Genomic DNA, 57,671 nt, shown 5'->3' with positions numbered 1-57,671 from the left:
ACCGCATCGAGGGGGTCGGTGACCGACCGGACTTCGTCCGGGAGTTCGGCCATTTCGGCAATGCCACCGGCGTTATCGGTAATGGGCCCGAAGGAATCGACAGCGACGATCATGCCGGTCATGGAGAGCATGGCCATGGCCGCAACCGCCAGCCCGTACAGACCGCTGTACGGTGACGACGCAGAATGCGTCAGATTGTAAGCGACATAAATCGCCAAAGCGATGAGGACGATGGGTGGGAAGGTCGCTTGCATCGAGACTGCCAGACCACTGATGATGTTGGTCGCGTGTCCGGTTTCCGAGGCTGCGGCGATCCGCTTGACCGGACTGTACTTTTCCGACGTGAAGAATTCTGTGAAAACGACCATGCCGATGGTCACCACCAAGCCGACCAGAGCACTGAGCCAGAGCTTGGCCGTCGCGGAGAGATCGAACGTCAAACCGAAGAGAGAGACGGGCCCGCTGGTGACGACAGGGTTATCACCCATCAGCCAGCTCGTGACCGGCAAGAAGAGGATCGCTGCCAAGAGCATTGCCGCGATGACCCCCTTATAGAGGGCACGCATGATCGAGCGACTCGCATCGAGGCGTACGAAAAAGGTGCCGATGATGGAAGTGAGGATGGAAACAGCACCGAGCGCGAGTGGGTAGACCACCGCCACTTCGGTACCGAAAACGAGGTGGCCGAGGAGCATCGCAGCGATGGCGGTGACTGCGTACGTCTCGAAGAGGTCGGCTGCCATACCGGCGCAGTCACCGACGTTGTCTCCGACGTTGTCGGCGATGACGGCAGGATTGCGCGGGTCGTCTTCCGGGATACCAGCTTCCACTTTGCCGACGAGGTCGGCACCGACATCTGCTGCCTTGGTGTAGATACCGCCACCGATACGCGCGAAGACAGAGATGAGGCTTCCACCGAAGCCGAGACCGACCAGCGCGGTCACGTTCCGCGTGATGAGATAGAACAGCGTCACACTCAAAAGACCGAGACCGGCGACGAGGAGGCCGGTCACAGCGCCACCCCGGAAGGCGACCGCGAGGGCTCGCTCGAGCCCGCGTTTGGCAGCTTCAGCCGTACGCACGTTCGCTCGTACGGCGATGGACATGCCGATGAAACCGGCGAGTCCAGATGCGATCGCGCCGACGAGGAAACCGACGGCGGTCGTCCAGTCCACCGCAAAGCCGAGAATGAGGGCGACGATCACCGCGACGATAGCCACGAGCGTGTATTGACGGCGCATGTACGCTTCGGCGCCCTCCTGGATCGCCTGGGCGATCGCCTGCATGCGTTCATCGCCACGCGGTTGGGCCAAGACCCACCGGATCAAGATGGCCCCGTAGAGGAGCGCGAGAGCTGCCGCGCCTAACGCCAGATACAACGCAGTGTTTTCCATGGTCCTGTTACCCCTCCCTCGTTCGGTCGGAACACCAGCTCTTCGTCAACCCAATGTGCTGCGCGGATAAACGACCGCACACGATACTCCGGCCCGATGGTGCCATCATGGCCGGAGACTGGCAAGACGTCCGTTGTGGACGAGAGCGCTATGGCGTCAAGAGAGGCTGGCCATAGATATGGTAGATGGCAGCCATGGCGGTGAAAATGCTGATCGCGATGAGCATCCCCCAAGCGAAAATGCCGGTCAGAAGTCGTGCGTCGTACTTGAGGTGCATGTAGTAGGCGACGACCAGCACGAATTTGACGATCGCAAAGAAAATCAGGATCGGTGCAGTCAAGACGCCGAGTGTGGACTCGAAAACATAGGTCAGCACCTCGAGCACAGTGGCGATCGTCAGGAGAACGAGGACACGGATCCACGTCGCGGGTCCGGGCTGCGCGTGCGTGACCGGTGGTTCAGCCATCTGCTTCCCTCCTCACATTTTCCGCGATCACCGCCGGTTGTCCTCCGAACCGACTTCAGTATGGCATGAGGTAAACCAGCATGAAAATGACGATCCAGACGATATCGACGAAGTGCCAGTAGAGCGTCGTCACGAAGAACCGTTCGACATGAGCGCTCGTCAGTTTGCCGAACAACGACAGCAGCCACTGCACGAGGAGCCAGACGATACCGATGAACACGTGGGTACCGTGGAAACCAGTCAGGACGAAGAACGTCGTACCGAAGAGATTCGAAGTCAGCGTGAGTCCCTCGTGATAGAACGTGATGAATTCGTAGTACTGGCCGCCGAGGAAGAGAGCACCGAGCAAGATCGTCCCGAGGAGCCAACCGCGAAATCCGCGCATGTCTCCTCGCTCGAGCGCGGTGAGCGACATGACGATCGCGAAACTAGACAGGAGAAGGACGGCAGCCGAGACGGAGGTATACGGAATGTCGAGAACATCGCGTGGATAGGGAGGCTCGAAGTAGCGACCGCGATAGGCAAAATAAACCCAGATCAGCGAGACAAAGAACATGCAGTCGCTAGCCAGGAACGTCCACATCATCAACCGGTTATGCGAGATACCGGTCGTCGTGTGTTCACCAGCCGGGTGCGCCTGCGCCGTGACCGAGTGCCCCACCTCGCGATCCCTTCTCTTCAATGACCCGCACGAACCGAGACTCTGGGGCGGGTTCTCACCCGCCCCAGGCCGCCCTCCTCACGAGACGTGTGCCTCCTCGTGTTCGATCGCTGGCTCGAAATGCCAGCCGAGTAGACCGAAGAAGACGATGAGCGTCCCGAGTCCGACGATCGGGAATCCGAGCGGCCCGAGCGTCTCTGTGCCGTGCATGATCATACCGGCAGCCATCGCGGTCAATCCGGCCGATACGATCATCGGCCACCAAGACGGCTTGGGCAGATGCACGCCAGCTGGGAGCCCGTGACCCGGATTGTCCCGCTGGTCGAGCTTCGTTTCTCGCCGTTGCGTGACGTCGCTGACCGTCGGCGTATGATGTCCGTCGCCGTACTTTTCGATCCAATACGTGTCGCGCCCACGTACGGTGGGAATGACGGCGAAGTTGTACGCGGGAGGTGGGGAAGGAATCGTCCACTCGAGCGTACGGCCGTCCCAGGGGTCGGCCGGGGCTGTGGCGGGTTGACGCATGGTCTTGTAGACGTTGACGAGCAGCACAACCTGGGCGAGTCCGAGGATGAAGGCGCCGATGGTGATCACCAGGTTCCAGGTACCCCAACCGGTCTCGGCCGAATAGGTGAAGTACCGGCGCGGCATACCATCCAGGCCGACGAAATGCATGGGGAAGAACGTCAAATTCATGCCGATGAAGGTCAACCAGAAATGGAGCGTGCCGAGCCGCTCATCGAGCAAGCGCCCATACATCTTCGGGAACCAGTAGTAGGTTCCGGCCAGTAGCGCGTTCACGATCACGCCGAAGATGATGTAGTGGAAGTGTGCCACGATGAAGTAGGAGTCATGCTGCTGATAATCGAGGGGTACGGTCGCATGCATGACGCCGGTGACCCCGCCGACCATGAGGAGCCAGACGGCGGCGGTCGCGAACTTCATCGGTGTCTTGAAATCGATCGAGCCGCCCCACATGGTGGCGAGCCAGTTGAACACCTTCACTCCGGTCGGGATCCCGATCAGCATAGTCGACGCGGCGAAGAGTGCGTTAGGTACCGGGCCGAGGCCGACAGTGAACATGTGGTGAGCCCAGACGAAGAAACTCAGGAAGGCGATCGCCATCCCAGCGAAGATCACGAAGGGGGCGCCGAAGAGCGGCTTACGGGAGAATGTCGGCAAAATCTCGGAGATGATGCCCATCGGCGGCAGAACCAGGATGTACACCTCGGGATGACCGAAGATCCAGAACAAGTGCTGCCAAATGACGGGATCACCACCATGGACAGGGTTGAAGAAATTGGTATCGAAGAAACGATCGAACATGATCATGAAGAGACCGACAGTGAGTGACGGGAAGGCGAGAAGAATCAGAATCGCCGTGATAAAAACCATCCAGACGTACACCGGCATGCGCATGAGCGACATACCAGGCGCCCGCATGTTGACGATGGTGACGAAGAAGTTGAGCGCACCAGCGATCGAGCTAATCCCGAGTACTTGGAGGCTTAGGTTCCAGAAATCGAGTCCAGGACCCGCGGAGTAGAGACTACTGCTCGACAGAACCGCGTAACCAGTCCACCCAGCATCCGGCACATGTCCGAAGAGGAAGCTGGACCAGAGGAGGAGCGAACCGAAGAGGAACGACCAGTAGGAGAAAGCATTCAAGCGTGGGAAGGCGACGTCACGAGCACCGATCATGAGCGGCACAGCGATATTGAAGAAGGCGGCGTTCAATGGCATTGCGACCGCGAAAATCATCATCGTCCCGTGCATGGTCATAACTTCATTGTACGTTTTCGGCCCAAGAAAGTTCATGTTCGGTTGGGCCAGCTGGATCCGCATCAAGAGCGCCAGAAAGCCAGCGAGAAGGAGATAGATGATCGACGTCCAGTAGTACAGGATACCGATCTTTTTGTGGTCGACCGTCGTCAACCACTCCACCAGCGCGGAGCGCCGGTAGCCTGCCTGTTCCAGTCTGATCGCCGCTTCAGCCATCGGTGCCCTCCCACGTGCGGTTCCGCTCTGCCTGCGTCCGGGTCATTGTCGCGTTTCGTCTCGACGCTGCTCGACACCTGCTGTCCATAGCCACCTCCCGCTGCCAAGCTCGGGACGAGTTCATTTGAGCGAGAGAAGATATGCCACGATGGCATTGACCTCGTCGTTGGTCAAGAGCGTATTCTGCTCAGCCCGGATACGCCACCACTTCTCGCACATGATGGAATAGGGCTTGACATCGCAAGTCTGTGCGATCCAGCGATGCAGCTCGTCGGGCGTGTTATTGGTGAAGGCGCCGAGGACATGACGTTCCCCGATGAAGGCGAGATTGGGACCAACCGCGAGCGTCTTGTCGATCGGCGTCGCCGGATCATAGGTCGGTGAGACCTGGTGACAACCGGCACATCCCGCTTTCCCCTCGTAGAACTGCTTGCCGGTCGCTGCCAGCGTACCGGGTGCGGGCTCGGGAAGCGACTGACGATGCTTGGCGACCCACGCGTCGAACTCCTCCTGTGTCTGGACGACGACGCGGAATTGCATGTGCGCATGTTGCGCACCGCAAAGTTCGGCACATTGACCGTAAAAGACTCCAGTCTCTTCAGGTGTGAAGACCATCGTGTTCGCTCGACCGGGTACTGCGTCGACCTTCCCAGCGAGACGAGGTGGCCAGAAGGAATGAATGACATCGTGCGACGTGAGGGTCAGAACGACAGGCCTATCGACGACGAGGTGCAGGTCACCAGCGGTCACGATGCCGTATTCGGGGTAGCGGAACTCCCACCACCATCGGTGACCGATCACTTGGGCACGGAGCGCGTTGCTGCCGGGGCCAGGATCACGGTTCAATTCGAAGATCAGCCGAGTAGAAGGTACAGCGATAATTGCCAGGATGATCGCCGGGATCAGCGTCCAGGCGATCTCGAGGCGTTGATTGCCGTGCACCTGCGGTGGAATGCGCGTGTCACCGGGCTTCCGTCGAAAACGGACGATGTTGATCAGAATCCAACCAGTGACGAGGACGAAGACAACGATGACCAACCACCAGACGGGCGTGATGAAGAGATCCCAGATCAAGCGCGCTTGATCACCTGCTGGATCCGACGTGGAAGCGATCTTGCCACCGATGACACCGCAGCCGCTAATGAGAACGGTGATGAGCGCCAACAGTAGCATCACGAGAATCGACCGAGTAGCGGGTCGTGTAGCTTTCGGCTTCACTCGTTCCGCCCCTTCCCCGCAGCACCTCGCTCCGATGGGCCGCCTCGTCAGGCGACTCTCGACGACCATTCTACCGTGGATCGTGATAGCTGTCACGATTCGGGATCATCCTGCGAAGCATGTCGTTTTGCGACGAGTATGCTGCGCGGGGTCCTCTGTGGCAAGCGCACGGTGCGAGGAAAGAATGAGCGCGTCGGAGCGCTGTTTTTCGGTCTAGGACTCGGGCAGTGCAGCTCAGGCACCTATGCGAGGGTCGATCATTTCACGCTGAGAGCACCCATGCGTGGAAACCGTCCACTTTTTGAGAGAAGGATGGAAGGTTCGCTCCCGCAGAAGGTCCATGGGGCGTTTGGCTACCGTCTCTGTGCGTTCTTTGGTCCGAACTCGTCGGAGGCGCACTCCGTGGGAGCAGAGACTTGTCCGCACCGCGCGTGAAAGCGCGCGAGAGTTGTCCCGTCTGGCTTATCCGATTACACTACAAGATGAGCTGGTCAGTTCCGTCGCGTATCGACAAGTACAGCCGTGGAAAGGGGGCGCTGATGCCAGACGAAATCGGAACGGGCGCAGTCGGCGCGATCGAAGGGTTGCTCGTCGAAACCCGGCGCTTTCCGCCTCCGCCGGAGTTCGCGGCGCAGGCGAACATCAACGATCCGAGCGTATACGAGCGGGCACGTCGGGATCCGGAGGGCTTCTGGGCATCGATCGCTCGAGAGCTCGAGTGGGATCAACCATGGCAGACGGTCATGGAATGGAATCCCCCCTGGGTCAAGTGGTTCATCGGCGGCAAGCTGAACGCATCGGTCAATTGTGTCGATCGGCACCTGCGGGCAGGGCGGCGTACCAAAGCGGCGATCATTTGGGAAGGTGAGCCAGGTGACGAGCGGGTGCTGACCTACCAGGACCTGTATCGGGAAGTGAATCGCGTCGCGCTGGCGCTCAGGCAACTGGGGATTCAAAAGGGAGACCGAGTCGCCATCTACTTGCCGATGATCCCCGAGCTGCCGATCGCCATGCTGGCCTGTGCCCGCATCGGTGCACCGCATTCGGTCGTGTTCGGTGGTTTCAGCGCGGACGCACTGGCTGACCGAATCAATGACTGCCAGGCCAAACTGCTGATCACAGCTGACGGCGGTTACCGGCGGGGTCGAGTCGTCCCGCTCAAGGAGACGGCAGACCGAGCGCTCGAGCGGTGCCCGAGCGTGGAGAAGGTCCTCGTCGTACGACGGATCGGTGAGAGCCACCCAGTAACCATGCAGGCGGGGCGCGACCTCTGGTGGCATGAGGTGCTGGTCGGGATTCGCGAGCAGTACTGTCCTCCCGAATCGTTGGACAGTGAGCATCCGCTGTATATCCTCTACACCTCGGGTACCACCGGAAAACCGAAGGGACAGCTTCACACCACTGGCGGTTATCTCACGGGGGTGTACATCACCTCGAAGTGGGTGTTCGATCTCAAACCGGACGATATCTACTGGTGCACGGCCGACATCGGCTGGGTGACTGGCCACAGCTACATCGTGTATGGTCCGCTCGCCAATGGTGCGACGGTAGTCATGTACGAGGGCTCACCGGATTGGCCGGACAAAGATCGCTTCTGGGACATCGTGGAGCGGCGGCACGTGACGATTCTGTACACATCGCCCACGGCGATCCGCCAGTTCATGCGTTGGGGACCGGAATATCCCGCGCGGCACGATCTCTCGAGCTTGCGGCTGCTGGGAACGGTCGGGGAGCCGATCAATCCTGAGGCCTGGATGTGGTATCACGAGCATATCGGTCGTGGGCGTTGCCCGATCGTCGATACCTGGTGGCAAACCGAAACCGGGATGATCTTGATCACGCCGCTTCCTGGTCTCACGACGACCAAGCCCGGTTCGGCGACGCTGCCGTTCCCCGGTATCGAGCCCGACATTCTCGATGAGGCAGGCAACCCAGTTCCCACTGGTCAAGGTGGTTATCTCGTCATTCGCCGGCCTTGGCCCTCGATCTCCCGCACGTTGTGGGGCGACCCGGATCGCTACGTCAAGACCTACTTCTCGAAGTACGGGCCGTCGATCTACGTGACGGGAGACGGCGCCAAGCGAGACGAGGACGGTTACTACTGGATCTTGGGGCGGGTCGATGACGTTCTGAACGTGGCTGGCCACCGCTTGGGGACGATGGAACTGGAGAGCGCGCTGGTCGGGCATCCGGCGGTCGCCGAAGCGGCGGTGATCGGTGTGTCGCACGAGATCAAGGGGCAGGTGCCGGTGGCCTTCGTGAGTTTGCGGGCTGGCTATGCACCCAGCGACTCACTCGCTGAGGAGTTGCGGCGCCATGTCGCGGAGGTTATCGGTCCGATCGCTCGCCCGGAGCGGGTGATCTTCGTCGCTGACTTGCCCAAGACGCGCAGTGCCAAGATCATGCGTCGACTCCTCCGCGATATCGCCGAGGGGCGGATGTTGGGCGATACGACGACACTGACCGATCCGATCGTGGTGGAGGAAATCAAGCGCACCTGGATCGCCGAGCACGGCGAGCAAGAATGACAACGACGACGAGGATGCGTTGCGACGGCGGGACGGTAGGTCCCGCCGTCGCCCATGAATGACTGGAGAGGTGTGTCGTGGCGACTCCGGTTATCGTCGCAGCGGTGCGCACTCCGATCGGCCGCTTCGGGGGTGTTTTCAAAGATTTGCCGGCCTGGCAGTTGGGAGCCAGTGCGATCGCTGGCGCACTGAGCCGTGTCGGCCTGGAACCGGAAACCGTCGACGATGTCATCATGGGCAATGTGCTCCAGGCTGGGCAAGGGATGAATCCGGCCCGGCGGGCGAGCATGACTGCTGGATTGCCGGACAGCGTTCCCGCCGTCACTGTCAATATGGTGTGCGGCTCGGGATTGCGGGCAGTCGTCATGGCGGCGCAGGCTATCGCGCTCGGCGAAGCCCAGATCGTCGTCGCGGGTGGTATGGAAAGCATGTCACAGGCGCCGTACCTTCTAACCGGTGCTCGCTTCGGTTATCGACTGGGGCATGGGACACTGGTCGACTCTTTGCTAGCGGAAGGCCTCACCGATGCTTTTCACGACTGTCACATGGGTATCACCGCCGAGAATATCGCTCAGGAGTATGGAATCGGCCGTGAGGAACAAGATCGCTACGCTGTGGAAAGCCAACGGCGAGCTGCTCTCGCCTGGGAAACTGGAGCCTTTGCTGACGAGATCATCCCGGTAGAAGTGTCCGGTCGGCAAGCACCGGAGTTCGTGACGAGGGACGAGCATCCGCGCCCCGAGACGACGTTGGAAGGGCTCCGTCGCCTGCGACCAGCGTTCGATCCTGGGGGGACCGTGACGGCCGGCAATGCCTCGGGTATCAACGATGGTGCTGCTGCACTCGTCGTCATGGCCGAAGAACGGGCGCGCGCTCTGGGACTCGAGCCGCTGGCCCGCATTCGTTCCTGGGCATGGGCTGGTGTGCCGCCGCGCGTCATGGGTCTCGGGCCGATTCCAGCCTTGCGCCAGGCGCTCGCGAGGGCGGAACTGACGATCGAGGATCTCGACCTGTACGAGATCAACGAGGCGTTTGCCGTGCAGGTATTAGCTGTGCAAAGGGAGCTGGGACTGGATCCGCAGCGGCTCAACATCCATGGCGGAGCGATCGCGCTAGGCCATCCGATCGGAGCGAGTGGTGCTCGCATCCTGGTTACGCTCGTGCATGCGCTCCGACGCACCGGAGGGCGATACGGTGCTGCCGCGCTGTGTATCGGTGGAGGTATGGGAATCGCGATGATCGTCGAACGTCGGTGAGCTGCGGAGAAGCGGCTCACACCGGCTCCAGGAGACCATCCTTCAAGCGGAAAAGGGGCAATGACGAGAGGACTGGAGTCTCGAGAACATCGGAATCGGCAGCCGTGAGAATCAACTGGGCTGGTAGTGCCGAGAGCGTTGCCAAAAGATGCGCTCGATGCTTCTGATCGAGTTCGGACAGTGCATCGTCGAGAAGCAGGACAGGCCAGTCGTCGGTGACACGGTGGATCACGGCGATCTCGGCGAGTTTGGCAGCGATCACGGCTAATCGCTGCACGCCGCGTGAGCCGAAAGCGGTGAGAGGCTCCCCACCCAGCAGGAACTCGACATCGTCGCGATGCGGCCCGACGAGGGTACTGCCGCGCCGCAGCTCGTCGGGTCGAAGCCGTTCCAGCGTCTCGCGGTATCGTGCTCCCACGATCACCTGAGCGTCGGCGACTTCCCGACTGGCCAGTTCGCTGAGGAGGCTCTCCGAAAGATCGATCGAGGGAAGATAGCTCGTCGTCAACACCTGTGCCCGAGCATCGAGCGCCTGGAAATGATCGCTGAGTCGTGGTCCCCACTCTGCGAGAAAGCGGAGTCGCGCGACGAGGATATACGCTCCGTACACGACCAACTGTTCGTCCCAATACGCAAGCTGCTCGTCAGCAGCGCGCCGATCTAAATCGGCTAGGGATTTCAAGAGACTGTTCCGCTGCTCGAGAATGCGCGTGTAACGAGCGAGAGCACGCAGATATCCTCGGTCGATCGTCGAGAGGATCGTGTCCAGATACCGTCGTCGCTGCTGTGGGCTTCCTGTCACCAGTTCCAGATCTTCCGGCGAGAAAAGAACGACTCGCAGCGTGCCGACGAACTCAACGGCGCGGAGAGGGCGTCCATCCCGGCGATACAGCTTTCTGACGATGCCGCTGGCGGGGTCGACCATCAGTACGATTTCCACGGTGTTCCGTCCGGCTTCCGTGAAGAGTTCGGCTGCGAGGCGAGCATAGGGGGGAATGCCGAGTTCGCTGCCGCTCGATCGGTGAACGAGATGACGCTCGAGCGAGGCGCGGAACGACTTGGTCGTGGCGAGCATGGAGAGCGCCTCGATGAGGCTCGTCTTACCGGAGCCGTTCGCGCCGACGAGGCGTAGTCCGCGATCCGGGAGAACGAGATGGAGGTGGCGAAAGCAGCGGAACTCTTCGAGTTCCAAGGTCCTGACCAGCATGGAGTTCCTCGCCTGTGTCAGAACAGGCGGGTCTGCAATGGCGGGCGGGATCGTGTCGCTGCACTCAACGTGGTCATGCAGCACCGATGACCATCGGCATCACGACATGGACGAACGACTCGTCGCCGACCAACCGGAAGACGCCCGCAGCGTTGGGTGTCGTCATCTCGAGCGCGATCTCGGTGGCCTTGGTGACGGACAAGACGTCCGTCAGGTAGCGCCCGTTGAAGGCGATGGTCGCCTCCGGACCGTCGACCCGCGCTGGAAGGATGTCCTCGGTATCGCCGGCATCGGCAGCCTGAGCGGAAACGGTCAACGAGCCGGGGTCGAGTTCGGAATCACCCGGTGCGATGTGCAACTTGACTACCTCGTTGTTGGATTGCGCGAAGATTTTGGCTCGACGGGCAGCTGCGAGGAACGATTCCCGGTCGACCGTCACCCGGGTGCGCCATTGCTTCGGGATGATCTGACGGAACTCGGGAAAGGTTCCGTCGATGAGTCGGGAAAGGAACTCGAGTCGACCACTGCGCGCTAGGAGCTGGCTGCGGTTGGGTGTAACGAGGAGGTGGACCATTTCCTCACCATCGCTGAGGACCCGAGCGAGTTCACCGAGAGCTCTCGCGGGCACGATGATGGCCAAGTCCGTCGCAGCGGGCTGTTGCAGGGCCAGCGAGCGAACAGACAGCCGGAAACCGTCAGCGGCGGCTAATGTCAACTCCGTGCCGCGAAACTCGAGCAGCACACCGGCGAGGACTGGCCGACTGTCATCGGTGGCCGCTGCGAAAACGACCTGGCTGATCGCTTCTCGGAGACCCTCGACCGGCACGGTCGCGGTCGGCGGCTGGTCACCGATGCGCGGCAGACTGGGGAAGTCTTCGGCTGGGATGCCAGGGATGCGTGCCTTGGAGGTTCCGCATGTGACGCGGAGATCGTTGCTGCCCGTCGTGTTGGACAGGATCACGTCCTGCTTGGGAAGACTTCCAATAAATTCGGTAAAGACATCGGCTCGCACACTGAGTTGGCCGGGATCAGTGACCTCTGCTGGGAAACTGACGCTCAGGGCGATCTCGAGATTGGTCGCGGTGATGCGGAGATTCCCTTCGTCGGCGGCGAGGAGGACATTACTCAACACTGGCAGGGTCGAGCGCCGTGCGACGGCACGCGACACTTGATGCAGGGCTCGCTCGAGTTCGCTCTGTGGACACCTGAGCTGCACGGACTGCTCCTCCCCGCTGTTCGTACACCCACCTGCCGGAATTATACAGGCCCTTCCTCGATCGGGTATGAGGAGATCGCGATGGGGTAACCCGAGGAATCGAGCAGTCGTTTTTCCAGTGCCTCCCGAATCGGGTCTCCCTTGCGAGGGTTTCGATACTCCTCGGCGGGCAAGCGTCGGGCGTGACGCGTGGGCGGTGAAGCCATTTCTGCATCCGCGTCAAACGGAGACGCGATCCCGGCGAGGCGCGGCGGAAGCGAAGTGCGATCACGAGATCGGCACCAGTGGTGCAGACAGGATACGAAAAGTGAATTCTCTGCGCCGACATGGCATCAGTCATCGTCTTTATGAATGTTGATCGAGGTCAGGTCTCCAGGCGATGATCACAGCGTTGGGGCGGGAAGAGTCGTCCACGTGCTCGGCCAATTGGATCAGCGCCGGTTCTCGGCTCACCGAGAGACCAGCGAGTCACCGACCGACGACCTGCATTGGTCCAGGCGAGGCGGACTGGCGAGTGCTCACCTTGACGGCACGATCCGTCTGCGGTAAGATCAGTACAGATGTTCGTGTATCGGAGAGGAACGAGCGACATGGCGAACGAATTGAAGGAGCGATCCACTTTCGAGCCCTCGAAGTACCTCACCAAGGTCAATGGTCACGATTACTTGGAGGTGAAGTGGCGCCTGCTCTGGTTCCGCACGGAACATCCCGACGGGGAGATCGAGACGGAACTCGTCGAGCACCGGGACGGAGTGGCGGTTTTCCGCGCGCGTGTTCGGGTGCCAGGGGGTGGTTCGGCGACTGGTTGGGGAAGCGAGTCGGCCGATGATTTTGCCGATTACCTAGAAAAGGCGGAGACGAAAGCCCTCGGTCGTGCATTGGCGGCGCTCGGTTACGGGACACAGTTCTGCCCGGACTTCGAGTTCGGTGCTGCTGAACAGCGTGTCGTGGATACTCCCATCGATAGCCGGCGGCTCGGTTGGCGGCGCGCGGAGGGTGGTCGAGTGACTCCACGGCAACTGGAGTATCTGCGCGATATGGCGCGCCGGCTCGGTATGAGCGAAGAAGAGTTGGAAGCGCGGGCGCAGGAGCAGTTCGGAACGAGCTTGGCTGATCTGGGGCGGCAGGAAGCGTCAGCCTTGATCGAGAGCCTGCGGCAACGCCGGAGCGTGCACGAGGCAGCCTGAAGAGGGCTTGCTACTGACTGCGATCCATGTTTCGTTTCCCCCTGGGATCGATCCGTGTCCCAGGGGGAACGTTCGTTTCGTGAGGGGAAGCGATGAAGGATTTGGAGCAGCTGAGGGCTCGCCTCCCGGTCTTGCGTGACGTAACCTATCTCAATACCGGAACGATGGGTGTGATGGCGGAACCGGTGCTCGAACAGTACGTCGAGGCGCTGCAGCGTGTCGAGCAGTTCGGTCATGCTCGGTGGGACGAGATGTGGTCGGCGGCCGCGGCTGCCCGACAGCGAGTAGCTGAACTCGTGGGTGCTGGCTTGGAGGAGATCGCCTTCACCGGCAACAATACAGATGGGCTGGCTCTCGTCCTCGCGAGCCTACGATGGTCAGCGGGTGATCGAATATTGACCAGTGATCAGGAACATCCAGCCTTGCTGCTCCCTCTCAGCGCGGTGAGCCGCCGACACGGGGTTACCGTACATCAGTTCACCATCTGCAGCACGCCAGAAGAAACGATTGCCTCCTTCGCTGAGCGATTGGAGGAACTGCGCCCCCGGCTCGTTGCCTTCAGCCATGTCTCCTGTGAAACCGGTGTGCGTCTACCGGTCGAACGACTGGTGCCGATGGCGCGCGAGTATGGGGCGCTCGTGTTGCTCGATCTCGCGCAATCGGTCGGCCAATGCCGAGTGGATCTCCGGCTGCTCGGGGTCGATTTCGCGGCGGGCAATGGGCACAAGTGGCTGCACGGACCGAAAGGAACCGGTTTCCTTTTCGTGCGACGGGATCTGCTGGATCTGCTCGAACCCCCCTTGGTCGGGGATGGAGCGGTCGAACCAGCTTTCGAGCGGACGACCGCCTGGTTGGAGGGGTGGCGCTTCCGGTCGGATGCGCGGCGCTTCGAGTTCGGGACGAGAAACCCCGCTCCATGGATCGGGCTCACGGCGGCGATCGACTATCTGGAGGCGATCGGCTGGGACGCGATCGAGCGCCATCAACGCATGCTGGTACGCTGGTTGCACGAGCGGATTTCCGCGATTCCAGGGGTTCGCTGGTACTCGGCGCTCGATCCGGCGTATGGAAGCGGGATGGTGACGCTCGGGATGAGCGGGAGGGACGGTGAAACGCTCAATCGCGTTCTCTGGGAGCGCTTCCAGATCGTCCAGCGACGTGTAATGGTACCGAGCGGCGTCCGCGTCTCCTGTGCCTACTTCACCTCGTTCGAGGATCTCGAAAAGTTGGCGAGCGCACTCGAGCAGCTCGCCGTGCGAACTGCGGGGGTCAGAGGATGAGCATCGCGTCGCCGAAGCTGTAGAAGCGATAGCGTTGTCGGACGGCTTCTCGATACGCCTCCAGAATCAGTTCGCGACCGGCGAAGCTCGCAACGAGCACGATGAGGGTGCTGCGGGGCAAGTGAAAATTAGTAATGAGCGCGTCGACCACGCGCCAGTGATAACCGGGATAGATGTAGAGGTCAGTCCACCCACTGATGGGACCCTCGCTGTCACCTGCCAGCGCATCGGCGATCGATTCGAGGGTGCGGGCAGCTGTCGTGCCCACGGCAACGATCCGGTGGTTCGCAGCACGAGTTTCTCTAATCAGCGAAACCGTCTCCGCTGGCACCGAGTACCACTCCGCATGCATCTTGTGTAAGCGGACGTCGATAACTTCGATCGGCTTGAAGGTACCGATTCCGATGTGAAGGGTAAGCGGCGCGATGCGGATTCCTCGTTGGCGCAGCTCGTCCAGCAGTCGCTCCGTGAAATGAAGCCCAGCAGTCGGTGCTGCAACCGATCCGGGATGCGTCGCATAGATCGTTTGGTAGCGTGCCGGGTCGGACAGCGGACGGTGAATATACGGTGGGAGCGGCACGTGCCCAAAGGCGTCCAAGCGTTCGGCGATGCAAGGATCCAGCTCGACGATGACCTGGCCGCCCGAGCGGCGCTCGCGGATGCGCAGGGGTGCTGGCTGAACGAACTGTGGATCCCGTGGGTGGATCGTGATCGTCTCTCCTGGGCGCAGTTTCCGAGCCGGGCGGGCGAGCGCGAGCCAAACGGTGGTTCCTTCCAGCGGTTGGACTAAGAGGATCTCGACTTTCCCTCCGGTCAGGCGGTGACCCAAGAGGCGGGCTGGGAGCACCCGCGAGTCGTTGACGATCAAGAGATCTCCCGGATCGAGGAGGGAGGGAAGTTCACGAAAGATGCGATGCTCGATCGAGTGTGTCGCTCGGCGAACGACCATCAGCCGGGCCGCATCGCGCGGCTCGATCGGCTCCTGCGCGATCAGTTCCTCGGGAAGCTCGTAATCGTATTCATGAAGAGAGAGTGCCAGTTCCTCAGGCATCGCTGGATCTCTCGGACGTGCTCTGCTCGAAGTGTATTGCGAGCTGCAACCGGTTCTCTGGATAAGTGAGTCCGAGGTGCTCGTAGGCCCGACGGGTGGCGATCCGTCCTCGCGGGGTGCGTTGAAGGAACCCGAGCTGGAGGAGATACGGCTCGTAGACGCTTTCGATCGTATCCGGTTCCTCACTGGTCGCAGCCGCTAATGTCTGGATACCGACTGGACCACCATCGAATTTCTCAACCAGAGTCCGAAGGATGAGGCGGTCGATGTCATCGAGACCGAGTTCGTCGACGGCGAGCCGATCGAGGGCCAGGCGAGCGAGTTCTCGGGTGATCGTGCCGTCCCCAATGACCTGGGCATAGTCGCGCACACGCTTGAGGAGGCGAATCGCGATACGGGGTGTACCGCGACCTCGCCGGGCGATCTCCTCCGCGCCATCAGAGGTAATAGGTACCTGGAGGATGCGGGCGGCACGCTCGACGATAGCCTGCAGCGCTGAGGTATCGTAAAAGTCCAGTCGATAGGTTGCGCCGAAGCGATCACGCAGTGGGGAGGTGAGCAGTGCGAGTCGCGTGGTCGCCCCCACCAATGTAAAGCGCGGGAGCGCAAGACGGACACTGCGTGCTGCTGGACCTTTGCCGATGACCAGATCGACCGCAAAGTCTTCCATCGCCGGGTAAAGGATTTCTTCGACCAGTCGGTTGAGACGATGGATTTCGTCGATGAAGAGGACATCTCCGGGACGGAGATTGGTCAGAATGGAGACCAGATCGCCCGGACGCTCGATGGCTGGACCGCTGGTGATACGGAGGTTGACTCCCATCTCCGCGGCGATGATACCGGCGAGCGTCGTTTTGCCGAGTCCTGGAGGACCATAAAAGAGAAGATGATCGAGTGGTTCACCACGCTCTTGGGCGGCTCTGATGGCGATGGCGAGGCTTTCCTTGACGCGATCCTGCCCAATGTACTCGGCAAGACGACGCGGGCGCAAGGTCTCCTCGAGATAGTGCTCGCTGGAGGTCGGCTGTGGTGCGACGATGCGTGGCTCGTTCATCGCTCATCCCTCTATGAGGATACCAGAGACAAGAACAGGCGTTCGTCTCAAGTGCCAGGTGCCTCTGGCAATTCCGCTTCCTCAACGAGAAGGATAGGAATGCCGTCTTCGATCGGATAGCGGCGCTGGCAGGTGCGACAGATCAAACGGTCGTTGGCCAGGACGAGTTCACCATGACAGGCCGGGCAGGCGAGGATCGCGAGCAGTTCCGGGTCGATGATCGGTTGCGTCTCGGCCATGTGCTCTGCTCCGTTCGTGTTGCTGACATGCATCTTACCAGGCCGTTGAGGAAGAAGCCGGCGGCAATGAGTGTTCGCGGACGCTTCGCACGTCGTGCGGCCTACTGGCGCGGTAGCTTCTTCGGGAGTGGTCAGGCGGGCACTTTTGGGTGGGACCGAGGCTAGTGAACTGGCTCAGGCTCGGCAGCTGGTGAGACGATCCTGCTGGTGGAAGGTGGACAGCTCTCGGTCGTTGCAGGCTCGGTTGCGGCGGCTGGCAACGCTCCGGTCGAGACGAATCACGGGCGGACCAGTAAGCGAGTGTATACGGTGGTTCGCCCGAGACGGCTTCCCGTTCGAGAAGCGAGGAGAGATGGGAGACCCGGCCTGGAGCTACTGTGCTGGTCGGTGAGCATGTCTCACACGAAAGAACAAGCGCTCCGGTACGAGACCGGAGCGCTGGGGTGCCTCACGGGGCTCGAACCCGTAACCACTGGATCCACAGTCCAGCGCTCTGCCAATTGAGCTAGAGGCACCATATGAGAAAAAGGCGAGCAATGCCGAGCGAGTAAGCCGAGTTCTGTTCTAGGCGGTCATCTCTCTCGCCCGTGTCGTGCACGGACGGTCGCTTCGTCACCTCCGCGACTGCTCTCATCCTCGGGCCTCGGCGAGCAACCTGCTAGCGGCCCGATCGGAGATTGCTGCAGGGAGGATTGCCCTTTTCACCCCGGGACGACCCCGGTCATCGTCTCTGTTGCTCTCACGCTGGGTCATCCAGCGTGCCGATCTGGACTGTCAGCGGCGCCGGTCTCCGCTGCCCTGGGTTGACCCCAGGCACCCCGCTCTATGCAGCTCGGACTTTCCTCTGGTGCTCACCGCACCAGCGACCGCCCTGCCCGGCATCGCTCACGGGAACGCAGGCGTTCCCGGACCGGCGGTGCCGAAGGGGAGATTTGAACTCCCACGGGGTTACCCCCACTACGCCCTGAACGTAGCGCGTCTGCCAGTTCCGCCACTTCGGCCCGTCGAGCGGTTGCCCGCTCACAGCTCATAATATAGCATCACGCGGGTCGCACTCGCAAGGGTTTCCAGCCGGTACCGCGAGCCTAACGCCTCTTCCCTGCACGGGCCGCTCGTGGCATCGGCCACGAGCCTCGTGCGACAGTCGTCTCGAGATTGCCTCACTATTCAGTTGGCGGGCAGGCGCATCGCTTGTCTGATTCAAGGTCTTACGGTTCGGCATGGTACAGGAGAGCCGAGCGCCGAGCGAGCCGTTCACTGGATCGGCTACTCGAAAGGGACTCGAGAGCTGGTTGTCTCGCACGAGAGCCATCTCACCAGGCAGCGCGAGAGGAGCCGATGGTTCCGTGCTCCACCAGGCAGGCACGTGGTCGTTGGCCGCTCACTCGGTCAAATGCCCTTGCTCCTCGTAATAGTCGATCCGGCGCGCTGACACGATGGCCTGAATCTCTTGCATGCTCATCCCGAAGCGGTGCAAAGTGTGACGAACCATTTCTAGACCAGCTTCGAAACTGGGGTGCACGACTTCGGTGGCCCCAGCCTCGACCAAGCGCGCCACGAAGGCTCGCCGGTCGGCTCGCGCGATGATGTCGAGGGTTGGATTGAGTGTCCGGGCGAGCCGCACAGCAGCTTCGGCAGCAAAGGCATCGGGGACAGCAACGACGAAGACGCGCGCGGTCGTGATGTGCGCCGCCAAGAGGACCTGCTCGTTCGCGACGTCACCATAGATCGCCTGGATCCCCAGGCGACGCAAGTCGCGCACCAAGACGGGATCGCGATCGATCACCACGAAGCGAAAGCGTCGGCGTTGGAGCACTCGCCCCACTTCGCGGCCAGAGCGGCCGTAACCGGCGATCACGACATGACCGCGCAGCGGCGGACTCGAGGAAGCACTGAAATCGATCTCATGGAGCGCTGTCGGGCGACCGACCAAGCGGAGCGGCGGCTCGAGCAACCAACGTGCTCGCTCCGTCAGCGTCAAGAGAAGCGTATTGAGCAGGAGCGAGCCGATTGCAGCACCGATCATCGCGTTGTAGATGGTGTGGTCCAGAATACCGACCCGCAACCCGAGCAGACCGAGCACGAACGAGAATTCACCGATCTGCGCGAGAAAGGCTCCCGAGCGGAGAGCGACGGTCGGTGAGTAACCCAAGAACGCGACCACCGCTGCCGCCAGGAACCCCTTGATCACGGTCACGACGATCAAGATGGCGAACGCGATTGGCCAGGACTGGAAGAGTGCAATCGGGTCCGCGAGAAGGCCGAGTGCGGCGAAGAACATGACCCCGAAGACATCACGGAGCGGCAGAATTCCACCGAGAACTTGATAGGAAAACTCGGATTCGGATACGACGATGCCGGCCAGAAAAGCTCCGAGAGCGAACGAGAGGCCGGCCCATTCGCTCCCCAATGCCGTGCCGATAGCCAGAAGGACGACCGCTAGGAGGAAAAGTTCCCGACTGCCGACACGTGCGATCTGAAACAGCAACCAGGGGACGATACGTACTCCGAGGACCGCGATCGTCAGCAGCGCGACGACGGCGAGCGCGATCGATTTCCCGAGGCTGAGGACGACGTCCACCGGATCGGAACCGACGAGCGCGGGAATGATCGCGACCAACGGCACCACTGCGATGTCTTGCGCGAGCAAGATCGCGGCGGTCGGGCGTGCGGCTGGTTGGTTCAAGGTGCCACGTAGTTCCATGAGGGTGAAACCGATCACCGAACTGGAGATCGCTGAGAGTTCAGCGAGCACGAACGCTTGTGCGGTGGTGAGGCCCAATGCGCGAAAGATGAGGAATGCAACGATCAGCGTGAGGCCGATCTGCAGTAGTCCCCCACGAACGACGATACGACGTAACTCGATCAACTCACGAAAAGAAAAATGGACGCCGAGCGAGAACATGAGAAAACTTACACCGAAGTCAGCGAAGGCTTGCATGATCGCCGGATCGATGTGCTGGCCCTTCAGAAGGCGACCGAGCAAGAGTCCAGCGACGAGGTAGCCCATGATGACGGGCTGCCGCAGCCGGGCGAACACCAGACCGAACAGGACGGCTGCGGCGACGACGATCAAAAAGACGAAGAAAATGACTTCGCGTTCCACGCGTTTTGCCTGTTCACTCCCCCGTCCGGGCGCTCTGATCGTCAGCGCGCCTCATCTCGAGTGCGCAAAACGGCATCGTACTACAGTTTCGCCTCGGGGCGCTAGGGTACCGGGGCACGGTGTCACGAACGAGGAGAATCGGCAAGGCGACTGTTCTCGAGGCGAGATACTGGGACGGTCGAGACGAGCGTTTCCGCTGGCGGCTCGACAGCTGTTTCCGATCGCACTCGCTGTCGAAGCGGTCACGCCGCACGATCGGCACATGCCACGTAAAAGCGTGCGGAGCACCGTCGACGTGAGAGCCCATGCCGCCGGTGCTCGTCGGTCGTGTTGAGGCCTGGCAGCGCACCAGGAGTCGCTCCTTGACGCCAGCGTGACCGCGCTCCATACTAGTGTACGTACACCGCGTTGTGGCCATGGAGGCCTATGTTGCTCTCCGGTAGAATCGGGACGCGGATGAGTTCGCCAGTAATCGTTCGTGCTCGGAAACGACTACCAGCCGGAGAGCAGGGAGATCGAGAGCGATGCAGAGCAGCGAGATCCGTCGAGCATTCATCGAATTCTTTGCCGAGCGTGGCCATGTTCAGGTGCCGAGTTCGTCGTTGATTCCGTCGGATCCTACCGTCTTGTTGACGACAGCCGGTATGCAGCAGATGGTGCCCTATTTCCTGGGTTTGGAGCGACCGCCGCATACGCGACTGACGTCGATCCAGAAGTGTTTCCGCACCGTCGATATCGATGAGGTAGGAGACGAAAGCCATCTCACCTTCTTCGAGATGCTGGGAAACTTTTCGATCGGTGACTACTTCAAGGCGGAAGCGATCAGCTGGGCTTGGGAATTCCTGACCAAGTGGCTCGGCGTTCCAGCCGAACGCTGGTATCCGACGGTGCATCCGGATGATGACTTCTCTTACCAGTATTGGCGAGACCGGATCGGTGTGCCACCTGAGCGGATCTTCAAGCTGGAAGACAATTGGTGGGGGCCGGTGGGAACGACGGGACCGAACGGACCGGACTCCGAGATCCATTACGATCGGGGTATGGAGTATGGCTGTGGGCGTCCAGAGTGCGGTCCAGGGTGCGACTGTGGGCGCTTTCTGGAGACCTGGAATCTCGTCTTCATGGAGTTCTATAAGGAGCCGGACGGGACGCAGCGCCCTCTTCCGCGTAAGAACATCGACACCGGGATGGGACTGGAACGGATCTCGTTGATCATGCAGGGGGTCGGATCGGTTTTCGAGACCGATCTCTTTTACCCGATCTTGAGTGAAGCAGCGACCATTGCTGGTGTTCGCTATAAAGAACAGGCGCGTGTCGACCGCTCGCTCCGCGTTATTGCCGATCATGCGCGCGGCGTCACGTTCTTGGTCGGAGATGGAGTATTTCCCAGCAACGAAGGGCGCGGGTATGTGCTGCGCCGTGTGTTGCGGCGTGCGGTTCGGCATGGGCGGCTCCTGGGGATCGAACGACCGTTCCTCAGCCAACTGGTCGATGTCGTCATCGAGCTCTTTTCTCCCTACTATCCGAACTTAAGCGAGCAACGAGAGCGTATACACCGTGTCATTCGTCACGAGGAGGAGCACTTCCAGCGTACGCTTGCGGCTGGTCTCTCGCGTTTCGAAGCGCTTTTGGATCAGCTTCAACGGAGCGGTGAGCAGGTGCTACCCGGTGATGAGGCCTTCCGTCTTTATGATACATATGGTTTTCCGTTGGAACTGACCGAGGAATTGGCGCGCGAGTCCGGCTTTACTGTCGATCGGGCGGGGTTCGAGCGAGCCTTGGAGCGGCAACGAGAGCTGAGCCGGGCCAGTGTGGGGCGTTTCGCCGATACGCAGCGGCAAAGAGCCGAGTTGTATGCCCGATTCTCGGAGCGCCCCACGGAGTTCGTCGGCTATGACCACCTGGAAACGACGGCGACCATCGTCGGCGTTCTCGGTTTGAGCGAGTTGCGACAGGAAGCCGAGGCGGGAGAGGAGATCGAGCTGATTCTCGATCGAACACCCTTCTACGGGGAAGCGGGTGGCCAGGTCGGTGATACGGGAGAGATGGTTGCCGAAACGGGAATCGTTATCGTGGAGGATACGCAACGACCGACTCCCGAATTGATCGTGCATCGAGGTCGTGTGCGAGAAGGCTATATCCGTGTCGGCCAGTCGGTGCGGGCGATCGTGGACGCAGAGCGACGAGCCGCTGTCCGCCGCAACCACACGGCGACGCACCTGCTGCATGCCGCGCTGCGTCGGGTACTCGGCGAGCATGCAGTCCAGGCTGGTTCGTTGGTCGCGCCCGATCGCTTGCGCTTCGACTTTTCCCACCATGAAGCGGTTGGCCCTGAGCAGTTGCATCGGATCGAAGAGTTGGTGAACGAGCAGATCGTGCGTGATCTGCCGGTCGAGGTGCGTTACCTTCCATTACGTGAGGCTTTAGCGGAGGGAGCGATCGCACTGTTCGGCGAGAAGTACGGGGATACCGTTCGCGTGGTTTCGATCGACGGCTTCAGCAAGGAGCTGTGTGGCGGGACACATGTTTCCCACACTGGAGAGATCGGCACATTCCTGATTACCGACGAGACGAGTGTGGCCAGTGGTATCCGCCGGATCGAGGCGGTGACAGGTCTTGCGGCAGCGCGACTCGCCCGCGCGCTGATCGATGTCGCGGAAGAGGCAGCCCGGCGTCTCCATGTGGCTGCAGAACAGGTTCCAGACGCGATCGAGCGACTACAGCAGCAAGTCCGCGAGCAGCAGCGCGAAATCGAGCGGCTCGCTGCTGATTTGGCCGCAGCACGATTGGCTCCGCTGGTCGAGCGTGCGGGTCGGATCGACGGCTTCCGGGTCGTCAGTGCGCGGATCGAAGTTCCTTCGCTGGACGTGTTGCGACGCGTCGGCGATCGCTTGCGCGATGCGATCGGTTCCGGTGTCGTCATCCTGGGTACGGCGATCGAGAACCGCCCGACGATACTCGCGATGGCGACCCCGGATGCGGTGCAGCGGGGAGTGCATGCAGGACGGGTCGTCCAGGCAGTGACTCCGTTGCTGGGAGGCCGCGGTGGCGGTCGACCGGATATCGCTCAAGGGGGCGGTTCAGATGTGTCTCGGCTCGACGAGGCCTTGGCGGCGGCTCGGGGTGAGGTCGAGCGACAACTTCGGAACAGCACGGGTTGATCTGCTGTTCGAGTGGTCGGTCGCCCGCCGCGTGGAATCGAAAACAGGGCGGATGAGGAGGTGCAGTGGTGTGGCGACCGACCGAGCGACCGCGCGAGCGGAGTAATCTACTGGCCACAGGAGCCCCTGGAACAGGGAATAGGCGCACGAGCGAGGTTTTTGACGGGACCGCGGAACTCGGCACGCATCAACCCGCTGGACCCGGTCCGGCATACGTCGGATCGTTGGGAGGGCGGGGGAGAGCCGTCTCGGCGTCGGGTGCGCGGCTGGCCACTGGGGTGCTTGCTCCGACCGAGAAGGCAGTCGAAGGACGGCCTCGCGGCCGGCGGATGGACGGAGGCAGCACCGGGTCGCGTCTGACATGGGCGTTTGCCGGGTTGCTCGTTGTTGCTGCTCTGGTCGCTGTCGTCGGTCTGACGGCAGCATTGGTACCAGCGGCGACGATCCGGATCACGCCAGCGATCGAGCAGCGCGAGGTGACGATGACCTATGCGCTCGAGCCTTCGAGCGCGGTCGATTGGGTGGCACCGAGTCGACTGGTGTCGGTTCCCATCGAGGTGAGAGCGGAGCGCGCGACCACTGGAGAAAAGCAGGTGCCGGACGGTACGGCACGCGGGCGGGTTCGGTTCGTCAATGCATCGTTGCAACCGGTGCAGGTCAGCGCTGGCACGCGGTTGACCGGGACGAACGGAGTCGCGTATCACCTTGCGGAGGACGTCATCGTCCCTGCTGCCGATCCCTTCGGGAGCCAGGCCTTCGGGGTAGCTGATGGGCTCGTCGTTGCCGATGTTCCTGGACCGGAGGGGAATGCTGTCATCGGAACAGTGACCGGTCAACTCGGTGAAGGAGTGCTGTACCGGAACATCGAGCCTTTGACTGGAGGATCGCTGCGGACAGTCCGGTTCGTGACGGAAGACGATATGGCCTCGCTGCGGAAGCAGCTCGAGCAGTCACTCGCCGAGCGTGTTCCTTCGGCACTCCAAGCTGCACTGCTTCCGGGTGAGACGTTGGTGGAGGGGACGCTGCGCACCGGGAGTCCCGAGATTCAGATCGATCAGAAGGTTGGTGACGAGAGCGAGAACCTAGCTGGAACGGGCAAGCTCGTCGTCACCGCGCGGGTCTACGATCCGGCGGCCGTGCACCGTGCAGCGCAAGAAGAAGCAGCCAAGCGCCTGGCTCAGGCGACTGGAATCAATGTCGTGTTGATCGGAAACACGCTCACCTTCGGAGATCCAGAGACGATCGGTGCGAACCGCTGGCGCGTCCGTGCAACCGCGCAGGTACGGCTCGTGCCGGCCAGCGCAGATCTCGAGCGGTTACGGCGAGAAGTAGCGGGCCATTCGCTCGATCAGGCGAGGCGAAAGGCGCAGGCAATTGCGGGGGTGGCTGACGTGGAGATCGAGATTCGTCCGGGCTGGTGGCCCAAGCGTCTTCCCGATCGAGCCTCGCGGATCGAGGTGGTCGGTCAGTGAGTGAAGAACGGCCGGGCCGGACGATGGGATTGGACGTGGGGGAGCGGCGGGTCGGCGTGGCGATCAGCGACGAAATGGGGATGATCGCCAGTCCGCTGGTGACCATCGATTTGGATCGTGATGGCCTCGATCGGCTGGTGGAGTTGATCAGTCGGTATGACCCGGTGCTGATCGTCGTCGGGTTGCCGGTGACGATGCGAGGTCGTGAGGGCAGTCAGGCAGTCGAGACGAAGGCGTTTGCCGCTCGGTTAGCGGAGCGTATCGACCGCCCCATCGTCTTTTGGGATGAGCGACTGACCAGTTCGGCAGCGGAGCGTTTATTGACTGACGCGGGTGTCGGTCGGAAACGTCGTCGGGAACTCGTGGACGCCGTCGCCGCTGCTCTCCTACTCCAGAGTTATTTAGATGCTCATCGCAGCCAGCGTGGTCGGCACGGTGCACCGAAGCGAGGCCGATCGTGTGACTCCTCGGGAAGCGCTTCAGAGAGGACGATCTGAGAGCTTTCCCTCATTCTCGGTCGGACACTTCCGAGCATTGCAGGAGAATCGCTGCATCGCTATACTGCGTTCGACTGGTGGGCGGAGGAGTGGGATCGAAGACGATGAAGCTGGTGATCGCAGTGGTACAGAACGAAGATGCTGACAGCATCGTCGAGTCGCTGCTCGAGCGCCAGTTTCGGGCTACCCGCCTCGCCAGTACCGGTGGATTCTTGCGTCGTGGCAATACGACACTCCTGATCGGTGTCGAAGACCACGACGTGGAGACCGTGTTGGAAATCATTCGGGCGAGAGCTCGCACCCGGATTCGCCAGGACAGCGCTCGCGGCGCGGTCGAGAGTGCCGCGGCGACTGTTTTCGTGATTCCCCTCGAAGATTACCAGCGCCTCTGAGGCGCACGGAGTGGTTCAGCGCTGATCCCAGTACCGGTGCTCAGCGGAACGTGGTCCAGCGGCGCATGCTGGAGCCGCGTTGGATACGATGCGTTGCGCGTCGGATGAGTACGATGGTCAGTCCGGCGAGGAGAAAGCCGGCGACGAACAGACTTTCGACTGGGACCGTGTCGCGTCGCCAGTCGATGAATCGGGCGCTCAGGAGTCCGAGCAAAGTCGGATAGAGCAGTAGGCCACTCAACGCGAAGATTCCCGCTTCGATGATGGCCAAACGAGGATCAGCGCCGCGCCAGCGACTGACAAAATAGGGACCGAGCGTTCCGGCTGGCAGCCAGATTAGAAGCGCCCGCAACCATTCTGCAGTGAGCGTCTCCATCGGCCAGCGACCCTTTCCGCACTCTTTGGAGTGAGCCGATCGACCGCTACCGGTATCGTGCGAGCGGTGATCGGTAGCGTCCGATTCGAGCGTACCGAGGGGCTGCTGTAGTGTCCAGGCGCGTAGCGCGCGAGGTTATCGATTCATGGCGAACCCTGACGGAGAAGCCGGAGACATCTTCGACAAGCGGTGATGAGGAGCGTGGCGGAGTGGCGCTCCGGGACGAAGTCGGTCGCGACCGGCGGCAGAGTGTCAAGGAACGTTGGCGGGGGCCAGCAGGTTCGCCCCCGCTCCGTGTTTCCGCTCAAGGAGCAGCTGGGAGGAAATCGTGTTCCTCGAGAAGACCAGCTAATCGGAGAAGGTTGAGGGCGAGTACGGCGGTGGTGACTGGACCGGTGCCGCCAGGGACGGGGGTAAGAGCGCTGGCAACTTCGGCGACGGCTGGATCGACATCACCGATGAGACGACCGTCGCGCACCGAGACGCCGAAGTCGACAACCACGGCTCCTGGCGCGACCATGTCTGGCTTGACGAGATGGGGATGGCCGGCAGCGACGAAGAGGAGATCGGCCTGCCGCGTGAGCCTGGCGAGATCAGGCGTACGGCTATGACAAATGGTCACGGTCGCGTCGCGGGCCAGAAGCAAGAGGGCGAGCGGGCGACCGACGACGGGACTGCGACCGATGACGACAGCATGGCGGCCTGCCACTTCGATGCCGTAGTGCTGGAGGAGGATGAGTCCTCCAAGAGGGGTGCTCGGCGCGATCCAAGGACTGCCGATCGCCAGCCGACCTTGCTGCTCGAACGACACGCCGTCGACGTCCTTGGTGGGCGGCATCAGTCGTGCGAGCGATCCCCGCGAGACACCTTTAGGGAGCGGCTGCAACGCGAGGATGCCGGTGACGGATTCGTCCTCGGCGAGTCGCTTGAGGATAATCTGGAATTCAGATTCATCCAGCGTATCTTCCAGTCGAATGGCCTGATAGCCCAAGTGCAGCGTGGAAAATTGCTTGCGAATAGCCCGCGCATAGGCTTGAGCGGATGGATCGTTGGGGAGCAAAGCGGTGAGCGTGGGTGGTTTGTGATCTGGGGCTCGCCGTGCGAGCACTTGCTGGATGCGCGTGTGCAGCGACTCGGCGACTGATTTTCCGGACAGTATGCGAGCGGCCATCGCTCTCCATCCTTTCCGCGTGACAGAACCCTGTTCATGAGGACGCTCGGTCGTTCGTGCAGCGCCGTGTCCGCATGATCGTCAGGCCTGAGCGTGCTCCGAGAGGCGCCCTCGGCGCTGGAAGATTTCGCGTTGGAGGACTTCCGCTCGTTCCGGAGAGAGGAGTGGCAGGTTGGCGCGTGCCATCGCGAGCGCTGCCTCGATCCCCGCTCGGCAGAGGGCTTGTGCTGCTTCCAGATCGGATGCCGCAAAGGGTGGGGTATGCGGCAGCACGGATCGGATGAGCGCTGCGAGTGCGAGCCCCAAATCGGCTGTCTCGAGCGGAACTGCGCTGGCTCGTTCCGCAGCGACGGCAGCCGATGGCGATCCCTGATCCAGGCGAAGCGTGCGCAACAATCCGTCGAGCGCTTCTCGGTCACGCTCGGCTTGAGCGAGTGCGCTCACAGCGATCCGTTCGAGATCCTCAGCGAGCGTATCGGCAACTTCGCGGGGAAGCTGTTGCTTGGCGGCACGGCGGACGAGATCGGTGAGAGCAGCTGCTTGAGCGATGGACAAGCATGCGGCAACCCCACCCCCGCAACGATAGCGTGGACGACGCATGCGCTCCACCAACTGGCTGACGGTCCAGTCAGCGATCGACCCCTCTCGATCCAGCACTACCCGACTCCCTTCTCCACGTTTACTTATCGATCGCAAACGTGAGCATCGAAGCAGCGTGGACGCGAGTGTCTCGATGCTCGCAGTGCGAGTATAGCCATGAAGTCACTGTCACTGAGCTGTCGTGTTGCTGTCGCCATGCCTGACCCGCTTTCCGTGTTGTGTCAATAAGGCACAAGAGTGTGGACGAGGTGGAAAGGGGTTGACGGATGGGCACGGGTTGGGTAGGATGGGGGTGTCGATCGGGCACTGTTCGCCGCGAGCGAATTCGCTCCGGGCGGAAGCTAAGGGGGCAAGCGATGGAGAAAGAGCCGGTGGCGTTCTTCGGCCAACTCTTGCGCCGCTATCGGGAATCGGCCAAGCTCTCGCAGAGTCGGCTGGCACAGCGAGCCGGCTTCGATCACAGTTACGTGTCGCGTCTGGAGAGTGGGCGTCGGGCGCCGACTCGGGAGGCGATCATGCGTCTGGCGGAGGCGCTCGAACTCGGGCCGGCCGACCGGGACAGCCTGCTGGCTGCTGCTGGTTTCCTACCGGAACAGACCGAGCATCTGTTCGGTAGTGAGCCGGTGCTCGGGGAAGTCGTCGAGCTTCTCCAGCGCACGGACGTTCCAGAGCAGATTCGCGAGGACCTCCGCCAGTTGCTCGCGCTCGTGGTCCGGCAGGTAAAGCGGGCACTCGTTGGTATCGGTTCCATCGGCGAGAGCGAAGACGAGATTCCGAGTGGTACGGGTTGGACCCCGCGCTGGCCAGGGCGGGCTGCTTCACACGGAGTTTTGTGAGCCTCGATGCGGGGATCTGGCGCATCTCTTCTGTTCTTGTACGCTTGGAACAGGAAGCGGGAGTCGTGATCGATGGTCAGGCCCAGGATCGATCGCTAGGCGTCTCTGACCGGGTACGAGGAGGCTAGCGTGGCGCGGCCGTACGCTCATCTCCATCTGCATACGGAATTCTCGCTACTCGACGGTCTGGGTCGGATACCGGAGTACGTAGGGCGTGCTCGCGAACTGGGTATGGAGCACCTGGCGATATCCGATCATGGGGTGCTCTATGGGATCATCGATTGGTACAAGGCCGCCCGAGCCGAGGGGCTTCATCCCATCATCGGGATGGAAGCGTATCTCGCGCCACGTTCGGTTCACGACCGGGACAAGACGATCTACCACCTCTTGCTGCTCGCGGAGAACGAGCGCGGCTACAAGAATTTGCTGAAACTGGCCACGCGAGCGAGCCTGGAGGGGTTCTATTACAAACCGCGCATCGACATGGCCATGCTGGCGGAACATGCCGAAGGGCTGATCGCAACCTCGGCGTGCCTCGGGGGACCGATCGCGAACAACTTCCTGAATGGGAATCACGAGGCGGCGCGGGAGTGGGGAATCCGCCTTCGCGAGTTGTTCGGGCCGGATCATTTTTACATCGAACTACAGGATCATGGCTTGCCAGAACAGCGTCGCGTGAATAGGGAACTGGTGACACTGGCTCGTGAACTGGATCTTCCCTTGGTAGTGACCAACGATGTCCATTATCTCCGCCAGGAGGATGCGAGCGTCCAGGATTTGCTGATCTGCATCCAAACCAACTCGACGCTCGACGATCCCAAGCGGATGCGGGTCCAGTCCGACCAGCTTTACTTCAAGAGTGCCGAGGAGATGTGGCGCTTGTTCGGGGACGAGATTCCCGAAGCGCTCATCAATACGATCCGCATTGCCGAGCGTTGCGAGGTCGAACTCGAATTTGGTCGTCTCCATCTCCCTGACCCTGGCATTCCAGCGGGGATGACTGCTGACGAGTATCTCGCCGCACTGTGCTGGGAGGGGATTCGCCAGCGGTATCCTGCGTTAACCGATGAGGTTCGTCGTCGACTGGAGTACGAGCTAGACGTCATCCGACAGACCGGATTTTCGAGCTACATGTTGATCGTGCGAGACTTCGCGGAGTTCGCTCGCCAGCGGGGCATTCTCTACGGAGTGCGGGGTAGTGCAGCCGCGAGCATCGTGCTCTACGCTCTCGGTATCACCGATGTCGATCCACTCGCCAATCGCTTGGTATTCGAGCGATTTCTCAACCCAGAGCGCCGGGAGATGCCGGATATCGACATGGATTTCGCGGATGACCGGCGACACGAGGTGATCGAGTATGTCGCCCGCAAATACGGTGCGGAGCACGTCGCGCAAATCATCACCTTCGGAACGATGGGGGCGAAGGCCGCGATCCGCGATGTCGGCCGAGCGATGGGATGGCCGCATGCGGAAGTCGATCGGATCGCGCGATTGATTCCGAGCGGCGTGAACATGACGCTCGAGCGGGCACTGGAGGAGAGCCCGGAACTCCGGCACCTGTACGAGACAGACCTGCGTTCGCGCGAATTGATCGACAACGCGCGGAAACTGGAGGGCATCGCTCGGCACGCTGGCACGCACGCGGCGGGGGTGGTCATCTCGGCGTCTCCTTTGGTCGAGCATGTCCCGCTGCAGCGTCCGGCGCGCGCCGAAGAGGGAGCACTCCCGACCACCCAATTCCCGATGGAGACGGTCGCTGAGATCGGTCTGCTCAAGATGGATTTCCTGGGGCTGGCCAATTTGACGATCTTGGCGAACGCTGTCGAGCTGATTCGCGAGACGCGGGGTGAAACGATCGATCTGAAGCAGATCCCGATGGACGATCGCAAGACGTTCGAGCTCTTGGCCGAAGGGCAAACCTTCGGCGTGTTCCAGCTCGAGAGCGCAGGCATGCGGCGGTACATTCGGGAACTGCGGCCGACTTCGGTTGCCGAGCTCGCGGCGATGATCGCGCTGTACCGGCCGGGGCCGATGCAACATATCCCGCGTTACTGCCGGGCCAAGCACGGATTGGAGCCGATTCAATACCCGCATCCTGATCTCGCGGAAATTCTCGACGAGACGTACGGCGTCATCGTCTACCAGGATCAGGTGCTCCTCATCGCGCGCAAATTCGCTGGCTACACACTCGGTGAAGCCGACATCATGCGCAAGGCGATGGGAAAGAAGATTCCCGAAAAGATGCGCGCTGAGCGGGAGCGCTTCATTGCTGGAGCCAAAGCAAAAGGGTACAGCGAGGAGGATGCCGAGCGCATCTTCAATCTGATCGAACCATTTGCCGGCTACGCCTTCAACAAGGCGCACGCCACCTGTTATGCGGTCATATCCTATCAGACAGCCTACCTCAAAGCCAATTATCCGGTAGAGTACATGACCGCGATCCTGCGGAATGCGCCCAGTCATCCTTCCGGAACCGTGAAGCGGATCGCGGCAGCGCTCGCCGAATGTCAGAAGTTGGGCATTTCGGTGCTGCCGCCGGACATCAATCGCAGCGATGCCACCTTTACAGTCGAGCAGTTGCCGGATGGCAGCCGTGCGATCCGATTCGGGCTGGCAATGGTCAAGCACGTCGGAGGCGCTGCGGTCGAAGCGATTCTAGCTGCCCGCAATGAGCAGCCGGAACGAGTGTTCCGCTCGTTCGAGCACTTTTGCGAGGCGATCGACTGGAGCGTCGTCAATCGGCGAGCGGTCGAGAGCTTGATCAAGTGTGGTGCGTTGGACTGCTTTGGTGACCGCAAGATCTTGCTCGCTCAGTTGGACCAGGCGATCCAGGCGGCACAGGCACGCCAGAAAGCTCTGCGGCGGGGCCAGATGGATCTCTTCTCGGCAGTGGGTCCTGACCAGGTGGCTCCTTTGCGCTTTTCTCGTCCAGATATCGAGCCACCCGACATACCGACCCGGACCTTGCTCGGGTGGGAGCGTGAACTTCTCGGTGTGTACTTGAGTGCCCATCCGCTGGACGAGTTCGTCCTGCTCGGGCGACGACGCGGACTCGTGCAGATAGCGGAACTCGACGAAGAGTCGGTTGGGCAGACGGTCGAATTACTCGCGTTGATCAGTGGGGTGCGCAAGTTGACGACGCGCACTGGGCGCGTCATGGCTGTCCTGCAGCTGGAAGACCGCTCCGGTACCATCGAGGCGGTCGTCTTCCCTGACCTCTACGAGACAGCTCGTGCATCCTTGGCCGAGGAATCGATCGTGCTCCTCCAAGCGCGTGTCGAAGAGCGGAACGAGGAATTGCAACTCGTGGTGGAATCAGTGGCTGATCCCCGCGAGGAACTCCGGAATCTCGTCCAACCGAGCCGGGTGGTGCACGTTCGTCTCCCGATCACGACGTCCGTCGATCAGGACATCGAACGAATGCATGCTTTGCGAGATCTGCTCGTGACGTTCGCTGGCGATGACGAAGTGCGGGTTCATCTCCCCCTCGAGCAAGGCGAGATCGTGCTGGCGAGTAGGCTTCGCGTTGACTGGTGTGCGGACTTCGCTCGGGTCGTCGAGGCGACGCTGGGTGTGGGGAACGTGTGGGTCGAGGAACGAACAACGGTCGAACTCGCATCGGCGGCTTGAAGAAGCAATTCATGTCCCATACCCAGCGATGATCCGTCGTATAGTCTCTCCTGTCCTCCACGGGTCGCTGGCGAGAACCAGGCACAGGTCGCCGGGGCGAGCCAGCGCGAGCGCTGCCTGGAGAGCCTGAGGGAGATCGGGTTGGGTAACGATCACCGGCGGGAGAACATTTTCGACGACTCCCTCACGGAAGGCGCCAAATCGCTCGTCTCCCATAGGTTCCGAGAGAAGGATCATGCCGGTGACTCTGCCCAGTATGCGGCCGATTTCGCGGAGATCTTCTCGACTCAACCAGGGGAAGCCGTGCGTCACCACGAATACCTTGCGTGGGTTGGTTTGGCGAACGCCGCGCAGGAGCGTGCGTAATGTCCAAGGGTCCCGTGCACTATCGAGAAGAACGATCAGGTCGCGGAGGAAGAAGAGGTTGCACGAACCGGGGAGAAGGTCGTGCGTCGGAAGGAAGGTGCGCAGGGTCGCTTGAATCGCTGGAACGGAGACGCCGAGTCCGAGTGCCAATGCGGTTGCGCAAAGCACATTCTGGACCTGAAAGAGCAGTGCGCCGCCCAGCGTGACTGGAGCCTCGCGAACAGCGATGACAGGAAATTCGTCACGTTCGGAGTGGGTCTCCGCTCGTTCGAGAAATGCAGATGAATTCGGCAAAGCATCGTCTTCCGTTTTCTGCGCGTCCCATGCGAATTGTGCGTGGCAGTCGTACAATGCTCGGTTCGCGACGATGACACCGTCGTCGTACCAGATAGCTGGCTGCCGAGCATCACGCTGGCGGCGCAGCACGGGGTTCTCCGGATGCAGTGCGAAGAAAATGACGCGCGCGTGACTTTCCTCGGCGAGTGCGAGGACGTCGGGATCATCGGCGTTGAGGACGATGAAACCGTGCGGGTGGATGGCCCGCGCGACGATCTCGTGGGCTCGTGCAGCGTACCGCGTTGCGGGGGCGAGAAGACAGCTGTCGTCATTGCCACAGAGCGTGGTGACTGCTCCTGCTCGGTAGATCGCCGGAGGGAGCCCGACAGTCGCCACGACAGGCGCTTCCAGTTCTTGGATCGCCAGATCGAGATCGCCAGTACGGAGTGCCCGAACGACGCTCGTCCACGGCTGGAGTTCTCCTTCCAGCTGTCGTTCGTCGACGAAGACGCCACTGGAACACCAAAGAGCAGCCGACCACCGCTGCGCCCGAACCATCCGGTAGAGGAGCCAGGCGGTGGTACTCTTCCCACGTGTACCAGTGATGGCGACGAGCGAGAGCGGACACCTGGTCTGACTTTGCAACCCGTTCTGATCGAGACTCGTCATGAGATACTCCCAGCGTCGCGATCAGCTGCTGTCATGATTATCGGCCGCCTGGCCAGTACAGCCGAGCCAGTCGAGCAAGATCGGTACGGCGCGCTGGAGAGCCTGAGCACGGTGGCTCGAGCGATTTTTCTCTTGCAGAGTCATCTCGGCGAATGTCCGGTCATGCCCACGAGGAATGAAGACGGGATCGTATCCGAAACCGCCACCGCCGCGAGGCTCTTCGGCAATGTACCCTTCGATCGTCCCATCGACGATGGCTTCTCGACCATCCGGTGCGACGATCGCGACGACTGCACGGAAGCGTGCGGTGCGTTGGGAAAGGGGGATATCACGCAGTTCACGCAGCAACCGAGCGATATTTTGAGCATCGTCCGCCTGTTCACCAGCAAAACGGGCAGAGTGAACGCCGGGTCGACCTCCGAGCGCGTCGACTTCGAGTCCGGAATCGTCGGCGAGCGCGATGAGGCCGCTGTCCCGGGCAGCTACCCTGGCTTTGAGCAGCGCGTTCTCGGCAAACGTTTCGCCGGTTTCGGGCGGAAGTCGGATACCGAGTTCAGACGCGCTGACGACGTCGACGTTGGGCGGGAGAAGAGCGCGCAGTTCGCGGATCTTTCCTGGGTTGGCCGTTGCGAGCACGATCCGATGTGTCGGCATGCGTCTGAACCTCGCTCACTCGATCGAGAGAGGAATCTTGAACAGTTCGACTGCGTTTCGGGTTGTCGCCCGAGCGATCTCGTCGTGGGTCTGTCGGCGAAGTTCAGCGATTGTCGCCATGGTCGCGCGGAGAAAGGCCGGTTCGTTGCGGCGACCGCGATACGGCACTGGCGCAAGGTAGGGTGCGTCCGTCTCCAGCACCATACGATCCATCGGAAGAATCTGAACGGCGCGACGGAGATCCGGCGCGCTCCGATACGTCACGATGCCGCCGATTCCGAGGTGCAGGCCGAGGTCGAGGAATCGCGTGGCGGCAGCCGGATCACCGGTGAAGCAGTGCATCACGCCGCAGTGCGGTGGGTCAGCGTTCTCCAGAATGGCCAGGAGCTCCTGAAGAGCTTCGCGCTGGTGCAACACGATCGGCAAGTTCAGCTCACGGGCGAGGGCAATTTGTCGGCAAAAGGCGCGTACCTGCGTCTGCGCGTCGGTCGTTTTCCAGTGGAAATCGAGCCCGATCTCACCGATGGCTCGGACCAGCGGGTGGCGAGCGAGTTGGCGGAGGCGCTGCTCGACCTGAGTGTCATAGTGGTCAGTCTCGTTCGGGTGGACACCGAGAGCAACGACCATGCCAGGTGTCGCTTCAGCGAGTGCTAGTGCTGCCTCCCAACGGGGCGGCGAGAAGGCGATGAGGACGAATCCCTGGACGCCGGCGTCGCGAGCCCGCTCGATCACGAGTGGCCGATCTTCGTCGAAGTCGGGGAGGTCGAGATGGCAATGCGTATCGACCAAAATCATTCTCGCCTCACTTGACGGTCACACTCTTGGCGAGATTCCGTGGCTTATCCGGATCCAAGCCACGGCGCACTGCCAGCTCGTAGGCGAGGAGTTGTGCTGGCACGATCGAAACCAGTGGGGAGGCGTCACCCACATCGGCGACCGGAATGTGGACGTGAAACGCTTCGTCTGGTTCTGGGGAGATACCGATGACCCATCCGCCGCGGCTACGAACTTCCATCGCACCTGAAAGAATATCAGCTCTCGTTTCGTCGAGTGGTGAGAAGACGAGGCAGGGACTCCCTTCCTCGATGAGCGCAATGACGCCGTGCTTGAGTTCTCCTCCGGCAAAACCTTCGGCATGAATATAGGTTACTTCTTTGATCTTGAGTGCGGCCTCGAGCGCGGTGGGGTAGGAGAGCCCCCGACCGATCACATAGCAGTGTTGCGCGTCAGCGAGGCGGTCGGCGACAGCCCGAATGCGGTCCAGTGTCGCCGGTGCGAGGGCCATCTCCATACCCTCGATCGCGCGCCAGACCGTATCGAGTCCGACATGCTCGCTTCCGTTGAGGATGTGAGCGGTCAGCAACAAGACGGCGAGCTTCGCGGTGTAGGCTTTCGTCGACAGCACACTCTGTTCGGGGCCAGCTGACAGTGGAATGGTGAAGTCGGCGAGTCGAGCGACAGTGGAGCCGGTGACATTGACCAGCGCGGCAACGGTGGCTCCGCGTCGCTTGGCGGCGTGGACCGCTTCGATCACATCGATCGTCTCGCCGCTCTGGGTGAGCGCGATGACGAGCGATCGATCGGTCAGGAAATGCTCCTGGTATTTGAATTCGGACGCGATGACCGCATTGACATGGCGGCGCGCGATGCGCGAAAAGAGATAGCTCCCGCAGAGCGCGGCGTAGCCAGCGGTACCGCATCCGACCAGGAATGTTCCATACGAATGACGAATCAGATCAGCTAACTGCCGGGCACCGTCGAGGTGCTCCCGGGCGATCCGTGCGAGGACTCGCGGCTGTTCGTGAATCTCCTTGATCAGATAGTGCGGATAGCCACCGAGTGACGTGTCGGCTGGATGCAGCGTGAGCGGCTCCCAACGCGCTGTCCGGCGCTGTCCGGTGCATCGATCGAAGAGCTGGACACCCTGGTGATCGAGCAGAGCGATCTCGTCGTCCTGTAGGTAATGGATCCGGTCGGTATAGCCAACGAGAGCGACAGCATCGGAGGCGACGAACGTTCCGGCTGGACCATGCCCGAGGACGAGTGGCGAAGTTGACTTGACCGCAACGAGTTGTCGCGTCGGGCGATGCAGCGCGATGAGTGCGTTGAGACCACGGACCTGATTGAAGGCATGTCGGACTACCTCAACCAGAGTGGGGATTTCGTCCGCTGCACGGGGATGGTGCTCCGCTCTGCTGGCGATGATGTCTTCGAGGAGATGCGCGAAGATCTCGCTGTCGGTGCTACTGCGAAAGTGGTGACCAGATCGCTCGAGCGCCCGGCGCAGTGGAAGATAATTTTCGATGATGCCGTTATGGACGATCGCGAGGGTACCGGTGCAGTCGAGGTGAGGATGGGCGTTCTCATCCGTGACACCACCATGGGTCGCCCACCGCGTGTGGCCGAGCGCGATCAACGTCTCGGGCAGGGTTGGCGTGCTCGCCGGAATACGCCCCGCTCGCTTGAGCACGGCCAGCCGTTCTTGGGCCAGCTCACCAGCCAGAAAAGCGATTCCCCAGGAGTCGTACCCACGGTACTCCAGCCTCCGCAGTGCGTCGATGACGAGCGAAGCAGGGAGCGGTCGCTGAGCGACGAAACCGAAGATTCCGCACATGCAGGATGTTCCCTCCTTCGGCCAGCACCCAAAGGAAGCCTCAGCGGCGCCACCCTGAGAGGGATGGCGCTCGTGTGTGACTGTCCTCCAGGGGGAGCGGTTCGACAGTTGACGCGTGCTCGTCAGCTGTCAGGAGCAGGGCACATCGGTGAGCCTTTGTCCCGGCGGTTACCCACCGGTTTTGCTCTCACCGTCACGACCGTGCGAGCCGGGAGGCCATCCGCCGAATGCCTCGATCGACCTCCACCTCGTCGACTCGTCTCCTCCGCGACGAGTCCTGGCGCTACTCCCATCCGATCACATCCCATCCCGCTCCTCGCGCCCCCGAACACGCCGACTGTACCATAGCGCGCTTCGAGCGGCAAGCGCGTGGGCGGAAGCTGTTCTGATGGTCGGTAGGGCCGAGACGAGCGGCTGAGAGAGCGATCGGTCGTCCGGCCAGGAAGGGTATACTTCGAGCGGAGCGCGCCGACGCGCTGCGTGGTCAACGTCCCCGCGCGGCGGGACTCCCGAGCCACCCCTGACGGCGCGGTCGACTTGGCGGTCCGAGCGAGATGGGTGAAGAGCGACGATGATTCCACGCTATACCCGCCCAGAAATGGGGCGGATCTGGAGCGAGGAACACAAGATCGAGCTGTGGTTGCGTGTCGAGATCGCGGTCGCGGAGGCGTGGGCCGAGGCGGGGGTGGTACCGGGCGAGGCACTGGAGCGGATCCGCGGCGCACGTTGCGACCTGGCTCGGATGCGGGAGATCGAGGCCGAGGTCGATCACGATGTGATCGCCTTCATCCGGGCGACGGTCGAGTCGATCGGTGAGGAAGCGGGTCGCTTTTTCCACCTCGGCTTGACGAGTTCCGATGTGATCGATACGGCGCTGGCGTTGCAATTGGTGGAAGCCAGTGACCTCCTGTTGGCTGATCTGGACACGCTCTTAGCTGTGGTCGGCGAGCAGGCGGTGCGTCATCGCCGCACGGTCATGATCGGCCGGACCCATGGTGTCCATGCTGAACCGATCACGTTGGGATTCAAGCTGGCTGGTTGGTATGCGGAATTGCAACGCCAGCGTGACCGACTCCTGCAGGCGCGCGAGGACATCCGTGTCGGAAAGATCTCAGGAGCAGTCGGTACGCACGCGCATGTTCCGCCGCAAGTCGAGGAAGCGGTCCTGACGCGCCTCGGCTTGCGCGTCGACCCAGTCTCCACTCAGGTCGTCGGCCGAGATCGCCATGCAGCATTCGTCGCGACTCTGGCTGGTATCGGTGCGACGATCGATCGCTTCGCGACGGAGATCCGGCATCTGCAGCGGACAGAGGTACGGGAACTCGAGGAACCGTTCGATCCGCGGAACATGGGCTCCTCGGCGATGCCACACAAACGGAATCCGCACGAGAGCGAACGTCTCACCGGACTGGCTCGCCTCCTCCGGAGTTATGTGTCAGCGGCCCTGGAGAATGTCGTTCTCTGGCATGAGCGGGACATCAGTCACAGTTCGGTCGAGCGGGTGATCCTACCGGATGCGTGCATTGTCCTGGACTTCATGCTCAGTTCGATGACCCATCTGGTGCGCGACTGGGTGGTGTATCCGGAACGAATGCGGCGCAACCTCGATCTGACGCACGGGGCGATCTTTTCGCAGCGTGCCATGCTCGCGTTGGTACAGGCGGGGATGGATCGACAACGGGCCTACCGGCTGGTCCAGCGGCTGGCCCGTCGCGCCTGGGAGGAAGAGGTGCACTTGCGCACGCTGCTCGAACGGGATGACGAGGTGCGGCGGTTCCTTTCCCCAGAGCAAGTCGACGCTCTCTTCGACCTCGAGCCGTATCTCCGCCACGTCGACGAAGCTTTCCGGCGCGTCGGGTTGCCGATCGATGAACCAGCGGGAGCGACTGTCGCGTGACAGACCGAGAAGTGGTTCTCCATGTGGACATCCCGGAGCTGCCGGTTTACCGGCATGGAAAAGTGCGCGAGGTCTTCGATCTAGGCGACTGCTTGCTGCTGGTCGCCACAGACCGTCTCTCGGCCTTCGATGTGATTCTTCCCAATGGTATCCCGGGAAAAGGTATCGTGTTGACACAACTGTCGGTGTTCTGGTTTCGCTGGTTCGGTGACCGGTTGCGGACGCACTTCGTCACGACCGAGTTGCCCCCGATCGTCGACCGGTACCGACGAATGTTGGCGGGACGCTCCATGATCGTTCGCAAGGCAGAGCGAATCGACATCGAATGCGTCGCTCGGGGGTATCTGGCTGGATCGGCCTGGCAGGAATATCGGGAGACCGGCTGCGTTGCCGGGATTCGTCTTCCACCGGGGATGCGCGAAAGCGAACAGCTACCGGAGCCGATCTTTACGCCGGCCATCAAGGTCGACGGAGGTCACGACGAGAATATCAGCTACGAGCGCTTGGTCGAGCATATCGGGGCCGAACTTGCCCGGGAGCTCCGCGAACGAACGCTCTGGATTTATCGAGTTGCTGAAAAATATGCGCGCGAGCGCGGGGTGATCATCGCGGATACCAAGATCGAGTTCGGCTGGATCGATGGGGAACTCGCGGTGATCGATGAACTCTTGACTCCGGACAGCTCTCGCTTCTGGGATGCGGATCGGTATCAGCCTGGGCGCCCACAACCGTCCTTCGACAAGCAGTTCGTTCGCGACTGGCTGACGACCATCGGGTGGAACAAGCAACCGCCGGCACCTCGACTTCCCGACGATGTCGTGGAGAAAACGGCGGAGAAGTATCGGGAGGCGTACCGGCGGTTGACAGGCCAACCGGTTCCGTATTTGGAAACGGAAGAAGGGTAAGTGGACGTGAACGAGGGCACACGGTGGCGAGCTGAGGTTTTCATTTCACTCCGTCCGGGCGTGAATGACCCGCAGGGGTTAGCGGTGCGTGATGGCTTGCGGCGCCTGGGCTATATGGAAGTCGAGGACGTCAGAGTCGGTCGCTATGTCCAAATGTGGCTCAAGGCACCTGATCGGAAAACGGCGGAAGAGCGCGTTGGCCTGATGTGCGACCAATTGCTGGCTAACCCGGTCGTCGAGCAATACCGGTTCAATCTCGAACCGGCCTGATCGCCGCGAGGGGGATCGATGCGGTTCGCGGTCGTGACCTTCCCGGGAAGTAACGGTGATCACGATGCGTTGATGGCGATACGGCTCGGTCTGGGGCAGGCAGCGGAGCTCGTGTGGTACACCGAAACGGACCTTTCTCGCTTCGATTGCATCATCATCCCGGGCGGTTTTTCGTACGGTGACTACTTGCGCGCAGGAGCTTTGGCGCGTTTCGCTCCGGTCATGTCAGCCGTGGCGCGGGAGGCTGAGGCAGGGAAACCGATCCTAGGAATCTGCAACGGTTTTCAGATCTTGACCGAGGCGCGTCTGTTGCCTGGTGCACTCTTGCGCAACGCATCCCTGGAATTCGTCTGCGACTGGGTGTGGGTGCGTGTGGAGCAGACCCGCACACCGTGGACGAGCCAGCTCGCGCCGGGAACACTGTTACGTCTGCCGATCGCGCACGGTGAGGGGCGTTACTACGTCGAGGCGGAGGAACTCGCCGTGCTCGAGACGAACGGGCAAGTCGTCTTCCGCTACGTCGATGCGGATGGCTTGCCGACGCCCGAGGCGAATCCGAACGGTTCGGTGGCGAACATTGCCGGTGTCTGCAATGAGCGGGGAAATGTCGTCGGACTGATGCCGCATCCGGAGCGCGCGTACGACCGGATCGTCGGTGGTGACGACGGGTTACGAATCCTGGCCTCGGTCTTGTCCGTTGGTCTCGAGGTCGCACACAGCTCGCGCTGAAGGACGTGATGACGACAAAAGGTCGGTGAGGAGATGCCGATTGCTCCGGAGATCTTGCGTGAGGTTGCACTGACCGAGGAAGAATACGCGCGTGCAGTCGCACTCCTCGGACGAGAGCCGAACCTCATCGAACTCGGCATGATCGGTGCGCTGTGGAGCGAGCATTGTGGCTACAAGCATTCCCGACCGCTGCTCCACAAACTGCCGACGAGTGGGCCGTACGTCGTGCAGGGGCCGGGAGAGAACGCGGGAGCGGTCGAACTCGGTGATGGGTTGGTGGTCGTGCTCAAGATCGAGTCACACAACCACCCGAGCGCGGTCGAGCCGTTTCAGGGAGCGGCGACCGGAGTCGGTGGGATCGTCCGCGACATCTTTGCCATGGGAGCGCGACCGATCGCGTTGGCTGATTCGCTCCGCTTTGGACCTTTGGAAGAGCCTCGTCAACAATATCTCTTTCATGGGGTCGTGGGCGGTATTGGCTGGTACGGGAACTGTCTCGGTATCCCGACCGTGGCGGGAGACGTCTTTTTCGCGCCCGAGTACCGGCAGAATCCCTTGGTGAATGCGATGTGTATCGGCATCGCTGAACGCTCGGCATTGATCCGGGCACGTGCGACCGGACCAGGCAATCTGGTTGTCCTGGTCGGGGCGGACACCGGGCGGGACGGCATTCACGGCGCGACCTTTGCATCGGTCGAGGATCCTGAACGCTCGCACCGAGGAGTCGTGCAGGTCGGTAATCCGTTTTTGGAGAAGCTCCTACTCGAGGCGTGCCTGGAAGTGCTGGAGACAGGTGCGGTGGTTGCGATGCAGGATCTCGGTGCGGCGGGCTTGACCAGTGCGAGTGCGGAAATCGCAGCGCGCGGTGGGACAGGGATCGAGCTCGATGTGGCACTCGTCCCGCGCCGGGAGATCGGCATGACGCCATACGAGGTGATGCTCTCCGAGAGTCAGGAGCGCATGCTCCTGATCGTCGATCCGGAGGGGATCGACCGTGTGCTCGGGATCTTCCGGCGCTGGGAACTCCATGCTGTCGTCATCGGCCGGGTGACGGACGATGGACTGCTCCGGGTGCTCGAGGACGGGCAAGTTGTCGCTGAGCTGCCGGTCTGGCTTCTCACCGACGCGTGCCCGACGTATGTTCGCGATGCGCGGGAAGCAGGCGAGATCAGGGAACGTCGTGCCTTCGATCCGGATTCACTACCCGATCTTCAGCCCGGTGAGGTGGACGAAATACTCGCTGCACTGCTTCGTTCGCCAAATATCGCGTCGCGTCGGCCGATCTATCGTACGTATGACCACACGATTCTCACCAACACGGTCCTACCGCCGGGTGCGGCCGATGCGGCAGTGCTCCGGATCAAAGGGCATCGATTCGGGATCGCGCTGAAAACAGACTGCAATCCCCGCTATTGCCTCCTCGATCCTCGGCTCGGTACCATGCACGCAGTCGCCGAGGCAGCGAGGAATGTCAGCTGTGTCGGAGCAGAGCCGCTGGCGATTACCGATTGTCTCAACTTCGGCAATCCCGAGCGACCGGAGATCTATTACCAGCTCGTTCAGGCCATCGAAGGAATGGCAGAGGCCTGTACAGTACTCGGTATTCCCGTTGTGAGTGGGAACGTCAGTCTCTACAACGAGACCGAAGGCCGATCCATCCCTCCAACGCCAGTCGTCGGGATCGTCGGTCGGCTGGCCGACGTGCGGCGTTGTGTGGGTATGGGGTTTAGGGGTGAGGGGAAAGTCTTTCTTCTCGGTTCCGAGTTCGCGACGCTCGGTGGTTCTGAGTTCCTCGCCCAACGTCATGGACTGGTAGCCGGTGCCCCACCGCCACTCGATCTGGAACTGGAGCGACGGGTTCAAGCATGCGTGCGGGAGGGGATCGTCCGCGGAATCATTCTGGCTGCCCACGACTGCAGCGAGGGAGGCTTGCTCATCGCACTGGCTGAGTCCTGTATGGTGGGACGGATCGGCGGTCGCTTCACCACTGAGTCACTCATCGCGGCAAATGGGCGATTGGACCGGGCGCTCTTTGGAGAGAGCGCATCGCGCGTGATCGTTCAAGTCGCTGACGGGGCCGAAGCGGCACTGCTGGCGCTGGCGCGAGCCCATGGGGTACCGGTACAGGAATTGGGGCGGACGGGTGGAGACCGCTTCGTCGTTGCTGATCTGGTCGATCGCTCGCTCACCGAGCTCATCGAGGTGTGGACGACCGGTCTGGTGAAATCGGCGTGAATTCCGATCGAGACATGGTAGACTGACCTCGTGTCGAAACGTCTCGCGAGCGAGGTGCTGCGTGGAAAAGCACGGTGGTCCACGCGAAGCGTGTGGAGTTTTCGGAGTTTTCGCTCCGGGAGATGAAGCGGCCCGCTTGACCTTCTTCGGCCTCTATGCCCTGCAGCATCGCGGGCAGGAGAGCGCTGGTATCGCGACCAGCGATGGTCGCTCGCTCTTCCTGCACCGGCGCATGGGTCTGGTGAGCAGCGCCTTCACCGAAGAGGATTTGCGCCGGTTACCGGGGCACATCGCGATCGGGCATACGCGTTACTCGACGACGGGGAGCAGTGTTCCGATCAATGCTGGTCCGTTCCTCGTCGGTGCTGGTGAGCTGACCCTCGCTGTTTCTCACAATGGCAACCTCGTGAACGGTGACCAGTTGCGAGCTGAACTCTTGGCCGAAGGCATCGCGTTGGAAAGTACGACGGATACCGAGGCCCTGGCCTGGGCGATCGTCCGCGCACCGGGGCGGGATTGGGTCGAGCGGATCCGGGCCGCGATGGAGAAAATGGTCGGCGCGTATAGCCTCGCGATCCTTACGCGCGAGGCACTCATCGCGGTTCGCGATCCCCTGGGCATCCGGCCGCTTTGTCTTGGACGAATGGATGGGGGGTGGGTAGTCGCCTCGGAGACGTGCGCCCTGGCGACGATCGGTGCTGAGTTCGTCCGGGAGATCGAGCCGGGTGAAATCGTCGTGATCGACGAGGCGGGGCTCCACACCTACCCTGATCCGACAGTCGGCCCGGAGCAAGCGATGTGCGTTTTCGAGTTCATTTATTTCGCCCGACCGGACAGCGCGATCATGGGCCAGCGCTTGCACGTGGTGCGGCAGCGAATGGGCGCGGAGCTGTGGCGGGAGCATCCGGCGGATGCCGACCTCGTCGTCCCGTTACCTGACTCCGCGGTGCCGGCGGCGATCGGGTATGCCTTGGCATCGGGGATCCCGTACGCCGAGGCACTGATCAAGAATCGGTATATTGGCCGTACATTTATTCAACCTGACCAGCGTCTGCGTGAACAAGGGGTGAAACTCAAGTTCAATGCGTTGCCCGAAGTGCTCGAAGGGAAGCGTGTCGTTCTCGTCGATGATACGATCGTCCGGGGTACCACCAGCCGGCCGATCGTGGAATTGCTGCGGCAGAACGGGGCACGTGAGGTCCACATGCGGGTACACTCGCCGCCTATCCGGTGGCCGTGCTACCTGGGTGTCGACATGGCGACACGCGAGGAGCTGATCGCCGCGCAACTCTCGGTCGAAGAGATCGGGCGAGCTATCGGGGCAGACTCGATCGGGTATCTTTCGCTCGAGGGGCTGTTCCGAGCGATCGGCTTGCCGCGGCAGCGGTTCTGTGCTGCTTGCCTCACTGGGCGCTATCCGGTTCCCGTCCCGCCCGAACGGCTCTTGCGGCGTCGGGCGACGCCTCTGCAGGGTCATCCGATGCCTGAGGAAGAAGAAGCCTCCACGGTCGCGGCTATTGCCACACGCGCGTGCTGACGAGTGGTCGGGCGAGGATCGGTTGAACACGCGGCTGGAAAGCGACGCCACGGCGAATGCCTCGTGAAGTCGTGTGTTCCTGATGACGCATCCTCTTGACCTGGCCGCTGGCCTTCCCTACACTCGGCGCGGCGGTCGGGTCGGGAATGAAAGAGGAATGACCAGTGGCAGCGAAAGTCACTCCCTTGTACGAGCGCCATCGTTCGTTGGGAGCTCGCTTCGTCGAGTTCGCTGGTTGGTTGATGCCTGTGCAGTACATCGGGATCGTCGCCGAGCATCTGGCTGTCCGGAGTCGTGCTGGATTGTTCGATCTCGGCCATATGGGGCAAGTCGTTATCCGGGGATCGGATGCGCAAGCTTTCCTACAGTGGGTCACTCCCAATGACGTCGCGGCGCTTCGACCGGGGCGCGCTCAGTATTCGATGCTGTTGTATCCACACGGGGGTGTGGTCGACGACATCATGGTCTATCGGCGCCCTGATCGCGAGGAGTACCTCGTCGTCGTCAATGCGGCGAATACTGAAAAAGATGTCGCTTGGCTGCTCGAGCATCGGGCGGAACGCCCGGAATGGCGAGTCGAAATCGAAGATGTGTCCGCAGCGACTGGTATGCTCGCCGTGCAGGGACCGAGGTCGGAAGCGATCCTACAACGGCTTACCCCGGCTGATCTGTCCGCCGTGCAGTCGTTCGATGCGATCGTCTCCATTGTTGCCGGAGTGCCGACCTTGATCGCTCGAACCGGTTACACCGGTGAAGACGGATTCGAACTGTACTTTCCGATCGACCATGTCGGAGCGTTGTGGGATCGCTTGCTGGAAGCTGGGGAACCGGATGGGATCGTACCCGTCGGGCTAGGAGCGCGCGATACGCTCCGCTTGGAGGCCTGCTTACCGCTTTATGGGAACGAGCTCTCCCCAGAGATCACGCCGCTGGAAGCTGGTTTGGGCTGGGTCGTCAAGTTCGACAAGGGCCCCTTCATCGGACGGGAGGCACTGCAGCGCCAGCGGCAGGAAGGGCCACCGCGCCGACTGGTGGGTTTCGAGTTGCTGGAGCGTGGTGGAATTCCTCGTACCGGTTACGAAGTACGGCAGGAGGGCGAGCGTGTCGGTTCTGTAACCAGTGGGACGAACTCGCCGACGCTGGGGAAACCGATCGGGCTCGCGCTCGTCGATCGAAGGGCGGCCGGTATCGGTCGTGAGCTGTTCGTGGTAATCCGGGGTAAGGATGTGCGAGCGGTACAGGTGCGAACGCCTTTCTACCGGCGTCTCAAGAGCGTGACGTCTCGTTCGTGAAGGGAAGGAGCGAGAGCGATGGCTGAGGTGCGCGAGGGTCTGCGCTATACGCGGACGCACGAGTGGGTGCGTGTCGAGGGAGACGTTGCAGTCGTTGGCGTGACGGATTTCGCGCAGTCCGAACTGGGGGACATCACCTACCTCGAGCTTCCGGAGCCGGGGACCGTCGTCAAGCAGGGCGAGTCGATGGGCGTCATCGAATCAGTCAAAGCAGCATCCGACATCTACGCTCCGGTGTCCGGCGAGGTCGTCGAAGCGAACCGGTCGGTGGTGGATTCGCCGGAGTTGGTCAACAAGAGTCCCTACGATGAGGCATGGCTGGTCAAGATAAGGCTGTCCGCTCCGGAGGAACTGGAGCGCTTGATGGATGCGGCGGCGTATCGCCAGTTCTTGGCGGAAACTGCAGCGATGGCATAACGCTGGGTAACTGGATTGGAGTGAGGGCCGATGGTCTTCTCGCCGCACACAGCTGACGATCGGGCGAGAATGTTGCAGGAGATCGGCGTCGAACGGCTCGAGGATTTGTTCGCGGCGATCCCTGCTTCTTATCGCTTTCCCCAACTCGATTTGCCTCCAGCCGTCTCGGAAGCGGAGATCTACCGGGAACTTCTCGAGTGGTCGCTGCAAAATCGCTCGACTGCGACGACGGCCAGTTTTCTGGGTGCTGGATCGTACAACCACTACGTTCCAGCCGTCGTTCAGCAGATTCTCTGGAGAGGCGAATTCTATACCGCGTACACGCCGTACCAACCTGAGGTATCACAGGGAACGCTCCAAGCTATTTATGAATTCCAGTCGCTGATCTGTCTCCTCACTGGGATGGAAGTCAGCAATGCCTCCATGTACGATGGAGCCACGGCACTCGCCGAGGGGGCACTCTTGTGCGTCTCGCCGCCGCGCGGGCGAAACAAGATCGTCGTTGCCGGGACTGTCCATCCGCATTACCGGAGTGTCCTCCGGACCTACACGAGAGGGCTGCCGGTCTCTATCGATGAGGTCCCAGTACCGGAAACACTCCGGCTCCAGCCGGATGATGTAGCGCAGTATCTCGATGACGCAACGGCTTGCCTCGTCGTGCAGTATCCGAACTTCTACGGTCGCATCGAGGATCTCGCCGGCTTCGCCGCGCGCGCGCACGCGGTCGGTGCCCGACTGGTCGTTTCGGCCTATCCGATCGCACTCGGTCTCCTGCGCCCGCCTGGTGAGTTGGGAGCTGATGTCGTGACCGGAGAGGGACAATGTTTGGGAATCCCTCAATCGTTCGGTGGACCAGCGCTGGGTATTCTGGCGACCCGGATGGAACTCGTGCGCCATCTTCCGGGCCGGCTGATCGGTGCGACGGTCGACCGGGAGGGGAAGCGCGGATTCGTGATGGTGTTGCAGACGCGCGAGCAGCATATCCGACGCGAAAAGGCGACGTCGAATATCTGTACGAACCAAGGACTCATGGCCTTGGCAGCGACTGTGTATCTCTCGACGCTCGGAAAGCATGGCCTGCGCAAAGTCGCTGAGCTTTGTTACCACAAGGCGCACTACCTGGCCGAACGGATCGCCGTCCTTCCCGGTTGGTCCGTCACGGGAGATGGTCCCTTCTTCAATGAGTTCGCCGTGCGTTGCCCGCGCGATCCCCGCGAGATCAACGCGTTTCTTCTCGAACGAGGAATCATCGGCGGGCTCGCCCTGGGTGACATGGTACCCGAGCAGCAGGACCTGATGTTGCTGTGTGCGACCGAACTGACGACGCGGGATCAGATCGATCGGCTCGTCGAGGCGCTCCGCGAGGCGACCGCCTGAGTCGGCAGTGACGAGATCGTTGGGGCACAATGGAACCCGAGCACTCGATGGGAGGTGCTCGGGTTTTTGCACAGGGGAGCGGGGAATGCCTTTACCGCAGGTGGCGATCGTCGGGCGCCCGAACGTCGGAAAATCGACGCTGTTCAACCGGCTCCTTCGCCAGCGGCGGGCGATCGTCGAGGAGGTCCCCGGGACGACGCGCGATCGGATCTATGGGGTCGTCGAATGGAATGGCCTGCGCTTCGGCTTGTTCGATACCGGCGGTCTTCTGACCGAGGAGGAAATCGAGCGGTCCAGCGAACGCGAACTCGTCGAAGCGACAAAGGCACAGGCTGAACTCGCCATTCAAGAGGCCGATTTGCTGATCTTCGTAGTCGATGCCGCAGCGGGACCGACTGCCGGTGACTGGGAGGTCGCCAATTTCCTGCGGCGAACCGATAAGCCGATTCTCCTGGTGGCGAACAAGGCGGATTCGCGGGAGCGCGAGTTCAATGCGCTCCAATTCTATGAGTTAGGGCTCGGTGACCCGATTCCCGTGTCGGCGCTCCACGGACGAGGTATCGCTGATCTGCTCGATGCGATCGCCGAACGTCTCCCGCGACGGGAGGAGGAAGGAACCGCGGAGGCGGAGACACCGAAGATCGCGATCGTAGGACGGCCGAACGTTGGAAAATCGGCTCTGCTCAATGCGATTCTCGGCCAGCCGCGTCAGATCGTCTCGCCTATTCCTGGCACGACGCGCGATGCGGTGGATACCGAGTTGGTATGGAAAGGACAGCCGATCGTCCTCATCGACACAGCGGGTATCCGGCGTCCTGGTCGCATCGAACGAGGCATCGAGCGCTACAGCATCCTGCGAGCAGAACGGGCAATCGAGCGGTCAGACGTGGCGATCCTGGTGGTCGACGCGACGGAGCCCTTCACGCATCAAGACCAAGCGGTAGCTGGTAAGGTACTCGATGCCAAGAAGGGAATCGTGGTCGCCATCAACAAGTGGGATCTTTTCGAGCACATGGAGGGGGAGGGAGCGCGCGACGCGTTCGAGGAGGATGCGCGGGAAGCGTTTCATTTCATGCCCTGGGCTCCGCTCGTCTTCGTTTCGGCATTGACCGGTAAGAACGTCGAGCACGTCGTGGATCTGGCGCTGGTGGTCGTGGCCGAGCGGTCTCGGCGCATACCGACAGCAGAACTGAACCAACTTTTACGGGAGGCGATTGCCCATCATCCACCGCCGACACGACCTGGGAAGTGGGTCAAGTTCTATTACGTGACGCAGCCGGAAGTGAATCCGCCGACCTTCGTGTTCTTCTGCAATCGCCCCCAGCTCGTTCACTTTTCCTACAAGCGCTATCTCGAAAACCGAATCAGGGAACGCTACGGTTTTCTCGGCACACCGATCGAACTCATCTTCCGTGAGCGCGAGCGTTCGGCACCTGCTTGGGAGCGCGGCAAAGCCGGTCGATCGTAGAACAGCGAAAGGATCGCAGAGCGAGATGGACGAGCGGTTGTGGGAGTGGGATTTCGAGGTCGCCGAAGCGATCGCGTGCGAGGAGCGGCGGCAAAGCCGGACGATCGAGCTGATCGCATCGGAGAACTTCACCAGTCCGGCGGTCCTCGCGGCGGTCGGTTCCGTACTGACCAATAAATATGCAGAAGGGTATCCTGGACGACGCTATTATGGCGGATGCGAGTGTGTGGATCGTGTGGAGGAACTCGCGATCCAGCGCGCAAAGCAGTTGTTCGGTGCACCACACGTCAATGTTCAGCCACATTCGGGCGCACAGGCGAACATGGCGGCTTTCTTCGCCGTTTTACGGCCAGGTGACCGAATCCTCGGGATGAGCCTGCAGCATGGCGGTCATCTGACCCATGGCGCGAAGGTCAATCTCTCAGGCCAATGGTTCGAGGTTGCCTTTTATGGGGTCGATCCGGAGACCGAGCGGATCGATTATGACGCGGTATGGCATATCGCGCGCGAAGTACGACCCAAGCTGATCATTGCCGGGGCGAGTGCGTATCCGCGAGTGATCGATTTCGCGCGGTTGCGCGAAATCGCTGATGATGTGGGAGCGATCCTGATGGCCGACATCGCGCACATCGCCGGTATCGTCGCGGTCGGCTTGCATCCGTCGCCCATCGGTGTCGCGCAGCTCGTCACGACCACGACGCACAAGACGCTGCGGGGACCACGCGGGGGAATGATCATGTGCGATGGGGAATTCGCTGAAGCAGTCGACAAGGCGGTGTTCCCCGGGACTCAGGGGGGGCCGCTCATGCATGTCATTGCTGGGAAGGCGGTCGCCTTCGGCGAGGCTTTGCGCCCGACGTTCCGGACCTACATCGAGCGCGTGCTGGAGAATGCGCAGGTATTGGCGGAAACGTTGCAGGCGGAAGGCTTTCGCCTCGTTTCCGGTGGGACCGACAATCATCTCCTGCTGGTCGATCTTCGCTCGCATGGAATCACTGGTCGGAAGGCCGAACGCGTGCTCGACGAGGTCGGGATCACTGTCAACAAGAACACGATCCCGAACGATCCGAAACCGCCCACGCAGGCCAGTGGCATCAGGCTTGGAACGCCAGCGATGACCACGCGCGGCTTCGGTCCGGACGAGATGCGCTTGACTGCCCGATGGATCGCCGACGTGTTGCGCGCGCCTGATGACGAATCAGTCAAGGCGCGAGTGCGGGCTGAAGTTGCCGAGCTGGTTTCCCGATTCCCGGTACCCGGCGTTACCATTGAAGCACGAACTGGCGTCGATGATGGTACCGTTTGAGCGACAGGGAACTGGCGACGCCCATGACGATCGAGCGAGCGATCATTGCGATCATCACGGTACTGGTCGCAGCCGTCGTCTGCGGAGCGACGATGCCGCGGGTCATCCGGGTCGCCGAGCGTTTCGATCTCCTCGCCTACCCAACGGAGGCACGCTGGGTCCATCGCCGACCGGTTCCTCGCATCGGGGGCTTGGCGATCTTTTTGGGGTTTTTGAGTGGGTTAGCGGCTACCTTTGCACTCCCAGTGGATCGGTTTCCTCAGGAGATCGAACGAATTCTTCTTCTCGTGTTGGGGGCTACCATCATCTTGGGAGCGCACCTGTACGATGATCTGTTGGGTCTCTCCCCGCTGGCGAAACTGCTCTGGCAGGTCACCGGGGCTTTGATCGTTATCTTGCCTCGCTTGCGGGGGGCGGAGCATGGGCTGGTTATCGAGCAATTCAATAGTCCGTTCGGCGGTGTGGTCGTTTTGCCTCTGGCTCTCGCCGTGCCTTTCACGTTGTTTTGGATCGTCGGTATGATGAACACAGTCAATTTTTTGGACGGATTGGACGGACTCGCTGGCTCTGTCACACTGATCGCTGCTCTGGTGATGTTCGTCCACACGTTCTTCCGTCCCGCGGGAAATCCGCAATTCACGATCTCGCTCCTCGCGGCTGCGCTGGCGGGCAGTGTGATCGGTTTTCTCCGCTACAACTGGCATCCCGCGCGGATCATGATGGGTGATTCGGGGGCGATGCTGCTTGGGTATGTCTTGGCGGTCCTGAGCATCATCGGGGGAGCGAAGATCGCCACGGCGCTTCTGGTTTTGTGGGTTCCGATCCTGGATGTCGCTTGGCTGATCGTCTACCGCTTGTGGAATGGGCGCTCGCCGCTGGAGGCCGACCGGGGACACCTCCACCACCGGTTGCTCGACCTGGGCTGGTCGCAACGCCGTATCGCTCTCGCTTTCGTGACAATTTCCGGAGCGTTCGGCGTTCTGGCACTGGTGATGCCGGCACCCCTCTACAAGTTCATTACGTTGGTGATCGGCGGACTCGTGGGGCTCGCCGTGCTTTCCTGGCTCGCACGCCTCGAGCCAGCGGCCTATCGAGCGGAGCAGCAGGAGTCCAAAGCATCGTCGCAGTGAAAGCCTTCGTTGAGGAGATCGAAGCGGAGAGAGGCGATGCCGCTCTATGAGTATCGTTGCCGACGGTGCCGACGTCGATTCACTAAGCTCTTCCGGTCGATCGCTACCACGGGTGATCCAGTTCCGTGCCCGCACTGCGGCGGGACGGAAGTCGATCGATTGTTCTCTCGTGTCGTCGTTCAGCGCCGCCGACCGGAGCGTTCGGAACCGCTGGATCGACTCGATTGGAGCGACGAGCAGCCGGAGGCAAGCGATCTCCCCACCAGTTGGGAGGATGACGAAGGCGGTGAGTTACCGGAATTGCCGGAGACGGACGATCCCCGGGAACTCGCACGCTGGACGCGGGAGATGAGCGCGCTCGCGGGCGAACCGCTGGATCCCGCGCTCGAGCGTGCATTGCGGGATCTCGAGCGTGGGGAAGATCCGGACCGCGTGCTGGAGCGGTTGGATGAAGAGACGCTTCTCGCGGACACCGCCGAGGAAGATGGAAGCAGCGCTACGGAAGAGGTCGATTAGCGATTCCGCCACCATTGCCACGCCAGTAGCAAACTTGCGCCGACAATGCTGATAAGACCGAAAAAGAATAGGGGGCCGATCCAGCGGACGAGCCACTCGGGATGCCAAACGTTCAGCAAGAGACTGAAACTGATCGCTGCTGCCGCGAGCAGGATGGCGACGATAAGTCGATTGACCATCGCGCTCAGCCGCTGCGTGGCGTCCGGCAGCTCAGCGAGGTGCATGGTCACTTCGAGTTCGGCTTGCTCGAGTCGGCGAAGAAGGCGATCGATCCGGCGCGGAAATCCGACTGCTTGGCGCGCACCGTCCTCGAGCATGCGGACCACCTGGGGTAACCATGACTCGGGGTGGTAGCGCTGCATGAGCAAGCGGCGCACGTACGGTTCCGCGACAAGAAATGGCTGAAGAGACGGATCCAACCGCTGGCCGACGCCCTCGTGCATCGAGAGCGTTTTGACGAGAAGGCTCAGTTCTGGAGGAAGCGTCAATCGCCAGCGGCGCATCAAGCGAGAGAGATCGGCGAGAACGTCGCCGAAGCGATACTCGCCGAGCGAAAGCCCAAAATATCGTTCGGCGAGGTGCTGGAGCTCGCGGCGCAGTGCTGGCCGATCGGCCTCGTGTCGGACGATTCCGAGTCGGCTCAGGCTATCGATGAGCGCATCGAAGTCGCTACGAATGAAAGCCAGCAGCGCATCGACGAGTTCGGCGCGCACAAAGGAATCGACTCGACCGACCATGCCGAAGTCGTAGACGACGAGTCGACCGTCGGGGAGAACGGCGAAGTTGCCAGGATGAGGGTCGGCGTGAAAGAAGCCATGCACGAGGACACAGTCGAGGACGAAACGAGTCGCTCGCAGCGCGAGCGCGTGGCGGTCGATGCGAGCGCGGTCGAGTTCCTCGATGCGATCGATAGGGATGCCATCGATTCGGCGCAGCGTGAGAACCGTCTCGGTGGTTCGGTGCCAAAAGACGCGGGGAATGACGATATCTGGCCGATCAACGAGAAGGGTGCGGAAGCGATCGGCGTTGCGTCCTTCCCGCCGGTAGTCGAGTTCGCTGCGGATCGTCCACGCGAACTCGTCGAGAAGACCAACGAGATCGTAGTCGCGGGCGAGTGGACTGTGCCGACTGGCGAACTCGGCGATCTCGCGGAGCAGCGCTAAGTCTTCCTCGATGATCTCGGCGATGCCCGGTTTGCGGACTTTGACGATGACGCTCGTCCCGGTGGGTAAGGTAGCTCCATGGACTTGACCGATCGAAGCCGAGGCGAGAGGGCTCGGGTCGAAGGTGGCGAAGAGTTCACCGAGTGGTCGTCCGAAACTCCGCTCGATCTCGGCGATGATATGTTCGACGGGGATTGCGGGGACACGATCGCGGAGCAGGGCAAGTTCAGCGATGTAGTCCGGCGGCAGGAGATCGTCGCGGGTCGACAAGATCTGCCCGAGCTTGATGAAGGTTGGGCCGAGTTCTTCGAGGGCGAGGCGGAGACGGACTGGAGTGGGGAGTTCTGGTCCTCTCGGCGCGCGGCGGAAGCGGGCAGGTATGGGAGCTCCGAGGTGATCGAGCAGCCACCCGAGTCCATGCTTGGAGAAGACCCCTGCGATCTCGAGTACTCGCCGGCGATGCGCGAACATTCGACGCGGGAAGAGCAATCGCGGTGCCACCACTGTACGATGTGCCTCCTCGGAACACCTCCGGGTACGGCATCTTCTGGGCAGTATAATCGCGGATCGGAAAAGCACTCGGGAGGCGAACGATGGTGTATTCGATGCGACGCGTGGAACGCTGGGCACGCGATCCCGGGTTGACGGTACGCATGATGGTCGTGTTGGTCGGCTTGACCTTGCTCTATCTTTTCTTTCTTACTGTCTTGATTTGGAGTGGGGTAGATACGGCGACGGTGTTCGTCATCGCCGTGCTCCTGGCGCTGTTCCAGGTCGTTTTCTCCGATCGATTGGCATTGGCGAGCGTGGGAGCGAGAATCCTGAAGCCGGGCGAGATGCCGCGACTGCAAGAGATGGTCGAGCGTGTGGCGGCACTTGCCGGGGTACCGCGCGTGCGGGTCGGCATCATCGAGACACCGGTGCCGAACGCGTTCGCAATCGGCAAGCGACTCTCCTCGTCGACGGTAGTCGTGACGCGCGGACTCCTCGAACTCCTGAACGAGGAGGAACTCGAGGCTGTCATCGCGCACGAGATCGCGCATGTCCGCAACCGTGACGTGCTCGTCATGACTATCGCTGGGTTTTTCGTCGTTGTCGCTCAACTTGTCTTTCGGTTCTTCCTGTGGGGCGCGGGCGGGGGCTCGGACCGAAGACGGGGCAACGCGATCGTCCTGGCTTTCGTCGTCTCGCTGCTGGTTTGGATCATCGGGCAGTTGCTGCTTTTGGCGCTCTCGCGCTATCGCGAGTTCGTGGCTGACCGGATGGCTGGGATCGTGACGGGGCGTCCGCTGGCGCTTGCCTCTGCTTTGTGGAAGATCGATGGCCGGGTCAAGCGAATTCCGCATCGCGATTTGCGAGAAGTGGAGGAACTCGCTGCGTTCTTCATCATCCCGCCGATCAGTCGAGGAAGCCTAGCATCGCTCTTGTCGACGCATCCGCCGGTGGAGGAGCGTGTTCGCCGCTTGGAGCAGCTGCAGCGGCAACTCGAGGGGGTGCGGTGAGACGATTCCTCGATATCTTGTTGGGGCGGGCAGCGCGACCGGCACCGGCGAAGTTGGAGGGCTTGTTAGCCATCGCGAGCGCTGCGGTCACTATGGAGGCGCAGCTCGGTTTCCGGCCATACCGGACGGCTGGCATGGTCTTCAAGCCGATCGAGTCCGTGTACTTCGAACGAGCGCAGGAGGAATTGGAGGGACTCCTGCGCATCGCTGTGCAGGAAACGCAAAGTCGATTCTGGTTCTCGACCGATTCCTACCGTTACCGTTGGATCATTCTCGAGGATCCCGACTTCGAGGATCTCGTCGCCACGATCCAGGCGGCAAGCCAGATTTTGACAGAGCATGGCTTCGGGGAACAGCTCTTGGCAGCGGTTTTCCGCTTCGATGACCAGCGGGGGCAGCCGTTTTTCTGGATCTATCAGTACAAGCTCGGAGCCTTTACGCCGTTTGCACCGCGGAAAGGTCGGCAGCGTGACGAAGCGCTCGAGCTTCGTCTCGCTGCTGTCTTGGAGCGCGAGTTGCCGATCGAGCGAAGACCGGAACTCTGGTATGCGTTATGGGATATTCCGTTTTCGGTCACCCAGGAATGAGCCCATCGCCGACGAAGAGTCGGCGCGCCTCCTCGATCGTCGTGTCCGGTGGTGGCAGAATGACGTCGGACTCGACGAACTCGTCCGGGGAGACAGGAATCCCGTGCCGCCGGACCTGATCGAGGAGTTCGTCGAGCAGGGTGCGAAAGCGCTCCTCGTCTCCAGCAGCGACCGCTTCCACGATCGAGTTGTCCAGTGCGTTCAATCGGTCGAAGAGGCTACTTTCGATCCGATACTGGCCCTCGGTGAGGATACGAACGATCACGGCTGTCCTCCCTCTGGAAGCGATTTGGGGCGTTCTCCCTGTCCCAATTGCTGACGGAGTGCAGCGAGTTCCGCTTCCACCGACGACGAGACGGCGATGCGAGCCAGTTCGCGTTCGACTACGTCTTGGCGTGTGCCGGTGAGGTCCTCCAGTGCGCCCGAGGCGAGCAATTCGTCGATCGCTGAGGCACGGGCTTGCAATTGCTCGGTCTTCTGCTCGGCGCGTTCTAGCGCGAGTCCGACATCGGCCATTTCTTCCGAGATACCGGTGACCGCCTCGTTGATCTTGACTTGGGCTTCCGCAGCGGAGTACTGCGCTTTGATGACCTCCTTCCGCGTGCGGAAGGCCTCCACCTTGGCGCGGAGACGCATCTCGGCTTGCTCGAGCTTGGCCTGTTCTTGCTCGAGTGTCTGAATCTGGCGATCCAAATCGGCGATCTGTTGCTGAGCGATCGCCTTCCGTTCGAGAGCCAAACGTGCGAGATCTTCCCGCCCGGCACTCAGGGCTTGGCGAGCTTGCTCCGTCAGACGGTCCAGCGATTCCTGTAGCTTGGCGCGCTGGAGTTCCAATCGTCGGCGGGAGGTAGTCACGTCGACGATGCCGCGGCGAACCTGCTGAAGCAGTTCGAGTTGGCGTTCGTACGCGTAATCGAGCGTTTCCCGTGGATCTTCGGCACGATCGAGCAGGCGACTCAGTTTCACTTTGACGAACGTCGTCATGCGGGAGATGAGGCCCATCGCCGTCTCCTTTCCACCGTGCGTACCTGGTGCTAGTATAGGCGTTGGTCGAGAACGCAACCAGAGCTGCCTCATCGCGATCGGAGGGAAGGGGGTCTTGGAGTTTACGGGGCTACTGTTTTGGCTTTTGTTCCTCTTTTCGATCCTGTCGCCAGTCCTGCAGCGCCGCTTTTTGGAAATGAATCGGTTACGATTGATTCATCAGTTGGAGCAGCGGCGGGGTAGCCGGGTAATCACGCTGATCCACCGGCAAGAGGCAGTTTCGTTTCTCGGCATTCCGCTGGCGCGCTACATCGATATCGACGATGCCGAAGCGGTCCTGCGCGCTATTCGGTTGACGCCGGACGAGATGCCGATCGATTTCATCGTCCATACGCCGGGTGGATTGGTTTTAGCAGCGGAGCAGATCGCTTCAGCACTGGTCCGTCATCGCGGCAAGGTCACTGTCTTCGTTCCCCACTATGCCATGTCAGGTGGCACGCTGATTGCCCTCGCAGCGGACGAGATCGTGATGGATGAAAACGCCGTACTGGGACCGGTCGATCCGCAGATCGGCCAGTATCCGGCGGCTTCAGTGCTGCGAGTCGTCCGGGAGAAGCCGGTCGCGGAGATCGACGATCAAACCTTGATTCTCGCGGACATTGGCGAGAAAGCGATGCGGCAAGTGAATGCGACGGTTCGTCACATTCTCGTGGCGAACGGACGTTCCGAGGAGGAAGCCCAGCGGATCGCTGATGTTCTGACGTGTGGGCAATGGACCCATGACTACCCGATCGATGTCGACGAAGCACGGCAGCTCGGGTTACGGGTAACGGTGGGGGTGCCAGACGAGGTATACCAGCTCATGGAACTCTACCCACAAGCGATGCAACGACGTCCTTCGGTGCAGTACATCCCTGTCCCGTACGAGACGCCACGGCCGCGGGATAATCAGCAGCGCCGTTAGGACCTCGAAAGCTGTCTTCGGCTTTCTGGACGGAAAGGCGAGGCGCGTTCGGGCAAACCGGCTTTCTGCTGATGAGTGACCGAGCGATCGTGGCGGGTAGGCACGAGCGAGGAAGACGTGCTATACTGTGTCTCTGGAAACGGATCGGGGTGTGGCGCAGTTGGTAGCGCGCGGCGTTTGGGACGCTGAGGTCGGAGGTTCGAGTCCTCTCACCCCGACCGTGCGGGAGTAACTCAGTTGGTAGAGTGCCGGCCTTCCAAGCCGGTTGTCGCGGGTTCGAATCCCGTCTCCCGCTCCAATCGACGCAAAACTTCTGCTTCCGAAGCGTACCATATGTGACAAAACGGGTGGTACCCAATCGACGTTAGGTACCACCCGTTTTGTTTGTGAGCGGAGGCGTCTCAGGAGCGAGACGCCTTCTCCGTCGCCGAGTCCGGTGCCACGAGGCGAGCCGTGAGCACCGCATCTGCCTCGTCCTGGGGCTGGCGGTGGGGAGAGCGCTTGCCATCGCGCATCTCACGCGCCCAGGCCGCCTTCATCAGCACGCCCAGGCGCTGGATGGGGTGCATGGATGCGAGTTTGAGTGCGAGCCTCGCTGCCGCGCTCTCGCGGATACCCATGAACAATGCGTCCTCGTAGAGGATGGTGGGCATCATCTCCACGAGGGCGGTGACGGAGGGCTCCTCGCTGCGCAAAGGAGTCACCGCATGCTCCTCGACATCGAGGAAGCGGATGAGGGCTTCCGCCTCCTCGATGTCGAGGCACGGTGCCTCTTCGAGGATTGCGAGTGCCCACTCCGCTAACACGCGATACAACG

Annotated in this window: 47 protein-coding genes, 4 tRNA genes and 1 pseudogene (1 of these 52 running past the window's edge); 28 read left to right on the top strand and 24 right to left on the bottom strand. The window is 61.5% G+C overall.

The window, feature by feature from the left end:
• The 5 genes from ACWIVK_RS01065 to coxB form a co-directional block, all read right to left on the bottom strand.
• A protein-coding gene (locus ACWIVK_RS01065) for a sodium-translocating pyrophosphatase (protein WP_448574680.1) crosses the window boundary here: on the bottom strand, positions 1–1,394 show its 5' portion. 667 nt of this gene lie to the left of the window's left edge; only the first 1,394 of its 2,061 coding nucleotides appear in the window; it begins with the start codon at positions 1,392–1,394; its stop codon lies off the left edge, out of view.
• A 148-nt stretch (positions 1,395–1,542) separates the two neighbouring features.
• Positions 1,543–1,860 (bottom strand): cytochrome C oxidase subunit IV family protein, encoded by a 318-nt coding sequence (locus tag ACWIVK_RS01060; protein WP_448574679.1) that lies wholly within the window; start codon positions 1,858–1,860, stop codon positions 1,543–1,545.
• A 55-nt stretch (positions 1,861–1,915) separates the two neighbouring features.
• The gene (locus ACWIVK_RS01055) at positions 1,916–2,521 is read right to left on the bottom strand and encodes a cytochrome c oxidase subunit 3 (RefSeq protein WP_448574678.1); all 606 of its coding nucleotides are present in this window, start codon (positions 2,519–2,521) and stop codon (positions 1,916–1,918) included.
• Positions 2,522–2,599: 78 nt separating this feature from the next.
• Positions 2,600–4,519 carry a cytochrome c oxidase subunit I gene (gene ctaD / locus ACWIVK_RS01050; RefSeq protein ID WP_448574677.1) on the bottom strand — a complete coding sequence of 640 codons (1,920 nt, stop codon included), beginning with the start codon at positions 4,517–4,519 and terminating at the stop codon, positions 2,600–2,602.
• A 120-nt stretch (positions 4,520–4,639) separates the two neighbouring features.
• On the bottom strand, positions 4,640–5,692 hold the full coding sequence (gene coxB / locus ACWIVK_RS01045) for a cytochrome c oxidase subunit II (protein WP_448574704.1): 1,053 nt from the start codon (positions 5,690–5,692) through the stop codon (positions 4,640–4,642).
• Positions 5,693–6,276: 584 nt separating this feature from the next.
• Between coxB and acs the strand changes: the two genes are divergently transcribed.
• The gene (gene acs, locus ACWIVK_RS01040; RefSeq protein WP_448574676.1) at positions 6,277–8,265 is read left to right on the top strand and encodes an acetate--CoA ligase; all 1,989 of its coding nucleotides are present in this window, start codon (positions 6,277–6,279) and stop codon (positions 8,263–8,265) included.
• Between the two features lie 77 nt (positions 8,266–8,342).
• Positions 8,343–9,521: an acetyl-CoA C-acetyltransferase gene (locus ACWIVK_RS01035; RefSeq protein WP_448574675.1), complete on the top strand. Its 1,179-nt coding sequence runs from the start codon at positions 8,343–8,345 to the stop codon at positions 9,519–9,521.
• A gap of 16 nt (positions 9,522–9,537) precedes the next feature.
• Here ACWIVK_RS01035 and recF read toward each other — a convergent pair whose 3' ends face one another.
• Positions 9,538–10,728 (bottom strand): DNA replication/repair protein RecF, encoded by a 1,191-nt coding sequence (gene recF / locus ACWIVK_RS01030; RefSeq protein ID WP_448574674.1) that lies wholly within the window; start codon positions 10,726–10,728, stop codon positions 9,538–9,540.
• 73 nt (positions 10,729–10,801) lie between these two features.
• Positions 10,802–11,944: a DNA polymerase III subunit beta gene (dnaN, locus tag ACWIVK_RS01025; protein WP_448574673.1), complete on the bottom strand. Its 1,143-nt coding sequence runs from the start codon at positions 11,942–11,944 to the stop codon at positions 10,802–10,804.
• Between the two features lie 590 nt (positions 11,945–12,534).
• Here dnaN and ACWIVK_RS01020 point away from each other — a divergent pair.
• Entirely contained in the window at positions 12,535–13,131 is a 597-nt protein-coding gene (locus tag ACWIVK_RS01020; RefSeq protein WP_448574672.1) for a hypothetical protein, read from the top strand.
• A gap of 92 nt (positions 13,132–13,223) precedes the next feature.
• A complete protein-coding gene (locus ACWIVK_RS01015; RefSeq protein WP_448574671.1) occupies positions 13,224–14,411 on the top strand; it encodes an aminotransferase class V-fold PLP-dependent enzyme in 1,188 nt (395 codons plus the stop codon).
• Here ACWIVK_RS01015 and queA read toward each other — a convergent pair.
• From queA to ACWIVK_RS00985, 6 genes are all read right to left on the bottom strand, one after another.
• Positions 14,401–15,462, bottom strand: coding sequence for a tRNA preQ1(34) S-adenosylmethionine ribosyltransferase-isomerase QueA (gene queA, locus ACWIVK_RS01010; protein ID WP_448574670.1), 1,062 nt, complete (start codon positions 15,460–15,462; stop codon positions 14,401–14,403). The two genes, ACWIVK_RS01015 and queA, sit on opposite strands and share 11 nt — an antisense overlap.
• Entirely contained in the window at positions 15,455–16,516 is a 1,062-nt protein-coding gene (gene ruvB, locus ACWIVK_RS01005; protein WP_448574669.1) for a Holliday junction branch migration DNA helicase RuvB, read from the bottom strand. Before ruvB ends, queA begins: the two co-directional genes overlap by 8 nt.
• 47 nt (positions 16,517–16,563) lie before the next feature.
• Positions 16,564–16,755 carry a Trm112 family protein gene (locus tag ACWIVK_RS01000; RefSeq protein WP_448574668.1) on the bottom strand — a complete coding sequence of 64 codons (192 nt, stop codon included), beginning with the start codon at positions 16,753–16,755 and terminating at the stop codon, positions 16,564–16,566.
• Between the two features lie 439 nt (positions 16,756–17,194).
• A tRNA-His gene (locus tag ACWIVK_RS00995) sits at positions 17,195–17,270 on the bottom strand.
• A 402-nt stretch (positions 17,271–17,672) separates the two neighbouring features.
• A tRNA-Leu gene (locus ACWIVK_RS00990) sits at positions 17,673–17,756 on the bottom strand.
• 380 nt (positions 17,757–18,136) lie between these two features.
• Complete coding sequence (locus tag ACWIVK_RS00985) at positions 18,137–19,861, bottom strand: cation:proton antiporter (protein ID WP_448574667.1); 1,725 nt, start codon at positions 19,859–19,861, stop codon at positions 18,137–18,139.
• 524 nt (positions 19,862–20,385) lie between these two features.
• On the opposite strand from ACWIVK_RS00985, the gene alaS reads away from it, so the two are divergent.
• The 4 genes and pseudogenes from alaS (at position 20,386) to ACWIVK_RS00965 (ending at position 25,383) form a co-directional block, all read left to right on the top strand.
• The gene (gene alaS / locus ACWIVK_RS00980) at positions 20,386–23,022 is read left to right on the top strand and encodes an alanine--tRNA ligase (protein WP_448574666.1); all 2,637 of its coding nucleotides are present in this window, start codon (positions 20,386–20,388) and stop codon (positions 23,020–23,022) included.
• Between the two features lie 329 nt (positions 23,023–23,351).
• Positions 23,352–24,494 carry a hypothetical protein gene (locus tag ACWIVK_RS00975; protein ID WP_448574665.1) on the top strand — a complete coding sequence of 381 codons (1,143 nt, stop codon included), beginning with the start codon at positions 23,352–23,354 and terminating at the stop codon, positions 24,492–24,494.
• A gap of 23 nt (positions 24,495–24,517) precedes the next feature.
• Positions 24,518–24,910 (top strand): annotated as a pseudogene (gene ruvX / locus ACWIVK_RS00970) (Holliday junction resolvase RuvX); the annotation flags it as partial.
• A 185-nt stretch (positions 24,911–25,095) separates the two neighbouring features.
• Complete coding sequence (locus tag ACWIVK_RS00965; protein ID WP_448574664.1) at positions 25,096–25,383, top strand: cyclic-di-AMP receptor; 288 nt, start codon at positions 25,096–25,098, stop codon at positions 25,381–25,383.
• A 40-nt stretch (positions 25,384–25,423) separates the two neighbouring features.
• Here ACWIVK_RS00965 and ACWIVK_RS00960 read toward each other — a convergent pair whose 3' ends face one another.
• The 3 genes from ACWIVK_RS00960 to ACWIVK_RS00950 all read right to left on the bottom strand — a co-directional run bounded on the left by ACWIVK_RS00960 (position 25,424) and on the right by ACWIVK_RS00950 (position 27,587).
• Entirely contained in the window at positions 25,424–25,759 is a 336-nt protein-coding gene (locus ACWIVK_RS00960; RefSeq protein WP_448574663.1) for a hypothetical protein, read from the bottom strand.
• Positions 25,760–26,063: 304 nt separating this feature from the next.
• Positions 26,064–26,930, bottom strand: a complete 867-nt coding sequence (locus ACWIVK_RS00955; protein ID WP_448574662.1) for a bifunctional 5,10-methylenetetrahydrofolate dehydrogenase/5,10-methenyltetrahydrofolate cyclohydrolase — start codon at positions 26,928–26,930, stop codon at positions 26,064–26,066.
• Positions 26,931–27,011: 81 nt separating this feature from the next.
• On the bottom strand, positions 27,012–27,587 hold the full coding sequence (locus ACWIVK_RS00950; protein ID WP_448574661.1) for a cyclodeaminase/cyclohydrolase family protein: 576 nt from the start codon (positions 27,585–27,587) through the stop codon (positions 27,012–27,014).
• A gap of 299 nt (positions 27,588–27,886) precedes the next feature.
• On the opposite strand from ACWIVK_RS00950, the gene ACWIVK_RS00945 reads away from it, so the two are divergent.
• Together ACWIVK_RS00945 and ACWIVK_RS00940 are read left to right on the top strand one after the other, a co-directional pair.
• Complete coding sequence (locus ACWIVK_RS00945) at positions 27,887–28,366, top strand: helix-turn-helix domain-containing protein (protein WP_448574660.1); 480 nt, start codon at positions 27,887–27,889, stop codon at positions 28,364–28,366.
• A gap of 129 nt (positions 28,367–28,495) precedes the next feature.
• On the top strand, positions 28,496–31,996 hold the full coding sequence (locus ACWIVK_RS00940) for a DNA polymerase III subunit alpha (protein ID WP_448574659.1): 3,501 nt from the start codon (positions 28,496–28,498) through the stop codon (positions 31,994–31,996).
• Positions 31,997–32,005: 9 nt separating this feature from the next.
• Here the strand turns inward: ACWIVK_RS00940 and ACWIVK_RS00935 are convergent, their stop codons facing one another.
• Genes ACWIVK_RS00935 through glmS form a run of 4 tightly spaced genes read right to left on the bottom strand, consistent with a single transcriptional unit; the run spans position 32,006 to position 36,575 of the window.
• Complete coding sequence (locus tag ACWIVK_RS00935) at positions 32,006–33,307, bottom strand: Mur ligase family protein (RefSeq protein WP_448574658.1); 1,302 nt, start codon at positions 33,305–33,307, stop codon at positions 32,006–32,008.
• A 21-nt stretch (positions 33,308–33,328) separates the two neighbouring features.
• Positions 33,329–33,961, bottom strand: coding sequence for an RdgB/HAM1 family non-canonical purine NTP pyrophosphatase (rdgB, locus tag ACWIVK_RS00930; RefSeq protein ID WP_448574657.1), 633 nt, complete (start codon positions 33,959–33,961; stop codon positions 33,329–33,331).
• Between the two features lie 15 nt (positions 33,962–33,976).
• The gene (locus ACWIVK_RS00925) at positions 33,977–34,756 is read right to left on the bottom strand and encodes a TatD family hydrolase (RefSeq protein WP_448574656.1); all 780 of its coding nucleotides are present in this window, start codon (positions 34,754–34,756) and stop codon (positions 33,977–33,979) included.
• Between the two features lie 7 nt (positions 34,757–34,763).
• Positions 34,764–36,575, bottom strand: coding sequence for a glutamine--fructose-6-phosphate transaminase (isomerizing) (glmS, locus tag ACWIVK_RS00920; protein ID WP_448574655.1), 1,812 nt, complete (start codon positions 36,573–36,575; stop codon positions 34,764–34,766).
• Between the two features lie 571 nt (positions 36,576–37,146).
• Between glmS and purB the strand changes: the two genes are divergently transcribed.
• From purB to ACWIVK_RS00855, 13 genes are all read left to right on the top strand, one after another.
• Positions 37,147–38,472, top strand: coding sequence for an adenylosuccinate lyase (purB, locus tag ACWIVK_RS00915; protein WP_448574654.1), 1,326 nt, complete (start codon positions 37,147–37,149; stop codon positions 38,470–38,472).
• Positions 38,469–39,377 (top strand): phosphoribosylaminoimidazolesuccinocarboxamide synthase, encoded by a 909-nt coding sequence (locus tag ACWIVK_RS00910; protein WP_448574653.1) that lies wholly within the window; start codon positions 38,469–38,471, stop codon positions 39,375–39,377. Before purB ends, ACWIVK_RS00910 begins: the two co-directional genes overlap by 4 nt.
• On the top strand, positions 39,378–39,647 hold the full coding sequence (purS, locus tag ACWIVK_RS00905) for a phosphoribosylformylglycinamidine synthase subunit PurS (protein WP_448574652.1): 270 nt from the start codon (positions 39,378–39,380) through the stop codon (positions 39,645–39,647).
• Positions 39,648–39,665: 18 nt separating this feature from the next.
• Positions 39,666–40,376: a phosphoribosylformylglycinamidine synthase subunit PurQ gene (gene purQ, locus ACWIVK_RS00900; RefSeq protein WP_448574651.1), complete on the top strand. Its 711-nt coding sequence runs from the start codon at positions 39,666–39,668 to the stop codon at positions 40,374–40,376.
• A 33-nt stretch (positions 40,377–40,409) separates the two neighbouring features.
• Positions 40,410–42,611 carry a phosphoribosylformylglycinamidine synthase subunit PurL gene (gene purL / locus ACWIVK_RS00895; RefSeq protein WP_448574650.1) on the top strand — a complete coding sequence of 734 codons (2,202 nt, stop codon included), beginning with the start codon at positions 40,410–40,412 and terminating at the stop codon, positions 42,609–42,611.
• A gap of 61 nt (positions 42,612–42,672) precedes the next feature.
• Positions 42,673–44,148 (top strand): amidophosphoribosyltransferase, encoded by a 1,476-nt coding sequence (gene purF / locus ACWIVK_RS00890; protein ID WP_448574649.1) that lies wholly within the window; start codon positions 42,673–42,675, stop codon positions 44,146–44,148.
• Positions 44,149–44,312: 164 nt separating this feature from the next.
• Entirely contained in the window at positions 44,313–45,440 is a 1,128-nt protein-coding gene (gcvT, locus tag ACWIVK_RS00885) for a glycine cleavage system aminomethyltransferase GcvT (protein WP_448574648.1), read from the top strand.
• A gap of 18 nt (positions 45,441–45,458) precedes the next feature.
• Complete coding sequence (gene gcvH, locus ACWIVK_RS00880) at positions 45,459–45,857, top strand: glycine cleavage system protein GcvH (RefSeq protein ID WP_448574647.1); 399 nt, start codon at positions 45,459–45,461, stop codon at positions 45,855–45,857.
• 30 nt (positions 45,858–45,887) lie between these two features.
• Positions 45,888–47,234, top strand: a complete 1,347-nt coding sequence (gcvPA, locus tag ACWIVK_RS00875) for an aminomethyl-transferring glycine dehydrogenase subunit GcvPA (protein ID WP_448574646.1) — start codon at positions 45,888–45,890, stop codon at positions 47,232–47,234.
• Positions 47,235–47,319: 85 nt separating this feature from the next.
• Positions 47,320–48,702 (top strand): ribosome biogenesis GTPase Der, encoded by a 1,383-nt coding sequence (gene der, locus ACWIVK_RS00870; protein WP_448574645.1) that lies wholly within the window; start codon positions 47,320–47,322, stop codon positions 48,700–48,702.
• A 25-nt stretch (positions 48,703–48,727) separates the two neighbouring features.
• A complete protein-coding gene (locus ACWIVK_RS00865; protein WP_448574644.1) occupies positions 48,728–50,008 on the top strand; it encodes a serine hydroxymethyltransferase in 1,281 nt (426 codons plus the stop codon).
• Positions 50,009–50,031: 23 nt separating this feature from the next.
• Positions 50,032–51,138 carry an MraY family glycosyltransferase gene (locus tag ACWIVK_RS00860; protein WP_448574643.1) on the top strand — a complete coding sequence of 369 codons (1,107 nt, stop codon included), beginning with the start codon at positions 50,032–50,034 and terminating at the stop codon, positions 51,136–51,138.
• Positions 51,139–51,174: 36 nt separating this feature from the next.
• On the top strand, positions 51,175–51,654 hold the full coding sequence (locus ACWIVK_RS00855) for an FmdB family zinc ribbon protein (RefSeq protein WP_448574642.1): 480 nt from the start codon (positions 51,175–51,177) through the stop codon (positions 51,652–51,654).
• On the opposite strand, the gene ACWIVK_RS00850 is transcribed toward ACWIVK_RS00855, so the two are convergent.
• Entirely contained in the window at positions 51,651–53,321 is a 1,671-nt protein-coding gene (locus ACWIVK_RS00850) for an ABC1 kinase family protein (RefSeq protein WP_448574641.1), read from the bottom strand. The two genes, ACWIVK_RS00855 and ACWIVK_RS00850, sit on opposite strands and share 4 nt — an antisense overlap.
• Before the next feature lie 89 nt (positions 53,322–53,410).
• Here ACWIVK_RS00850 and htpX point away from each other — a divergent pair, with 89 nt between their 5' ends.
• Complete coding sequence (gene htpX, locus ACWIVK_RS00845; RefSeq protein ID WP_448574640.1) at positions 53,411–54,319, top strand: zinc metalloprotease HtpX; 909 nt, start codon at positions 53,411–53,413, stop codon at positions 54,317–54,319.
• Positions 54,316–54,906 carry a PspA-associated protein PspAB gene (gene pspAB, locus ACWIVK_RS00840; protein ID WP_448574639.1) on the top strand — a complete coding sequence of 197 codons (591 nt, stop codon included), beginning with the start codon at positions 54,316–54,318 and terminating at the stop codon, positions 54,904–54,906. The genes htpX and pspAB overlap by 4 nt, the downstream gene beginning before the upstream one ends.
• On the opposite strand, the gene pspAA is transcribed toward pspAB, so the two are convergent.
• The gene (gene pspAA / locus ACWIVK_RS00835; protein WP_448574638.1) at positions 54,893–55,171 is read right to left on the bottom strand and encodes a PspA-associated protein PspAA; all 279 of its coding nucleotides are present in this window, start codon (positions 55,169–55,171) and stop codon (positions 54,893–54,895) included. The two genes, pspAB and pspAA, sit on opposite strands and share 14 nt — an antisense overlap.
• Complete coding sequence (locus tag ACWIVK_RS00830) at positions 55,168–55,908, bottom strand: PspA/IM30 family protein (RefSeq protein WP_448574637.1); 741 nt, start codon at positions 55,906–55,908, stop codon at positions 55,168–55,170. The genes pspAA and ACWIVK_RS00830 overlap by 4 nt, the downstream gene beginning before the upstream one ends.
• 97 nt (positions 55,909–56,005) lie before the next feature.
• Here ACWIVK_RS00830 and ACWIVK_RS00825 point away from each other — a divergent pair, with 97 nt between their 5' ends.
• The 3 genes from ACWIVK_RS00825 to ACWIVK_RS00815 all read left to right on the top strand — a co-directional run bounded on the left by ACWIVK_RS00825 (position 56,006) and on the right by ACWIVK_RS00815 (position 57,152).
• On the top strand, positions 56,006–56,854 hold the full coding sequence (locus ACWIVK_RS00825; protein WP_448574636.1) for an SDH family Clp fold serine proteinase: 849 nt from the start codon (positions 56,006–56,008) through the stop codon (positions 56,852–56,854).
• 145 nt (positions 56,855–56,999) lie between these two features.
• Positions 57,000–57,072 (top strand) — tRNA-Pro (locus tag ACWIVK_RS00820).
• Between the two features lie 4 nt (positions 57,073–57,076).
• Positions 57,077–57,152 (top strand) — tRNA-Gly (locus tag ACWIVK_RS00815).
• Positions 57,153–57,255: 103 nt separating this feature from the next.
• Here the strand turns inward: ACWIVK_RS00815 and ACWIVK_RS00810 are convergent.
• Positions 57,256–57,671 (bottom strand): hypothetical protein (locus ACWIVK_RS00810; RefSeq protein ID WP_448574635.1); only part of this gene is annotated, 416 nt, incomplete at its 5' end.

Source organism: Thermomicrobium sp. (assembly GCF_053493975.1).
This window is presented reverse-complemented; position numbering and strand designations above follow the sequence as displayed.

What these genes read in the sequence shown, in the direction of transcription:
- ACWIVK_RS01060 (WP_448574679.1), bottom strand. Translation starts at nt 1,860, where the DNA reads ATGGCTGAACCACCGGTCACGCACGCGCAGCCCGGACCCGCGACGTGG.
- ctaD (WP_448574677.1), bottom strand. Translation starts at nt 4,519, where the DNA reads ATGGCTGAAGCGGCGATCAGACTGGAACAGGCAGGCTACCGGCGCTCC.
- coxB (WP_448574704.1), bottom strand. Translation starts at nt 5,692, where the DNA reads ATGCTACTGTTGGCGCTCATCACCGTTCTCATTAGCGGCTGCGGTGTC.
- acs (WP_448574676.1), top strand. Translation starts at nt 6,277, where the DNA reads ATGCCAGACGAAATCGGAACGGGCGCAGTCGGCGCGATCGAAGGGTTG.
- recF (WP_448574674.1), bottom strand. Translation starts at nt 10,728, where the DNA reads ATGCTGGTCAGGACCTTGGAACTCGAAGAGTTCCGCTGCTTTCGCCAC.
- ACWIVK_RS01020 (WP_448574672.1), top strand. Translation starts at nt 12,535, where the DNA reads ATGGCGAACGAATTGAAGGAGCGATCCACTTTCGAGCCCTCGAAGTAC.
- ACWIVK_RS01015 (WP_448574671.1), top strand. Translation starts at nt 13,224, where the DNA reads ATGAAGGATTTGGAGCAGCTGAGGGCTCGCCTCCCGGTCTTGCGTGAC.
- queA (WP_448574670.1), bottom strand. Translation starts at nt 15,462, where the DNA reads ATGCCTGAGGAACTGGCACTCTCTCTTCATGAATACGATTACGAGCTT.
- ruvB (WP_448574669.1), bottom strand. Translation starts at nt 16,516, where the DNA reads ATGAACGAGCCACGCATCGTCGCACCACAGCCGACCTCCAGCGAGCAC.
- ACWIVK_RS01000 (WP_448574668.1), bottom strand. Translation starts at nt 16,755, where the DNA reads ATGGCCGAGACGCAACCGATCATCGACCCGGAACTGCTCGCGATCCTC.
- alaS (WP_448574666.1), top strand. Translation starts at nt 20,386, where the DNA reads ATGCAGAGCAGCGAGATCCGTCGAGCATTCATCGAATTCTTTGCCGAG.
- ACWIVK_RS00975 (WP_448574665.1), top strand. Translation starts at nt 23,352, where the DNA reads ATGGACGGAGGCAGCACCGGGTCGCGTCTGACATGGGCGTTTGCCGGG.
- ACWIVK_RS00965 (WP_448574664.1), top strand. Translation starts at nt 25,096, where the DNA reads ATGAAGCTGGTGATCGCAGTGGTACAGAACGAAGATGCTGACAGCATC.
- ACWIVK_RS00960 (WP_448574663.1), bottom strand. Translation starts at nt 25,759, where the DNA reads ATGGAGACGCTCACTGCAGAATGGTTGCGGGCGCTTCTAATCTGGCTG.
- ACWIVK_RS00955 (WP_448574662.1), bottom strand. Translation starts at nt 26,930, where the DNA reads ATGGCCGCTCGCATACTGTCCGGAAAATCAGTCGCCGAGTCGCTGCAC.
- ACWIVK_RS00945 (WP_448574660.1), top strand. Translation starts at nt 27,887, where the DNA reads ATGGAGAAAGAGCCGGTGGCGTTCTTCGGCCAACTCTTGCGCCGCTAT.
- ACWIVK_RS00935 (WP_448574658.1), bottom strand. Translation starts at nt 33,307, where the DNA reads ATGACGAGTCTCGATCAGAACGGGTTGCAAAGTCAGACCAGGTGTCCG.
- rdgB (WP_448574657.1), bottom strand. Translation starts at nt 33,961, where the DNA reads ATGCCGACACATCGGATCGTGCTCGCAACGGCCAACCCAGGAAAGATC.
- ACWIVK_RS00925 (WP_448574656.1), bottom strand. Translation starts at nt 34,756, where the DNA reads ATGATTTTGGTCGATACGCATTGCCATCTCGACCTCCCCGACTTCGAC.
- glmS (WP_448574655.1), bottom strand. Translation starts at nt 36,575, where the DNA reads ATGTGCGGAATCTTCGGTTTCGTCGCTCAGCGACCGCTCCCTGCTTCG.
- purB (WP_448574654.1), top strand. Translation starts at nt 37,147, where the DNA reads ATGATTCCACGCTATACCCGCCCAGAAATGGGGCGGATCTGGAGCGAG.
- purQ (WP_448574651.1), top strand. Translation starts at nt 39,666, where the DNA reads ATGCGGTTCGCGGTCGTGACCTTCCCGGGAAGTAACGGTGATCACGAT.
- purL (WP_448574650.1), top strand. Translation starts at nt 40,410, where the DNA reads ATGCCGATTGCTCCGGAGATCTTGCGTGAGGTTGCACTGACCGAGGAA.
- gcvH (WP_448574647.1), top strand. Translation starts at nt 45,459, where the DNA reads ATGGCTGAGGTGCGCGAGGGTCTGCGCTATACGCGGACGCACGAGTGG.
- gcvPA (WP_448574646.1), top strand. Translation starts at nt 45,888, where the DNA reads ATGGTCTTCTCGCCGCACACAGCTGACGATCGGGCGAGAATGTTGCAG.
- der (WP_448574645.1), top strand. Translation starts at nt 47,320, where the DNA reads ATGCCTTTACCGCAGGTGGCGATCGTCGGGCGCCCGAACGTCGGAAAA.
- ACWIVK_RS00865 (WP_448574644.1), top strand. Translation starts at nt 48,728, where the DNA reads ATGGACGAGCGGTTGTGGGAGTGGGATTTCGAGGTCGCCGAAGCGATC.
- ACWIVK_RS00860 (WP_448574643.1), top strand. Translation starts at nt 50,032, where the DNA reads ATGACGATCGAGCGAGCGATCATTGCGATCATCACGGTACTGGTCGCA.
- ACWIVK_RS00855 (WP_448574642.1), top strand. Translation starts at nt 51,175, where the DNA reads ATGCCGCTCTATGAGTATCGTTGCCGACGGTGCCGACGTCGATTCACT.
- htpX (WP_448574640.1), top strand. Translation starts at nt 53,411, where the DNA reads ATGGTGTATTCGATGCGACGCGTGGAACGCTGGGCACGCGATCCCGGG.
- ACWIVK_RS00830 (WP_448574637.1), bottom strand. Translation starts at nt 55,908, where the DNA reads ATGGGCCTCATCTCCCGCATGACGACGTTCGTCAAAGTGAAACTGAGT.